This window comes from Saccharothrix lopnurensis (genome assembly GCF_042658445.1).
Lineage (GTDB): Bacteria > Actinomycetota > Actinomycetes > Mycobacteriales > Pseudonocardiaceae > Actinosynnema > Actinosynnema lopnurensis.
Genome location: NZ_JBHSQO010000055.1, coordinates 1 through 57,671 on the forward strand (window position 1 = coordinate 1; position 57,671 = coordinate 57,671).

Consider the following 57,671-nt stretch of genomic DNA (forward strand, 5'->3'; position numbering starts at 1 on the left):
GGGCCCCGGACCTCCGCACCGCGCGGACGGTCCGGGGCGCCGGCCGCCCCCGCCTTCGGCCCCCTGCTCCACCCGGCCGTCCGCGCTGCTCCGTTCGTCACCGGTCAAAATGTGCACGTGGATCGACGAACGCTGCTGTGCGGCCTGCTCGCCCTGACCGCCGGCGGCGGCGGCCTGACCGCGTGCGGCGCGGGCCCGCCCGCCCGCCGCCCCGGCGTCGGCTCGGCCCGCCCCGGTGACCGCGTCGCCGGCCTCGCCGACGACCCGGTCGGCTCCGGCGCGCTGGTCGACGTGGCGGGCGACGGGCAGTTGCTGCTGGTCAGGCCGTCCGACGAGGTGGTCCGCGCGTTCAACCCGGCCTGCCCGCACCAGGGCACCGCGGTCAACCCGCCCGCCGCCGGGGTGATCACCTGCCCGACCCACGCCAGCACGTTCGACCCGGTTTCCGGCGCGGTGCTGACGGGCCCGTCGCCGCGCGGCCTGGCCGAGGTGCCGGTCTCGGTGGCCGGTCCGGACGTGGTGCTCTCCTGAGGGGCGTCCCACCTCGCGGGATCCGTTGAACCCGGCTTCACGTGGTGTCGTATTGCGTGTGTACCGAACGACCACCTCCCACCACGTAGCAAAGGACCGGTTTTGAGTTCAACGGAGAAAGCAGGACTGTCCCGTCGCTCGGCGCTGTGCGGCCTCCTCGTCGCGCTCGCGGTGCCCGGTGGGCTCGCGGCGTGCGGCGGCGGCGAGCCGACCCCGACCGGTGGCGCCGGCGCCACCGACACCCCGACCGCCGGCAGCACCGGCAACGGCACGACGGGCGCCGCGGTGATCGCCGCGCTGGCCGACGTGCCCGACGGCGGCGGCCTGGTGGCGGGCAACCCGGCCACCAGCAAGCCGCTGGTGCTGGTCCGCACCGGCGAGACCGTCAAGGCGTACGACGCGACGTGCCCCCACCAGGGCGTGGCCGTCGCCCCGCCGGAGAACGGCACCATCACCTGCCCGGCCCACGGCAGCCAGTTCAGCGCCGCGGACGGCTCGCTGGCCAAGGGCCCGGCCACCAGGGGCCTCACCGAGGTCGCGGTCAGGGTGGAGGGGGACCAGGTCTTCCTGGCCTGACCCGCGCGTGCCGGACGCCCGGACCCGCGACCGTCGACCCAGGACCCGCGACCGTCGACCCGCGACCCAGGACCCGCGACCCGCGACCGCCGCCACCGGCCGCGGGTCCGGGACCGCGGGTCCGGGTGCGGTCGCACACCGGACCGGGTGAACCGACCACGCGATCGTTTGTCGGTGCCCGCACGTAGGCTTGTCGCGTGGCCGACCCGTCGACCTATCGCCCCGCGACAGGCACCATCCCCGAAGCCCCCGGCGTGTACAAGTTCCGCGACGCCGGCGGCCGGGTGGTCTACGTCGGCAAGGCCAAGAACCTGCGCTCCCGCCTCAACTCCTACTTCGCCGACCTCACGGGCCTGCACCCGCGCACCAGGCAGATGGTCACCACCGCGGCGAGCGTCGAGTGGACCGTGGTCACCACCGAGGTCGAGGCGCTCCAGCTGGAGTACAACTGGATCAAGGAGTTCGACCCCCGCTTCAACGTCCGCTACCGCGACGACAAGAGCTACCCGGTCCTGGCCGTGACGCTGCACGAGGAGTTCCCCCGCCTGCACGTCTACCGCGGCCCGCGCCGCAAGGGCGTCCGCTACTTCGGCCCCTACGCCCACGCCTGGGCCATCCGAGAGACCCTGGACCTGCTGCTGCGCGTCTTCCCCGCCCGCACCTGCTCCGCCGGCGTGTTCAAGCGCCACGGCCAGATCGGCCGCCCGTGCCTGCTCGGCTACATCGACAAGTGCTCCGCGCCCTGCGTGGGCCGCGTCACCGCCGACCAGCACCGCGACATCGTCGAGGACTTCTGCGACTTCCTGGCCGGCCGCACCGACTCGCTGGTCCGCCGGCTCGAACGGGAGATGACGGCCGCCGCCGAGGAGCTGGAGTTCGAGAAGGCCGCCCGCCTGCGCGACGACCAGGCCGCCCTCAAGCGGGCCCTGGAGAAGCAGGCCGTGGTCCTCGGCGACGGCACCGACGCCGACGTGGTCGCCTTCGCCCAGGACGACCTGGAGGTCTCCGTGCAGGTGTTCCACGTGCGCGCCGGGCGCGTGCGCGGACAGCGCGGCTGGGTCGTCGACAAGGTGGACGAGGTCGGCGTGCCCGAGCTGGTCGACCAGTTCGTCACCCAGTTCTACGGCGAGCAGGCCGACTCCGCGCGGGCCGGCGGCGTCGAGGCGGCGCCCGTGCCGCGCGAGGTGCTGGTGCCCGAGCTGCCCGACGACGCGCCCGCCGTGGAGAGGTGGCTGTCCGACCTGCGCGGCGGCCGGGTGGTGCTGCGCGTCCCGCAGCGCGGCGACAAGCGCGCCCTCATGGAGACCGTCGGGCGCAACGCCGAGGAGGCGTTCCAGCAGCACAAGCTGCGCCGCGCCGGCGACCTCACCGCCCGCTCGGCCGCCCTCCAGGAGCTCCAGGAGGCGCTGGGCCTGGACTCGGCGCCGCTGCGCATCGAGTGCACCGACATCAGCCACGTGCAGGGCACCGACGTGGTGGCCTCGCTCGTGGTCTTCGAGGACGGCCTGGCGCGCAAGTCCGAGTACCGCCGCTTCGCCGTCCGCGAGGCCGCCGAGCAGGGCGACGTCGCCTCCATCGCCGAGGTCGTGCGCCGCCGCTTCCAGGCTTACCTGAGGGAGACCGCCGACGCCGGCCCGAACCCCGGCATCGACCCCGAGACCGGCCGGCCGCGCAGGTTCGCCTACGCGCCGAACCTGCTGGTCGTCGACGGTGGCGCGCCGCAGGCGCAGGCGGCCTCCGACGTGCTGGCCGAGCTGGGCATCACCGACGTGGCGGTGGTCGGCCTGGCCAAGCGGCTGGAGGAGGTGTGGGTGCCCGGCGAGCCGGACCCGGTCATCCTGCCCCGCACCAGCGAGGCCCTCTACCTGCTGCAACGCGTGCGCGACGAGGCACACCGGTTCGCCGTCGCCTACCACCGGCAGAAGCGGTCCAAGCGCATGACCACCTCGGCGCTGGACGACGTGCCGGGCCTGGGGCAGACGCGCAGGGCCGCACTGCTCAAGCACTTCGGCTCACTGAAGAGACTGCGTGAGGCGAGCATCGAGGAGATCAGCGTGGTGCCCGGCGTGGGCCGGCGCACCGCGGAGGCCGTGCACGCGACGTTGAGCGCGGTCGGTATCGAAGGGGAAACGAAGTGAGCGCACCGGCCGGCGAGAAGTCCGGCATCGAAGTCGCGGTGGTGACCGGCCTGTCCGGCGCGGGCCGCAGCACCGCCGCCAAGTGCCTGGAAGACCTCGGGTGGTTCGTGGTGGACAACCTGCCGCCCGAGCTGATCGCGACCATGGTGGAGCTGGGCGCGCAGGCCAGGGGCGCCATCACCAGGGTCGCGGTCGTCATGGACGTGCGCAGCCGCGCGTTCACCGACGACCTGGCGGCGATCATCAAGGACCTCGACACCCGCGGCTACAAGCCGAAGGTGCTGTTCCTGGAGGCCACCGACGCCGTGCTGATCCGCCGGTTCGAGTCGGTCCGCCGCGGCCACCCCCTCCAGGGTGACGGGCGCCTCGCGGACGGCATCGAGGCCGAGCGGGTCCTGCTCACGCCGCTGCGCGAGGAGGCCGACCTGGTGCTGGACACCTCCGGCCTGTCCGTGCACCAGCTGCGCAACAAGATCGAGGACACCTTCGGCTCCGAGGCGGCGACCCGCACGCGCGTCACCGTGCTGTCGTTCGGCTACAAGTACGGCCTGCCGATGGACTCCGACCTGGTGATGGACGTGCGGTTCCTGCCGAACCCGTTCTGGATCCCCGAGCTGCGCGAGCAGACCGGCCTGGACGGCGACGTGCGCAACTACGTGCTCACCCAGGAGGGCGCGGAGGAGTTCCTCGACCGCTACCACGAGCTGCTGCGGCTCATCGGCGCCGGCTACCGGCGCGAGGGCAAGCGGTACCTGACGCTCGCGGTGGGCTGCACCGGCGGCAAGCACCGCAGCGTGGCCATCTCCGAGGAGCTGGCCGCCCGGCTGGCCAGCGAGGACGGCATGGCGGTCAAGGTCGTGCACCGGGACCTGGGACGCGAGTGAGCTGGACAGCTGTGGCGTTGGGCGGCGGGCGCGGCCTGCACGTCACGCTGACCGCGCTGCGCCGGGTGACCGACGACGTGACGGCCGTGGTCACGGTCGCCGACGACGGCGGCTCCTCGGGGCGCCTGCGCCGTGAGCTGGGCCTGCTGCCGCCCGGCGACCTGCGCAAGGCGATGGTGGCGCTGGCGGGCGAGGACCCCGCCAGCGCGATGTGGGCGACGCTGTTCCAGCACCGCTTCGGCGGCACGGGCGCGCTGGCCGGGCACGCGGTGGGCAACCTGGTGCTGGCCGGGCTGCTGGAGCAGCTGGGCGACCCGGTGGCGGTGCTGGCGGAGGCCGCCCGGCTGCTCGGCGTGCGCGGGCGCGTGCTGCCCATGTGCACCGAGCCGCTGGAGATCGAGGCCGACGTGTCCGGGCTGGACGACGACGCCGACGTGGAGCGCCGCATCCGCGGCCAGGTCGCGATCGCCACCACCCCCGGCCGGGTGCGGCGCATCCGGCTGCACGGCCCCGGCGGGCCCGGCGAGGCGCCGCGCGGCTGCCCGGAGGCCGTCGAGGCGGTGCTGAGGGCGGACGTGGTGCTGCTCGGGCCGGGGTCCTGGTTCACCAGCGTGCTGCCGCACCTGCTGGTGCCCGAGCTGCACGACGCGTTGACGCGCACCGCCGCGAAGAAGGTCGTGGTGCTCAACCTCGTCCCCCAACCGGGCGAAACCGCCGGCTTCTCCCCGGAGCTGCACCTCGACGTGCTGTGCGAGCACGCGCCGCGGCTGCGCGTGGACGCGGTGATCGCGGACGTCGGCGCGGTGCCCGTCCCGGACCGCCTGCGGCGCGCCGCCGCAGCTCTGGGGGCCGAGGCGCACCTCGTGCCGGTCGCCGTGGCCGGTGCGCCGGACCGGCACGACCCGGCCGCGCTGGCCCTGGGGATTCGTCGGGCGTTGGCCGGCCCCGCTGACGGGACCGGCGGGGCGTCGAGTACAACCCTGCTGGACGAAGGCACGACCAGGGGAGGCGAGGCACCGTGGCGATGACGTCTGCGGTCAAGGACGAGCTGAGCAGGCTGGCCGTCTCCAAGACCTGCTGCCGCCGCGCGGAGGTCGCGTCCCTGCTGCGGTTCGCGGGCGGCCTGCACATCGTCGGCGGGCGGGTGGTCGTGGAGGCGGAGCTGGACCTGGGCTCGACGGCCCGGCGGCTGCGCCGCGAGATCCACGAGCTCTACGGGCACCAGTCCGACGTGTTCACCATCACCTCCAGCGGCCTGCGCAAGGGCACCCGGTTCGTGGTGCGCGTGGTCAAGGACGGCGAGGGCCTGGCCCGCCAGACCGGGCTGCTGGACCCGCGCGGCCGCCCGGTGCGCGGCCTGCCCGCGCCGGTGGTGTCCGGCGGGGTGTGCGACGCGGAGGCGGCCTGGCGCGGCGCGTTCCTGGCGCACGGCTCGCTGACCGAGCCCGGCCGGTCGTCGTCGATGGAGATCACCTGCCCGGGGCCGGAAGCGGCGTTGGCGCTGGTCGGGGCGGCGCGGCGGATGGGCATCGCCGCGAAGTCGCGGGAGGTGCGCGGCGCGGAGCGGGTGGTGATCCGGGACGGCGACGCGATCGGCGCGATGCTGACCAGGCTCGGCGCGCACGACAGCGTGCTGGCCTGGGAGGAGCGGCGGATGCGCCGCGAGGTGCGGGCCACGGCCAACCGCCTGGCGAACTTCGACGACGCCAACCTGCGGCGCTCGGCGCGGGCCGCGGTGGCGGCGGCGGCGCGTGTGCAGCGGGCGCTGGAGATCCTCGGCGCCGAGGCGCCGGACCACCTGGCCGCGGCGGGCGCGCTGCGCCTGGCGCACCGGCAGGCGTCGCTGGAGGAGCTGGGCCAGCTGTCGGAGCCGCAGATGACCAAGGACGCGGTGGCCGGCCGCATCCGGCGCCTGCTGGCCATGGCCGACAAGCGCGCCAAGGAGATGGGCATGCCCGACACGGAGTCCGCCGTGACCGCGGAAATGCTGGAGGCCGAGGTCTGACCCGCCCCCTCGCGCGAGTCGTACGCCCAACCCGCGCGAGTCGTACGCCCAGACCCCCCGAGTTACACGTTCAGACCCCGCGAGTCGAACGTTCAGGACCATCGTGTCGAACGTTCAGGACCCCCGAGTTCCACATTCGGGGCGGCATCGGGCGGCGCGGTGGGCGGCGCTGCGGTCGCGTCAGGGCCCGGAGATCGCCGGAACGCCCGGCCGCTTTGTTACTTGACGGTAACAATGCCGTCAAGCTGGATTTTCTTGTTCGATAAAGAGATCCTGGTGGTGCGGGTGACCAGGGCCTCGGCGCGGAGGCTAGGCTGACCGACGGCTGCCTGGTCAGCCCATGACTGCACGCCTCTGGTGTTCGTTCCGCCAGTCGAGATCGAGGAGACTCACCGTGACGGTTCGCGTAGGTGTCAATGGTTTCGGCCGCATCGGCCGCAACTTCTGGCGCGCCGTTCAGGCCAGCGGGCACGACATCGAGATCGTCGCCTTCAACGACCTCGGTGACGTCAAGACGATGGCACACCTGCTCAAGTACGACTCCATCCTCGGCCGCCTGGACGGCGAGGTGACCGTGACCGACGAGGGCATCTCGGTCGACGGCAAGGTCATCAAGGCCCTGGCCGAGCGCGACCCGGGCAAGCTGCCCTGGAAGGACCTCGGCGTCGACGTCGTGGTCGAGTCCACCGGCTTCTTCACCGACGCCACCGTGGCCCGCAAGCACGTCGACGAGGGCGGCGCGAAGAAGGTCATCATCTCGGCCCCGGCCAAGAACGAGGACCTCACCGTCGTCCTGGGCGCCAACGAGGGCCAGTACGACGGCTCGCAGACCGTCATCTCGAACGCCTCGTGCACCACGAACTGCCTGGCCCCGCTGGCCAAGGTGCTGCACGACTCGTTCACCATCGAGCGTGGCCTGATGACCACCATCCACGCCTACACGCAGGACCAGAACCTCCAGGACGCGCCGCACAAGGACCTGCGCCGCGCCCGCGCCGCCGCGCTGAACATCGTGCCCACCAGCACCGGCGCCGCCAAGGCCATCGGCCTGGTGCTGCCCGAGCTGAACGGCAAGCTCGACGGCTACGCGCTGCGCGTGCCCGTGCCCACCGGCTCGGCCACCGACCTGACCGTCACCGTGGGTCGCGACGTCACCCTGGACGAGGTCAACGCCGCCTACCAGGCCGCCGCCGAGGGCCCGCTGAAGGGCTACCTGCGCTACAGCACCGACCCGATCGTGTCGTCGGACATCGTCACCGACCCGGCGTCCTGCATCTACGACGCGCCGCTGACCAAGGTCAACGGCAACCAGGTCAAGGTCGTCGGCTGGTACGACAACGAGTGGGGCTACTCCAACCGCCTCGTCGACCTGGTCAACCTCGTCGCCGGCAAGCTCTGAAGCGGTACGGGACGCTCGCTGTGAAGACTCTCGAAGACCTGCTCAGCGAGGGTGTGTCGGGTCGGCGCGTGCTCGTGCGCGCCGACCTGAACGTCCCCCTCGACGGCGACCGGATCACCGACGACGGCCGCGTCCGCGCGTCGGTCCCGACGATCAAGGCGCTCGTGGGCGCGGGCGCCCGCGTCCTGGTCGCCGCCCACCTCGGCCGCCCCAAGGGCGAGCCGGACTCCAGGTTCTCCCTCGCGCCCGTCGCCGCGCGGCTCGGTGAGCTGCTCGGCCAGGACGTCGTGATCGGCACCGGCACCGCCGACGCCGACGGCACCGTGGTGCTGCTGGAGAACATCCGCTTCGACCCGCGCGAGACCAGCAAGGACGACGCCGAGCGCGCCGCCCTCGCCCGCGAGCTCGCCGCCAAGGCCGACGCGTTCGTCTCCGACGGCTTCGGCGTCGTGCACCGCAAGCAGGCGTCGGTCTACGACGTGGCCCGGGAGCTGCCCCACTACGCGGGCGGCCTCGTGCTGGCCGAGGTCGAAGTGCTGCACCAGCTCACCGAGGACCTCAAGCGGCCCTACGTCGTCGTGCTCGGCGGCGCGAAGGTCTCCGACAAGCTCGGCGTCATCAAGAACCTGCTGGGCAAGGTCGACCGGCTCCTCGTCGGCGGCGGCATGGCCTACACCTTCCTCAAGGCCCAGGGCCACGAGGTCGGCCGGTCGCTGCTCCAGGAGGACCAGCTCGACCAGGTCCGCGGCTTCCTCGCCGAGGCCGAGGAGCGCGGCGTGGAGCTCGTGCTCCCCGTCGACGTGCTCGCGGCCACCGGGTTCGCCGCCGACGCGCCCTACGAGGTCGTGCGCACCGACGCCATCCCCGCCGACCGCGAGGGCCTGGACATCGGCCCCGAGACGCGGGAGCTGTTCGCGGGCAAGCTCGCCGACGCGCGGACCGTCTTCTGGAACGGCCCGATGGGCGTGTTCGAGTTCGAGGCGTTCTCCGGCGGCACGCGGGCCGTCGCCGAGGCGCTCGTCAAGAGCGACGCCTTCACCGTGGTCGGCGGCGGCGACTCCGCCGCGGCCGTGCGCGCCCTCGGCCTGCCCGAGGACGGCTTCTCGCACATCTCCACCGGTGGTGGCGCATCCCTGGAGTTCCTCGAAGGCAAGGAACTCCCCGGCGTGAAGGTCCTGGAGGACTGATGGCCGCGCGCCAGCCCCTCATCGCGGGCAACTGGAAGATGAACCTCAACCACCTCGAAGCCATCGCCCTGGTGCAGAAGATCGCCTTCTCCCTGCCGGAGAAGTACTTCGCCAAGGTCGAGGTCGCGGTGCTGCCGCCGTTCGTCGACATCCGGTCCATCCAGACCCTCGTCGACGGCGACAAGCTGCTGCTCAAGTACGGCGCGCAGGACCTGTCGCCGCACGACTCCGGCGCCTACACCGGCGACGTGTCCGGCGTGATGCTCGCCAAGCTCGGCTGCTCCTACGTCACCGTGGGCCACTCCGAGCGGCGCGAGTACCACCAGGAGGACGACGCCCTGGTCAACAAGAAGGTCAAGGCCGCGCTCAAGCACGGCATCACCCCGATCTTCTGCCTGGGCGAGCAGGTCGACGTCCGCGAGGCGGGCGACCACGTGCCGTTCTGCACGAACCAGCTGGTCGAGGGCCTCAAGGGGCTCTCCGCCGAGCAGGTCCGGAACGTCGTGATCGCCTACGAGCCCGTGTGGGCCATCGGCACCGGCAAGGTCGCCTCGGCGGCCGACGCCCAGGAGGTCTGCGCCGCCCTGCGCGTCAAGCTCGCCGAGCTGCACGGCGAGGACGTCGCTTCGGCCGTTCGGGTGCTTTACGGCGGTTCCGTCAAGTCCGGCAGCATCGCCGAGCTGGTCGCCCAGAAGGACGTCGACGGCGCCCTCGTGGGCGGTGCGAGCCTGAACGCGGACGAGTTCGCCAAGCTGTGTGCCCTCGCGGCGGGTGGCCCACTACCCTGATCTGGTTGACACGCACTCCCCCGGCAGTGGTCCACGGTCGGCAGTCGACCGGGTACTCTGTGGCGTCACCTGCCTGACAGCGAGGAAGAAATGATCCTGTTCCTGCAGATCCTGTTGATCGTCTCGAGCTTGCTGCTCATCCTGCTGGTGCTGCTGCACCGCGGGCGTGGCGGCGGTCTGTCCTCGCTGTTCGGCGGCGGTATGCAGTCGAGCCTGTCCGGTTCCAGCGTGGTGGAGAAGAACCTCGACCGGCTGACGCTGTTCGTCGGCGCGGTCTGGGTCATCGCCATCGTGGGCACCGGACTGCTCATGAAGCTCTGACCGAGCTCTCCTCGGTCCGAGCTTTCGGTCCGGCAGACAGGGAAACCACGTGGTGGGGGTGTGAGGGTCGATGGCTGGTGGTAACGCGATTCGCGGTACCCGCGTCGGCGCAGGCCCGATGGGCGAATCGGAACGCGGCGAGTCCGCGCCCCGACGTCGGGTGTCGTACTGGTGCGCGAACGGGCACGAGTCCCGGCCGTCGTTCGCGGTCGAGGCGGATGTCCCGGAGAACTGGGACTGCCCCCGGTGCGGTCTTCCGGCGGGGCGCGACGAGCAGGCACCCCCTGCTCCGCCGCGCAACGAGCCGTACAAGACGCACCTGGCGTACGTGAAGGAGCGCCGCTCCGACGCGGACGGCGAGGCGATCCTCGAAGAGGCGCTCATGAAGCTGCGCAAGCAGCGCGAAGAGCCCTAGTTCGGAGCGGGACCGGGCGGTTTCGGCCTCCGGTCGCGTTCGACGGGCACGACAGCGGCCCCCGTGGTTCCCCACGGGGGCCGTTGCTGTGCTTCCGCGATTTGTGAGCTTCGCTCGTGTGTGGTGCCGTTCCGTGGTTCGGGTTCGCGGGTTCGCGGGTTCGGGTCGGCCGGTTCAGGTTCGCCGGTTCGGGTTCGCCGGTTCAGGTTCGCTTGGCGAACAGGCCGGCGAACAGGCGGCGGATCACCAGGACGCCCAGCAGCAGGATGAGGACCAGGGCCACGAGGGTGGGCGTGGTGCCGCTGGTGGAGCTGGTCAGGGCCACCTCGACGCTGCCGACCAGCACCAGGCCGCAGTCGGCGCGGACGACGTGACGACCCGGGTGGATCGTCCGGAACTCGACCAGGGTGCTGAAGGTGCCCGACGGGTCGGCCCGCGTCGTGCCGATGTCCTCGCCCTGGGAGGTCAGCCTCACCTCGGAGTCGGGGGCGCAGCCGGTGCCCGTGGCGGTCAGGGGATCGCCCGGCTGGATGTTGTCCTTGTCCAGGGTCAGGACGCCGTCGCCGACGCCCTCGTCCTCCAGCGGGATCGGGGTGCCGATGGACATTGTCGTGGTGGTGGTCGTGGTGGTGGTGATCGTCGTTGTCGTGGTGGTTTCAGTGGTGGTCGACTCCGACGCGCGGGTCGTGCTCGTGACGGGCGGGGGAGTGGACGTCGCGGTGACCGCGGGCGCCGTCGTGGTGGTCTGGACCGCCGTCACGGTGAAGGCGTCCGTGGGGCTGCCGGTGGCCGCGCAGACGGGCCGGGCCGTGACGGCGTGGCCGCCCGGGGTCGCTCCCGACGGGACGGTCGCGGTGCCGGAACCCCGGCCCCGGTCCCCGTGCCACCCGGTGCCGACGACCTGGCCGGTGTCCCAGACGAGCTGCACCGTGCGGTTGGAGCAGCGCGGGTCCAGGTAGAGGTCGGCCCAGCTCACGGTGAACGTGCTGCCCGCCGGGCCCGAGTCGGGGGACGCGGTGGCGGTGGGGCGCGGTTGGGCGGATACCGGTGTCGCTACGAGCACGACCACGCCGTAGGCCAGGGTGCCGAGTAGAGCTAGTGTTCCTGCCGATCGCATGACGACCTTCCCCACTCCCGAGGTGCCCTGTGAGACGCATTATGAGCAGCCTCGTCCTACTGCTCCTGTGCGGGACCTCCTTCGCGGTCGGCCCGGCCTTCGCGGTCGGTGAGGCCCGTGCGGTTGCCCCGGCCCGTGTCGTTGCCCCGGCCCACGCGGCCGGCGAGGCGATCACCGTTGACGCCACAGTGGACGGAACACCGGTCGGCGAGGAACGGTTGGTGCTGGACCCGGCGGCCTCCCCCCGGATCGAGGTGACCGTCCACAATGGAACGGACGTCGTCCGGCACGTCAAGTCGGTCCGCCTGTCCGGCGCGGTGCTGGCGCTGACGTTCTTCTCCTACGACACGACCGTGCCGTTCGAGGTGCCGGGTCGGCAGAGCGTGACGCGGGCGTTCGCGCTGGACGTGAGCCAGCTGGGCGGTCAGGCGACCGGGCTGCTGCCGACCACGCTGGAGGTGCTGGACGCCAACCGCGACGTCATCGGGTCCGCGCGGGCCGTGGGTGATGTGCGCGGGTCGATGTGGTCGGTGTACGGGCTGTTCGGCTTGGCGATGGCGGTGTTGACCGTGCTCGCGTGGACGGGGGTCCTGCTGGCGCTGGCGCGGCGGCGGCTGCCGGCCGGCCGGTGGGGGCGGGCGGCTCGGTTCCTGCCGGCGGGGGTGGGGTCGGGGCTGGTGGCGGTGATCGCGTTGTCGGTGCTGCGGGTGGTGGTGCCTTCGCCGGGGGTGGGGGTCGGCCTCGTGCTGGGGACGGCCGGGGTGGTGTTCGCGCTGGGGTGCCTGACGCGGCACCCCGATGCCGACGACCTGCCGCCGGAGCCGGCGGGCGGCTCGCCCGACCTGCCCCCGGCGGATCCCGAGGCGACCCAGCGCATCCCGCGTCCGCTGCCGGGCCGGGTGGCTTGACGGGGCCGAGGGCGGGACTGGGGGCAGGTCCTGGTTCGGTTCCGGAGGGGTCGGCTCGTGGCTTGGTGCGGTGCCGAGTGGATGGTCTGCCTGCGGTGGGGACTGGGTTCCTGAGGCAGGGGGTGTGGTCGGGTTTCCTCATGTTCCAACCGACGACGGTAACGGTGTTTCCGTACATCGGTCACCCGATCGTATGACGGGTCAGGTGTCCAGGGACCTCGTCACCGGGAACGTTACCCGGACCAGGTAGCCGCCGTCTTCTGTGGGGGCTGCGGCGAAGTCGCCGTTGAGCAGGGCGGCTCTTTCGCGCAGGCCCATGAGGCCGTGGCCGCCGCCGGGGAGGGTGCCGGTTTCCTGTCGGTGGTGGGGTGGGTCGTTGCGGATCTCCGCCCGGAGCTCGTCCCGGTCCACGACGACCAGTACGCCGGTCGGGGCGCCGGCTGCGTGCTTGCGGACGTTCGTCAGCGCCTCCTGCACCGTGCGGTACACGGCGCCGGACACCGGGGCCGGCAGCGACGCGACCTCTCCGTGGACCGCGAGACTGATCGGGAAGCCCGCGGTGGCCACCAGTTGCGGCAGGTCCTCGACCCTCGGTTGGGGCGAGTCGTTGCCGTTCGTGGTTCGCAGGACGCTCACCAGTTGGCGCAGTTCGTCCAGGGTTCTGGTGCTCAGCGTGCGGATCGTGCCCGCCACCCGCCGCGCGTTCGGGTCCTCCGCCGCCATGCGCAGGGCGCCCGCCTGCATCGCGATCAGGCTCACCTGGTGCGACACCACGTCGTGCATCTCGCGCGCCAGCCGGGCCCGCTCGTCGGCCCGCACGGCGTGCGCGTGCAGCATCCGCTCTCGCTCCCGGCTGACGGCCAGTTCGGCGATGCGCGCCGACAGCTCCTCGCGCGCGTGGGCGAGGAGACCGATCGCGATCGGCATCCCGGCCACCAGGCAGCCGTAGATGGCGTTGTGGACGTGGGTCTTCCAGTCCAGCTCCACGAACTCGGACGGCGGCCACGTGAAGAACCGGCTGAACCACACCAGACCGGCGCCGATGAACGTCTGCGTCGACAGCAGCCTGCGCCGCGCCAACGTGCCGAGCGCGATCATCGCCGCCAGCTGCGCCCACCCGGCCAGGAACCCCGGCGCGGTGACCAGCACCACCAGGAACGGGAACCGCCGGCGCAGCGCCACCGCCACGACCGCCACGGCCGACAGCACGTAGTTGTACGTCTCGGCCTCGGGCACCACCCGCAGCCACACGTCGAGCGCCGCGATCGCTACGGCGGCCACGTCGAACGCCCACTGCCGGTAGCGCTCGACCCACCCCCGGGCAGCACTCGACACCCGATCGGTCGGAACGCCGTTGACCCGACCGCCCGGCGGCCTCTCCACCGCGTTGCCGGCCAGGGTCGGACCTCCCGAGTCAGCTATCCGCCGGTCCTCACCGTACTGCGCCGCCATCACGCTTGGCATGACCCGCCCTCCGCCTCCGACCCCGCTCGCTGCCCCCGCTCACCTGTCGAGACAGCCTGATCACCCGAAAGGGACGCTCGGGCGACCAACAAATTGCGAGCGCGAACGTCCGACATGCGGACAGGGGAGGGGGTGGCCAAGGCGATGACAGGAGACGGCGGAAGGTCCCGGTGGAGGTTCCGGAGGTTCCGGTAGAGGTTCTGGTGAGAAGTCCCGATGGGAGAAGTCCCGATGGGAGGAGGGCAGGGCGAGGAGGGCAGGGCGAGGAGGGCAGGGCGAGGAGGGCAGGGCGAGGAGGGCAGGGCGAGGAGGGCAGGACCGGGGCACGATGCGGGGAGAGGCAGCGCGAGGAGGGCACAGCGCAGGAGGTGTACCGGCCGGCCGCGTGGTCCCACGCGAGGAGGGTCGGCCTGCGGAACGGCCGTCCCGAGAGCGAGAAACGCCGACGGGACGGCCGTTCCGGACAGCGGGTGCTAGCGCGGCGGCAACTTCGACGCGGCGGCGGTGTCCAGCAGCCACAGGGTGCGCTCGGTGCCGACCGCGCCCGCGGCGGGCAGGTCAACCTCGCCGGCCCCACCGAGGGCGGAGGCCACGGCCCCGGCCTTCGCCGCACCGGTCGTCATCAGCCACACCTCGCGCGACGCCCGGATCGCGGGCAGGCTCAGGCTCACCCGGGTCGGCGGCGGCTTGGGGCAGTTCCGCACCGCGACGACCGCGCGGTCCCGCTCGTGCACCGCGGGGGAGTCCGGGAACACCGACGCCACGTGCCCCTCCTCGCCCACGCCGAGCAGGCACACGTCGAACGCGAAGCCCTCGCCCAGCAGCTCCGCGTACGCCGCGGCGGCGGCGTCCGGGTCGTCGCCGAACCGGCCGTCGGAAGCCTCCACCACGTGGACGTGCTCGGCGGGCACGGGCACGTGGTCGAGCAGCGCCTCGCGCGCCTGCGTCTCGTTGCGCTGGGGGTCGCCGGACGGGAGGAACCGCTCGTCACCCCAGTACAGCTCCACCCGCGACCAGTCCACCGCGTCCCGCGCGGGGATGTCGCGCAACTGCTCCAGCACGGCGGTGCCGGTGCGCCCACCGGTCAGCACCAGGTGCGCCTCCCCCCGCGCGGCCTGGGCGTCCACCAGCGCGGTCACCAGGCGGGCGGCCGTGGCGGCGGCCAGGAGGTCGCCGCCGCGGTGCACCACGATCCGCGGGTCGCTCACGAACCCGCCTTCGCCTTGCCGGTGGCCTTCGCCGACTTGGCCTTGGCCGGGGCCTTGGCGTCCGACGCCGTCCGGGACTTCGCCGCGGCCTTGGCCGCGGGCTTCGCGCCCGACGCCTTCGCGGCCACCGACTTGGCGGCCGGGGCCTTGGCATCCGCGGCCTTGGTGGCAGCCGGAGCGGCAGCCGGGGCCGCGGTGTCCGCCGACCCGCCCTCCCCGGCCTTCGCCTCGACGGGCTTGAGGTCCGCCGACACCTTCGCCGGCGCCGGCTTGCGCCCACCCGCCGCGACGGCGGCCTTCGGCGCGGTCCGCCCCCGCACCACCTTGCCCAGCGCCCTCAGCGCCGTGTCGTACACCTCGTCCGGGTCGAGCCGCCGCAGCTCCTCGGCCAGGCAGTCCCGCACGACGCGCCGCTGGAGCGCCACCCGGCGCTCCGGCTGACCCGGCTGGTTCAGCGCGCCGACCTTGCCGTCCGGCCGCGACAGCTCCACCACACCGGACCGGCGCACCAGCCGCACGTCCACGATGCCCTCGCCGCGGGCCGCCTTCGACCGCTTCACCGGCACCTTCAGGTACGCGGCGAGCCACGCGGCCAGCAGGTCGGTCGACGGCGAGTCGCTCTCCCCGCTCACCTCGGCCTCGACGACCTTCTCGTACGGCGGCAGGTCGAACGCCGACGCGAGCATCGCCCGCCACAGCGTCAGCCGCGTCCACGCCAGGTCCGTGTCGCCCGGCGTGTACGAGGCGCGCCGCTGCTCCAGCGCCCTGATCGGGTTCTTCTCGGCCGCCGCGTCGGTGATGCGGCGCTGCGCGAGCTGACCGATCGGGTCCTCCGCCGGCACGGCGGGCGCCTCGTTCGGCCACCACGCCACCACCGGGGTGTCCGGCAGCAGCAGCGGCACCACGCAGGAGGCGCCCTCGTTGGCCAGCTCCCCGTACAGGCGCAGCACGATCACCTCGGACGCGCCCGCGTCGCCGCCGACCCGGATCTGCGCGTCCAGCCTCGGCGCGGCCTTGCGGGCGCCGCGGGCCACCACGATCACCCGGCAGGGGTGCTCGCGGCTGGCGTCGTTGGCCGCCTCGACGGCCTCCTCGGTCTTCGCGCCGTCGTCGGTGACGATCACCAGGGTGAGCACCCGGCCGAGGGTGACCGCGCCACCCTCCTCCCGGATCTGCACCAGCTTGCTGTTGACCTGCGACGTGGTCGTCGAGGGCAGGTCGATGATCACGGACGCCTCCAGTGCCTGCCGGTCCGGGCCAGCATCCTGTTCGCGGACGCCGGGCCCCAGGTGCCGGCCTTGTACTTCTCCGGCTCGCCGTGCGTGGCCCAGTGCCCGAGCACCGGGTCCAGGATCTCCCACGACAGCTCGACCTCGTCGTTCTTCGGGAACAGCGACGGCTCGCCCAGCAGCACGTCCAGCAGCAGCCGCTCGTACGCCTCCGGGGAGGACTCGGTGAACGCGTGGCCGTAGCCGAAGTCCATCGTGACGTCCCGGACCTCCATGGAGTTGCCCGGCACCTTCGAGCCGAACCTCATGGTCACGCCCTCGTCCGGCTGCACCCGCACGACCAGGGCGTTCTGCCCCAGCTCCTCGGTCGCGGTGTCGTCGAACGGCAGGTGCGGCGCCCGCTTGAACACCACGGCCACCTCGGTGACCCGGCGGCCCAGGCGTTTGCCGGTGCGCAGGTAGAACGGCACGCCCGCCCAGCGGCGGGTGTTCACCTCGCAGGTGATCGCCGCGTAGGTCTCGGTGATCGAGTCCTTCGCGAAGCCGCCCTCCTCCAGCAGGCCGGGCACCTTCTGCCCGCCCTGCCAGCCGCCGGTGTACTGGCCGCGGGCGCTGGTCTCGTCGAACGGCCCGGTCGCCCGGGTCGCCGACAGCACCTTGACCTTCTCCGCGCGCAGGTCGCTGGGCCGGAACGAGACCGGCTCCTCCATCGCGGTCAGCGCGAGCAGCTGGAGCAGGTGGTTCTGGATCACGTCCCGCGCCGCGCCGATGCCGTCGTAGTAGCCCGCGCGACCGCCCAGGCCGATGTCCTCGGCCATGGTGATCTGCACGTGGTCGACGTAGTTGGCGTTCCAGATGGGCTCGTAGAGCTGGTTGGCGAAGCGCAGCGCCAGGATGTTCTGCACCGTCTCCTTGCCGAGGTAGTGGTCGATGCGGAACACCGACTCCTCGGGGAAGACGTCGTTGACGGTCTTGTTCAGCTGCTTGGCGCTGCTCAGGTCGTGGCCGAACGGCTTCTCGATGACCACCCGGCGCCACTGGCCGGGGTTGTCGGTCGGCGGCGTGGCCAGGCCCGCGCGCTTGAGCTGGTTGACGACCGTGGTGAACGCGCTGGGCGGCACCGACAGGTAGAACGCGTGGTTGCCGCCCGTGCCGCGGTCGCGGTCCAGGTCGGCCAGCGTGGTGGCCAGCGTGTCGAACGCGCTGTCGTCGTCGAAGGTGCCCTGGACGAACCGGACGCCCTCGGCGAGCTGGTCCCAGACCTCCTGCCGGAACGGCGTGCGGGCGTGCTCCTTGACCGCGGAGTGCACGACCTGCATGAAGTCCTGGTCGGCCCAGTCGCGGCGGGCGAAACCGACGAGCGCGAAGCCCGGCGGCAGCAGGCCGCGGTTGGCCAGGTCGTAGATGGCGGGCATGAGCTTCTTGCGCGACAGGTCACCCGTCACGCCGAAGATCACCAGACCGGAGGGCCCGGCGATGCGCGGGAGCCGCTTGTCCCTCGGGTCCCGCAGCGGGTTGCGCTTGGCGGCGGGCGCTGTCACGAACCATCCTCCTGGATTGCCTCGACGAGCTGTGCCAGCCCGGCGACGCGGTCGGTCAGGTGCAGCCGCAGCACCGGTCGCCCGTGCTCGGCCAGCACCTGGCCGTCGCCCAGCGCCTGCGCCAGTTGCAGCGTGCTCAGGTCGTAGGGGCGGCCCGGCACGTCCAGCGACACCTCCGAGGCCCCGGTGAGCTGGAGGAAGACGCTGTTCTGGTGGCCGCCCTTGTGGTACTGGCCGGTGGAGTGCAGGAACCGCGGTCCCCAGCCGAAGGTGGTCTGGAGGTGTGAACGCCGCGCCAACTCCGGGCGGACGAGGGCGAACGAGGCGTCGTCGATCCGGTCCAGGTACGCCTGCACCGACAGGTAGCCGTGCTCCGGGGCGGCCGCGACGAGCGCCTTGACCGCCTCGGCGACGGTCTTGACGTCCGGCGACAGCCAGCCCTCGCTCGGGTGGACCTCGACCGGGCCGTCGGTGAACGCGGGCGACACCGAGGACGCCGCGGGGGAGTCCAGCAGCGACCGGGCCGCCTTCTTCGCCGCCTCCACGTCCGGCTGGTCGAACGGGTTGATCTCCAGCACGCGGCCCACCAGCGCGGTCGCGTACTCCCACACCAGGAACTGCGCGCCGAGCGCGCCCTCCACGGCGAGGGTGGACGAGCCGGTGGCCGGGCCGATCGCGACGGTGGTGGCGTCCGAGCGCGCGTCCGGGAAACCGGGCGCGCCGGGGCCCTCCACGACCACCGGCAGCAGGCCGGTGCCGTTCTTGCCGGTCGACTCGGCGATCAGCTGCTCGGCCCAGTCGCCGAAGCCGGAGATGCCCGAGCCGGTGTCGGCGAACACGATCTTCTCCGCGCCGTGCGCGTGCGCGACCGCGAAGGTCGCGGCCAGCACCACCGCCGGGTTGTCCGCCGAGTCCGCCGAGACCAGCGGGGCGACCGCGGCCGCCTCGTCGAGCAGGGCGCCGACGTCCGCGCCGGCCAGGCCCGAGGGGACCAGGCCGAACGCGGTCAGCGCCGAGTAGCGGCCGCCCACGTTCGGGTCGGCCAGGAACACCCTGCGGTAGCCGGCCTCCCGGGACGCCGCCTCCAGCGGCGAGCCCGGGTCGGTCACCACGACGATCCGCGAGGCGGCGTCGACGCCCGCGGCGGTGAACGCCGCCTCGAAGATCCGCCGGTGGCTGTCGGTCTCGACGGTGCCGCCCGACTTCGACGACACCACCAGGACGGTCCGCTCCAGGTCGCCCGCGAGCGCGTCGGCGACCTGGCCCGGGTCGGTGGTGTCGAGCACGACCAGCGGCACGCCCGCCGTGCCGGTGATCACCTCGGGGGCCAGCGAGGAGCCGCCCATGCCGGCGAGGACCACGCGGTCCACGCCCTCCGCGAGCAGCTCCTCGCGCAGCGCGGTGATCTCGGCCACCAGCGGGCGCGACGTCTCGTGCAGCGTCGTCCACGACAGGCGGATCGACGCCTCGGGCTCCGCCTCGGGACCCCACAGCGTGGCGTCCCCGGCGGTGAGCCTGCTCGGCGCCGAGTCCCGGACCAGGTCACCGATGACGGTGTCGACCTGGTCCTGGTTCGGTGTGCGGACGATCTCCACGGAGATCACCTCGGTCATGATTGTCCTCGTCCTCAGCCCTTGGCCTGGTCCAGCTGTCCGGTCACCGTCTCCAGCAGCTCGGCCCACGACTTCTCGAACTTGTCGACGCCCTCGGTCTCCAGCGTGACGAACACGTCGTCGAGGTCGATGCCGACCTCGACGAGCCCGTCGAAGACCTCCTGCGCCTGGGCGGCCCGCCCGGACACGGTGTCGCCCACGATCTTGCCGTGATCGGCGACCGCGTGCAGGGTCTTCTCGGGCATCGTGTTGACCGTGTCGGCCACGACCAGCTGGTCGACGTAGCGCGTGTCGGAGTAGGCCGGGTCCTTGACGCCGGTGGAGGCCCACAGCGGGCGCTGCGCGCGGGCGCCCTCGGCGGCCAGCGCCTCCCACCGGGCGCCCTGGAACGTCTCCTGGTACGCCGCGTGGGCCAGCACGGCGTTGGCGATGGCGGCCTTGCCGCGCAGCTCCTCCGCCCGCGGGTCGTCCAGCGCGTCCAGCCGCTTGTCGATCTCGGCGTCCACCCGGGACACGAAGAACGACGCCACGGAGTGGATGGTGCGCAGGTCGTGGCCGTTGGCCTTGGCCTGCTCCAGGCCCGCGACGAACGCCTCCATCACGCGGCGGTAGCGCTCGACGGAGAAGATCAGCGTCACGTTGACGCTGACGCCCTCGGCCAGGGTCCGGGTGATCGCGGGCAGGCCCTCGACCGAGGCCGGGATCTTGACCATCAGGTTCGGCCGGTCGACGGTCTTCCACAGGTCGAGCGCCTCGGCCGCGGTGCGCTCGGTGTCCTTGGCCAGGCGCGGGTCGACCTCGATCGACACCCGGCCGTCGACGCCGTCGGTGGCGTTGTAGGTGTCGCGGAACAGGTCGCACGCGTTGCGCACGTCGGTCGTGGTCACCTCGCGCACGGCGGCGTCGGTGTCCGCGCCGCGCGCGGCCAGCTCGCGGACCTGCGCGTCGTAGGCCGAGCCCTTCGACAGGGCGGCGGCGAAGATGGTCGGGTTCGTGGTCACGCCGACCACGTGGTGCTCGGCGATCAGGCTCGCCAGGTTGCCCGTGTCGAGGCGTTCCCGGGACAGGTCGTCCAGCCAGATCGACACGCCCGCCGCGCTGAGGTCGGCCAGTGGGTTGCTGCTCACGTCGTCATCTCCCTGGAAGAGGTCTTAGCGGGTCCGGGCCAGCGACCGCCGCGCCGCGGCGACGACGTTCTCGGTGGTGAAGCCGAACTCGCGGAACAGGGTCTGGTAGTCCGCGGAGGCGCCGAAGTGCTCGATGGAGACGATCTCGCCCGCGTCGCCGGCGAACCGGTGCCACGGCTGGGCGATGCCCGCCTCCACCACCACGCGCGCCTTGACCGAGGACGGCAGCACGCCCTCCCGGTACCCCTCGTCCTGGGTGTCGAACCACTCGACGCACGGCATGGACACCACGCGGGTGGCGATGCCCTCGGACTCGAACACCTTCCGGGCCTCGACCGCGATCTGGAGCTCGGAGCCGGTGGCGACGAGGATCAGCTCCGGCTCGCCCTCGCCCTCCAGCACGTAGCCGCCGCGCGCCACGCCGTCGGGGGCCTTCTCCTTGGTGCCCACCAGCACCGGCAGGTTCTGCCGGGTCAGCGCCAGGCCCACCGGGCCGTTGCGGCGCTCCACGGTGACCTTCCAGGCCGCGGCGGTCTCGTTGGCGTCACCGGGGCGCACCACGTTCAGGCCCGGGATGGCGCGCAGCGCGGCCAGGTGCTCGATGGGCTGGTGCGTGGGGCCGTCCTCGCCCAGGCCGATGGAGTCGTGCGTCCACACGTAGATGGCGGGCGACTTCATCAGCGCGGCCAGCCGGACCGCCGGGCGCATGTAGTCGCTGAAGACCAGGAACGTGCCGCCGTACGGGCGGGTCGGGCCGTGCAGCGCGATGCCGTTGAGGATGGAGCCCATGGCGTGCTCGCGGACGCCGAAGTGCAGCGTGCGGCCGTAGCGGTCGGCGTTCCACATCTTGGTGGAGATCGACTCCGGGCCGAACGAGTCGGCGCCCTTCATCGTGGTGTTGTTCGACTCCGCCAGGTCGGCCGAGCCGCCCCACAGCTCCGGCAGCACGTCGCGCAGCGCGCCGAGCACCTCGCCGGACGCCTTGCGGGTGGCCACGCCCTTGGGGTCCGGGTCCCACGACGGCAGGGCGTCGGTCCAGCCCTCGGGCCGCTCGTCGGCCAGCAGCCGGTCCAGCAGCGCCTTGCGCTCCGGGTTCGCCTCGACCCACGCGTCGAACGACCGCTGCCACTCGGCGCGGGCCTGCTCGCCGCGCTTGACCACGGCGCGGGTGTGCTCCAGCACCTCGGGCGCGACCTCGAAGGTCTGCTCCGGGTCGAAGCCCAGGATGCGCTTGACCTCGGCCACCTCGTCGGCGCCCAGCGCCGCGCCGTGGGCCGCGCCGGTGTTCTGCTTGGTCGGCGCCGGGAAGCCGATGATCGTGCGCAGCAGGATGAACGACGGCCGGTCGACCTCGTCCTTGGCGTTCCGCAGCGCCTCCAGGATGCCGGTGACGTTCTCGCCGCCCTCGACGACCTGGACGTGCCAGCCGTACGCCTCGTAGCGCTTCGCGGTGTCCTCGGACAGCGCGATGGTGGTGTCGTCCTCGATGGAGATCTTGTTGTCGTCGTAGATCACCGTGAGGTTACCCAGCTGCTGGGTGCCGGCCAGCGAGGACGCCTCGCTGGTCACGCCCTCCTCGATGTCGCCGTCGGAGGCGATCACGAAGATGTGGTGGTCGAACGGGCTCTCGCCGACCGGGGAGTCCGGGTCGAACAGCCCGCGCTCGCGGCGCGCGGCCATCGCCATGCCGACCGCCGAGGCCAGGCCCTGGCCCAGCGGGCCGGTGGTGATCTCCACGCCGGGGGTGTGGCGGTGCTCGGGGTGGCCCGGGGTGTTCGAGCCCCAGGTGCGCAGCGCCTTCAGGTCGTCGAGCTCCAGGCCGTAGCCGTTGAGGAACAGTTGCACGTAGAGGGTGAGGCTGGAGTGGCCCGCGCTGAGCACGAAGCGGTCCCGGCCCAACCAGTCGCCGTCCGCGGGGTCGTGCCGCATGACCCGCTGGAACAGCGAGTAGGCCAGCGGCGCCAGGCTCATCGCGGTGCCGGGGTGGCCGTTGCCCACCTTCTGCACCGCGTCCGCGGCCAGCACGCGGGCGGTGTCCACGGCGCGCTTGTCGAGGTCGGTCCAGTCCTCGGGCAGGTGGGCTTCGGTCAACCGGGCAATGTCATCGGTGACGGACACTGACTTCCAGCTCCAAACTCGCATAGGCGGTTACGGGTGACGGCTGGCGGTGAACTCAATCGTTTCCGTCAGGTCCGATCCGCGGTTACCAAGGTCCGCCGGCCAGCCTAGTCCGGCCAGAGGACGCGCGTGCCGTCACACGCTCTGTGGGTGTACGCACAGGCGTAGTTCGTGCGATCAGGGACTACCCGAACGGGCCGGTGGGGGAACCCCTGGTTACGATCTGCTCATCCCCTTGACCCCGACGAGGAGCGCCCTGCGATGAGTGCCGTCACCGAGGCCCCGGCGCGGTCGCCCCGACAGGTCGTCGGGGCGTACGTGGCGCTGACCAAGCCGCGGGTGATCGAACTGCTGCTGATCACCACGATCCCGGCGATGCTGCTGGCCCAGCGCGGCCTGCCGCCGCTGTGGCTGATCGCGTGCACCCTGGCGGGCGGCACCCTGGCGGCGGGCTCGGCGAACGCGCTGAACTGCTACGTCGACGCCGACATCGACTCGGTGATGAAGCGCACCGGCGCCCGGCCGCTGGCCCGCAACACCATCCCGCCGCGCAACGCGCTGGTGTTCGGCGTGGTGCTCGGGGTGGTCTCGTTCGGCTTCCTGTGGCTGACCACGAACCTCATGTCGGCCGCGTTCGCGGTGGCCACGATCCTGTTCTACATCTTCGTCTACACCCTGGTGCTCAAGCGCCGGACCTCGCAGAACATCATCTGGGGCGGCATGGCCGGCTGCATGCCGGTGATCATCGGCTGGTCCGCGGTGACCGGCGCGGTGGCGTGGCCCGCCCTGGTGATGTTCGGCGTGATCTTCTTCTGGACGCCGCCGCACACGTGGGCGCTCGCGATGAAGTTCAAGGAGGACTACGCGCGGGCCGGCGTGCCGATGCTGCCCGTGGTGGCCACCGCGCAGCAGGTCACCAGGCAGATCGTCATCTACTCCTGGGTCACCGTGGTGTGCACGCTGCTGCTGGCGCCGGTCACCTCGTGGGTCTACGTCGCGGTGGCCGCCGTGTCGGGCGTGTGGTTCGTGGTGTTCGCGCACCGGCTGCACGGGGTCGTGCGGCGCGGCGGCTCGACGAACACCATGGGGTTCTTCCACCTGTCGAACCTGTACCTGATGCTGGTGTTCTGCGGCCTCGCCGTGGACGCGGTGATCGGCCTGCCGGTGCTCGGCCTGCCCTTCTGACCGGGGCCCGACCGCGGTCGGGTCGAGGAGCTCCCGGACGGGCCGCCACACCTCCAGGTGATCTGGTGGGGCGGCCCGTCACCGGGTGTGGTCAGGACACCGCCGAGAGCAGCTCGGTGACGCTCGGGTCGTCCAGCGACTCGACGATGCACGACCACAGCTCCAGGTTGGCCGTGGCCCACCGGGAGTAGGTGGCCGCGGCCTCCGGGTCGTAGAAGTAGTAGCCCTCGTCGTGCTTGTCCCGCTGCTCGCCGACGATCTTGTGCGCCAGCTCCCGCAGGGTGATGCCGTTCTCCTCCAGGTAGCGCGGCGCGAGCACCACCGGCGTCACCGGCAGCGCCTTGAACAGGGTGTCCGCGTCGGACAGGGCCTGCGCCTCGGGGGAGATGTTGCGGTCCCGGGTGCGCATCTCGGCCTCCTCGACCACCCGGTCCACTCGCCGCGCGAGGTGGTCGGGCACCCCCGCGCGCTCCAGGATGTCCAGCCGCAGCCGGCGCCCGTCCACGGGCAGCGAGTTGCGCCGGACCATGTAGTTGACGTCGTGCACCAGGGCCGCCACCTCGACCAGCGGCGCGTCCGCGCCGTTGCGCCGGGCGAAGTGGACCGCCTTGTCGCGCACGAAGCTGACGTGGTGCCAGCCGTGGAACTGGAGCTTCGGCGCGAGGTCGCGGCACAGCCGCCACACCTCGCGCTCCACCTCCGAGATCGCCTCCGCCGTGACGGTGCTCGTGACGGCGCTCGTGACCATGTTCGTGACAGTGCTCATCGGGACCCCTCCCGTGCCGGGTGGGCCGATGGTAGAGGCGGGCGACGACCGCCCGCGGCCGTTACATGCTGTTCGTGAGGTCCTCCAACCTGGCCTCGACGGGCACGTGGCGGTGACTCGTGCGGGTGTTCGGGTCGAAGCTGAGGCTCCACGGGCGGACCGCGCGGGACTTGACCAGGAACGTCATGGTGTCGTCCGCGGCCTCGGGGATGCGGTGGAACTCGTGGGCCAGCATCGTGCCGGAGTGGCCCTCGGCCGCCGCGGACCGGCGCAGCAGCGTGGTCGACAGGATCGCCCCGCCGCCGTCGGCCAGGTCCACGCTGAACCGCTCGTGCAGGTAGGAGCCCTGCAACAGGACCGTGCAGAAGTGGTAGCGGTGGTTGTGCACCGAATCGGCGTAGCCCTGCCGCCAGTCCCGCTGCGGCTTGTACTCGTGCAGCCAGAACGTGAACGGCTCGGCCGCCTCGTCGCGCAGGCACCACGCGAAGTGCGTCGTCGTCTCGCGCGACTTCGCGGCCACGCGCGCCTGCTCCCGCGGGGAGAGGGTGCGCAGGTGCCCGCGCAGCCTCACCCGCAGGTCGGGTCGACCGATCCAGTCCCGGAACCCCCGTTCGACGTGGCTCCAGTGGTCGGCGACAGGGGGGTCGGCCACGGAGAGGAGGGCGGCGAGCTCCGCGACGGCGGAGGTCCCGGCGAACTCGGTCAGCACGGTTTATCAGCTCCCCAACTGGGCGAAGGCGGCGAATTCTTTGCGGAACCGGTGGAACTTCCCCTCCAGCGCCCGGAACCCGTCCTCGTCGAGCGAGTTCCCGGTGATCTTCTCGAAGAGAGCGAGGAAGTCCGCCCGGGTGGTGCCCGGCGTGATGACGATGTGGAGCCCCGCCTTGGAATTGCTGATGCGGAGGAACTCGGCGCGTTCCATGCCGTAGATGAACGAGCCCTCGGTGAACCGCAGGGTGCGCGGGTACGGGCGCACCACCCCCGCGCTGGTGTTGCTGTAGAGGGTCAGCCACACGCTGTCGTCGAACAGCTCCATCCGGTCCAGCGGCGGGTCCGACACGATGGTCAGGTCGATGCGCGAGCCGCGGCCGCGGGCCAGGAACAGGCCCACCAGACCGACGTGGATCTGCTCGCGCAGCCGCGCCACGATCGTGTCGTAGTCGCCGTCCGCGCCCTCGTGCCGCAGCAGGTAGCGGGCGCGCCCGCTGATCGCGTCCTCGTCCCTGGGGTCGGCCAGCACCGCCCTGAGCTCGCACTCCGACTGGGACAGCAGCAGCCGGCAGGCCGCGTAGCGGCCCGCGAAGCCGCGGAACGCGTACAGCCGCGTCCGCTCCAGGTCCTGCATCATCACCTGGTTGAACGCCGGGTCGGGCTTGGCGGTGGGCTCGAACACGTGGCTGGGGAAGAACTCGCGGTCGAGCGCCCGGTACTCGGCGGTCAGCTCGTGCAGCGCCTTGCGGCTCTCCTCGACCACCGGTTCCACCAGCGACCGGCGCGCGGCCGTGCTGGTGATCAGGGTCTGCCAGAAGCCGACCACCGCCGAGATCAGGATGCTGGTGCCCGCGGTGGTGAGGAAGGCGCGCAGACCGCTCGGCGGCATCGGGCTCGAAATGGCCAGGCAGGCCCCGGAGACCACGACGAGTGTCAGCAGCAGCAGGCCCGTCCGGGTCCAGAACAATTCCTGCAACAGATTGCTGCGGACGCCCTTCGGCTCCGCGCGCACGGGGTCACCTCCTTGGAATCGCCACTCGAACGGTCGAATGCTCTCGGTATCCGATCAAGTGCGCGCAGTAACTGTACGCGCGAGTACGCAACGGCGGAAGCGGTAATTAGTGGCACATTTGCGGATTCGACGGAAGATCAACGACAGCGCACCGTGACCGGCGTTGGGCCTGCTGGTGGGCCCTGCGGCGCGTTACCCGGGGTCGCACCCTAGGCTCGGCAACCATGCGTACTGTCGGCCGTACGGCCCTGGCCCTCGCGTCCCTGTTGTCCGCCGGTCTGGCGCTCACCGCGTGCACCGCTAGTGACCGACCGTCCACCCTCACCAACACCGCCCCCGCGACCGTCCCGGCTCCCGAGGAGGCCGCGCCCACCGAGGCCGAGCCCACCGGCGCCGAGTTGGCGGAGCCGAGCGGGCCGCCGTGCGAGGAGGCGCAGTACCAGGTGTCGGGCGCGGCGGGGGAGGAGCCGACCATCACGGTCCCCACCGGCTGCACGCCGAAGGACGGCCTGGTCGTCCGGGACCTCACCGAGGGCACCGGCCCGGAGATCCGGCCCGGCTCCACGGCCACGATCAACTACGTGCTGGCGACCTTCCGCGACCGGCAGACCCGCGAGTCGTCCTGGGGCAGCCAACCGTTCGAGGTGGCCAACGTCGGCCAGGCGCAGGTCATCGAGGGCTGGAACCAGGGCCTGGTCGGGCTCAAGGAGGGCGGGCGGCGCCTGCTCGTCGTGCCGCCGGACCTGGGCTACCCCCAGGGCAACCGCGACATCCAGCCCGGCGAGACGCTGATCTTCGTGGTCGACGCGGTCGCGGTCCAGGAGGGCTGACCCGCCCCGAAAGCCGACCACCCCGGAACCCGACCCACTCCGGAACGCGCGGAGGGCCCCGGCACGTCGCCGGGGCCCTCCGCCCGTGTCGGGGCCCTCCGTCCGTGTGGGGCGCCCGCGGCTAGGGCGTCAGCAGCAGCTTGCCCGTGGTGCGGCGGCCCTCCAGGTCCTCGTGCGCGCGCCGGGCCTCGGCCAGCGGGTAGCGCCCGCCGACCCGCACCCGCAGGGACCCGTCGGCGACGGCCGCGAACAGCTCGCCCGCCCGCCACTCCAGCTCCTCCCGGGTGGCCAGGTGCGCGCCCAGCGACGGCCGGGTCAGGAACACCGAGCCCGCCTGGTTGAGCCGTTGCGGGTCGACCGGCGGCACCGCCCCGCTGGACGCGCCGAACAGCGCCAGCACCCCGCGCGGCCGCAGGCTCGCCAGGCTCCCGTCGAACGTGGTCCGGCCCACGCCGTCGTAGGCGGCCGCGACACCGGCGCCGTCGGTCAGCCGCCGCACCTCGGGCGCGAAGTCGACCCGGTCGTAGCGGATCACCTCGTCCGCGCCGGCCTCCCGGGCCAGCGCCTCCTTGGCCTCGGTCGACACCGTGCCGATGACCCGCGCGCCCCGCGCCTTGGCCAGCTGCACCAGCAGCAGGCCCACCCCGCCCGCGGCGGCGTGCACGAGCACCACGTCACCCTCCCGGACGGGGTAGGTGGAGGCGACCAGGTAGTGCGCGGTCAGGCCCTGGAGCAGCAGCGCGCCCGCCGTGTCGTCGTCCACCCCCTCCGGCACCGCCACCGCGCCCGCCGCCGGCACCACGACCTGCTCCGCGTAGCTGCCGGGGGCCTGCGACCACGCCACGCGGTCGCCCACCGCGAAACCCGCCACGTCCGGGCCCACCGCGCTGACCCGGCCCGCGCCCTCCAGGCCCACCACGAACGGCAGCGGTAGCGGGTAGCGGCCCTCCCGGTGGTAGCAGTCGATGAAGTTCACCCCCGCCGCGGCCACGTCCACCAGCAGTTCGCCCGCACCGGGCGAGCGCGCCTCGACCTCGGCGAACTCCAGCGCCTCGGGTCCACCCGTCGCGCGCACCACCACTGCCTTGGGCATCCGTCCTCCACATCTCGGGGTCGTCCGTTCCCGGAGCCGTACTCCCAGCGTCAACCGGGCGCGTCCGCGCCCTGTTCCGCCGTCTCACCTGCCGAGAGCAACCCGCCTGGCCAGGCCCAGCGGCAGCGCCCCCGACCCGGCGACGGTGTCGTGGAACTCGCGGAGCGACCCGGTGTGCTCGGCGCGGATGCGGTCGATCTCCAGCGCCCCGGTCAGGTAGGACGGCGCCTGCGTCGGCCACGCGCAGTACCGGGTGACCTCGCCCGTCGCCGTGCCCGGCGTCAGCGAGGTCTTGGTGGACATGAACTCCTCGGCCTCCTCGACGCCCATGTCGCCGCAGTGCAGCGCGGTGTCCACGACCATCCGCGCCGCCCGGAACAGCCGCGCCTCCACGTGCGCCAGCTCCTGGGCCCGCGTGGTGAAGAACCCGTGCTCCCGCAACAGCTTCTCCGAGTAGAGCGCCCAGCCCTCGGAGAAGTACGGCGTGCGGAACACCTTGCGCACCGGCCGGTCCTGCGCGGCCAGCCAGGACAGGTGCCAGTGGTGGCCGGGGTACGCCTCGTGCACCGCGATCGTGGCCAGCTGCGCCCGCGAGTTGGTGCGCAGCCGCTGCTCCACCTGCTCGGCGGTGAACTCCTCCGGCGGGGACGGCACGAAGAAGTGCCCGACCCGCCGGTCGGTCAGCGGCGGCGGCGACATGTAGGAGGCCACCGCCAGCACCGGGCGCTGGAACGCGGGCGAGGGCACCACCCGGCACTCCTCGCCCTCGGCCAGGGTCACCAGGCCGTGCTCCACCAGGAACGCCCGCGCCCGCCGCGTCTCCGCCTCGTACTCCGCGCGCATCGCCTCCGGCGTCGGCGGGAAGTCGTCCTGGAGCGCCGCCATCACCGAGTGCCAGTCGTCCGCGCCGGCCAGCTCCCGCAGCTCGGCCTCCAGCTCCGCGTAGGCGGAGCGGCCGCGCTCGTGCAGCTCGGCGGCGCCGTATCCCAGCACCTCCTGCTCGCGCAGCAGCGTCGAGTACAGCGCCTCGCCCATCCGCCAGTCCCCGGTGGCCCGCTCCGCGAACCCGTCCAGGAACGCCGCCAGCTCGTCGAACGCCCGCGCGGCCGGCTCCGCGGCCCCCGCCAGCTCCGCCCGCAGCGCCGGGTCGGCCACCTCGGCGGGCAGCGTGCCGGTCAGGAACGCCCGCCCGGTCCTCGCCTGCGCCGCGGCGCGCAGCACGATCTTCGGCGAGGCCAGCCCCGGGTCCAGGTTCGCGCGGCACGCGGCGAGCACCGACGGCACCTCGGCCAGCCGCCGCACCACGCTCGCGACCAGCTCCGGCTCCGGCCGCAGCCGGTTGAGGAAGGCGCTGAACAGCGGGAACAGCACCGCGCCGGTGTAGACGGAGGGATCACGCCGCCACGCGGGCCACGACGCCTTCGCCCGCTCCCCGCGCAGCACCGACACCACGAGGTCGCGGTCCACCGACTCCTGGAGGTCGTCGGTCTCCAGCGCGGTGAACCGCGCCAGCCACGAGCCGGCCTCGCGTTCGGCATCGGCGAAAGCGGTGGCGGAGAAATCCCCGAGCGTGTGGTCGTGGGCCGGCGAGCCGAGCATCGCCGCGTTGCCGGGAGCGCGGTCGAAGTGCCAGGCCAGGAATTCGCCGACCAGTCGGTCGGCCTCGGTCTTCGCAGTCACGAGGACGGAAGCTACCCGCTGGTCGAGGCCGCCGCGCGGAGCCGCGAAACCCGTGGGGCCCTGCCCGTTGGTGGTTCGGGTGGGTGGTCGTCCGCGTCGGGCCGCCCGGGTGCGTCGGCGGCCGGGTGAGGGCGGTCACGCGCGCGGAGGACACCGGCAGGTCCTAATCTGGGCGGCGTGGCTGAGGAGAAGAAGACCGGGGCGAAGAAGGTCGACCGCGCGGTGAAGAGCGCGTCGGAGTTCGTGGCCGCGCACGGCAAGCCGGCGCGCGCGGTCGTCGAGCCCGTCGGCCGGGCCGGCGCGCGCCTCGTGCTGGTCGGCGACGACGGCGCCATGGGCGACGTGTTCCTCCCCGACGTGGCGACGGCCGAGGCGGTCGTCGAGGCGACGCCGGACCTGGAGCGGCACGAGTGGGACCGCGAGACGACCGCCGCGGTGAAGATCGGCCCCGCGCACCGCCGCAGGATGGCCGGCAGGTGAAGGTCCTCTTCGCCACCTGCGCCACCCTGCCCGCCGGCGACGGTGACGAGGACGGGCTGGTCGGCGCCCTCGCGGAGGTCGGCGTGCACGCCTCCTGGGTGGCCTGGGGCACGCCCGTCGACGCCGACCTGGTCGTGCTGCGGGCCACCTGGGACTACCCCGAGCGGCTGGCCGGGTTCCTGGCCTGGTGCGACGCGCGGCCGGCCCTGGCCAATCCGGCGGGCGTGGTGCGCTGGAACACCGACAAGTCCTACCTGTTCGACCTCGCGCGGGCGGGCGCGCCGGTGGTGCCCACGGCCCTGGCCGAGCCCGGGTTCACCGACTGGCCCGACGGCGAGTTCGTGGTCAAGCCGACCGTCGGCGGCGGCTCCCGGGGCGCGCTGCGCGTCGCGGCCGGCGACCACGCGACCGCCGCGCGGCACCTGGCGGAGCTGGGCGTGCGGGCGCTCGTGCAGCCGTACCAGGCGAACGTGGACGTGGCCGGCGAGACGGCGCTGGTGTTCCTCGGCGGGCACTACTCGCACGCCTTCGCCAAGGGCGCGATGCTCACCCCGGACGCCGAGCTGGACGGGTCCGGGCTCTACGTCCTGGAGCGGTTGACCGGCGCGTCGCCCTCACCCGCCCAGCGGCGGGTCGCCGAGGACGTGCTGGACGCGGCCGCGGCGCTGACCGGCGTGCCCCGCCACGAGCTGCTGTACGCGCGGGTGGACCTGGTGCCGGGCGCGGACGGCTCGCCCCTGCTGCTGGAGCTGGAGCTGGTCGAGCCGTCGCTGGGCTTCCGGCAGGCCGACCGGGGCGCGCCGCTGCGCTTCGCCTCGGCGGTGCGGGCGGAGCTGGCGCGGCGCTAGGTCGGGCGGACCCGGCAGGCCCGGCGGGACCGCCAGGCCCGGCCAGACCGCCGGACCCGGCCGCGCCCCGACGTCACCGCAGCCCCGACGTCACCGCAGCCCCGACCCGATCCCGGTCAGCGCGCGGACCTCCATCTCCGCCTGCTTGGCGGGGTCGGCCCGCTCCTTCGACAGCACCGTGCCCAGGAACCCGCACAGGAACGAGAACGGGATCGACACCAGGCCCGGGTTGCTCAGCGGGAACCAGGCGAAGTCCACGTCCGGGAAGATCGAGTTCCGCGAGCCCGACACCGAGGGGGAGAAGGCCAGCAGCACGATGCACGAGCCGAGCCCGCCGTAGATCGCCCACAGGGTGCCGTTGGTGTTGAAGCGCTTCCAGAACATCGAGTAGATGATCGTGGACAGGTTCGCCGACGCGGCCAGCGCGAACGCCAGCGCCACCAGGAACGCCACGTTCTGCCCGTTGGCCGCGATGCCGCCGGCGATCGACAGCAGGCCCACCACGACCGCGGTCAGCCGGGCCACCCTGACCTCCGACCGCGGGTCGGCCTGGCCGCGCTTGATCACGTTGGCGTACACGTCGTGCGCGAACGAGGCCGACGCGGTCAGCGTCAGGCCCGCCACCACCGCGAGGATCGTCGCGAACGCCACCGCGCTCACCACGCCCAGCAGCACCGCGCCGCCGATCTCGTAGGCCAGCAGCGGCGCGGCCGAGTTCTCGCCGCCCGGCGCCTTGGTGATGGCGTTCGCGCCGACCAGCGCCAGCGCGCCGAAGCCGATCACCAGGGTGCACAGGTAGAACGCGGCCATCATCCACGTCGCCCACACCACCGAGCGCCGCGCCTCGCGCGCGTTGGGCACGGTGTAGAACCGCATCAGCACGTGCGGCAGCGAGGCGGTGCCCAGCACCAGGGCCAGCGCCAGCGAGATGAAGTCCAGCCGGGCCAGCGGCGTGCCGCCGTACCGGGCCCCCGGCTCCAGCACCTCCGGGCCCAGCGGGGTGTTGCGCGACGCGGTCTCCAGGATCGACGACAGGCTGAACCCGAACTTGCCCAGCAGGAACACCGTCATCAGGGTCACGCACACCACCAGCAGCACGGCCTTGATGATCTGCACCCAGGTGGTGCCCTTCATGCCGCCCACCAGCACGTACAGCACCATGACGATGCCCACCACGGCGATGACGACCGCCTGGCCGCCCTTGGTGTGCACGTCCAGCAGCAGCGCCATCAGCGCGCCCGCGCCGGCCATCTGCGCGATCATGTAGAACAGCGAGATCACCAGCGTCACGTTCGCCGCCGCCGCGCGCACCGGGCGCTGCCGCATCCGGAACGCCAGCACGTCGCCCAGGGTGAACCGGCCGGTGTTGCGCAGCCGCTCCGAGATGATCATCAGGCCCATCAGCCAGGAGACCACCCAGCCGATGGAGTACAGGAACCCGTCGTAGCCGTTGACCGCGATGCTGCCCGAGATGCCCAGGAACGACGCGGCGGACAGGAAGTCGCCCGACAGGGCGATGCCGTTCTGCGGCCCGGTGAAGCTGCTGCCCGCGGCGTAGTAGTCCGACGCGGTGGCGTTGCGGCTGCCCGCCCGGTACACGACGTAGAGCGTGATCAGCACGAAGACGCCGAACACGCCCAGGTTGAGCGCGGTGTTGCCGCCCATCAGGCCCGCTCCTCGTCGGTCAGCGCGCGCACCGCGGCGACCTGCGGGTCGAGCCGGCGCCGCGCGTACCGGGCGTAGGCCAGGGTGAGCGCGATCGTCGTGGCGAACTGGAGCAGCCCGAACAGCAGCCCCACGTTGACCACCCCGTAGACCCGCGTGCCCATGAACTCCGGCAGGTACGCCGACAGCGCGACGTAACCCAGGTACCAGAGCAGGAAGCCGCACGTGGCGGGAACGATGAAGATCGTCGTCCGGCGCCGCAGCTCGCGGAAGTCCTCGCTCGCCTGGAGCGCGACGAAGTCGGGGTCGCCGGACTCGTCGACCAACAGGGGCGCGGGCGGTTCGTCGAAAGTCGCGAAGCCGCGCCCGCCGCGGGCCGGTCTCGAATCCGTCGAGGGCAGGATCGCCTTCGTCATCAATCCTCCACGGGGATTTGCCACGCCGCGCGCGGGGGATCGCGTGGACCGCTGGCGAGTGCTCAGCGTAACCGCGCCGGCCCGCCAGTCAACGCCTCCTCGGCAACCGGGTGGCCGGCTTCGCGCGGGTCGCTCCGCTGCGACGTCGCACGATGTCTCAACAGGCGTCCGACGGAGCGCGGGATCGTCACGCTGCGCCAATCGGATGAGGACGGACCGCAAGGTCGTTGTCCCGGGCCAGTCCACCACTTACTATCGCGCAGCAACACCCGCTGCCCGCCGTCATAAAGAGTCGGCGTCGTTCAACTTTGAAACAACTACGGACTTTCCGGGGCTTGTCTGGTGACTGGCGACAACAACTCGCGCCGGCAGTGGTGGTCCGCCGTCGCGGACTGGCGGAATTGGCGCCTGCCGATCAAGCTCGCCGCCGTGCTGGCGGTGCCGGTGCTCGTGGCGGTCGGCGCGGGTCTGGTGCAGATCCGCGGTTACGTCGCGAGTTCGGACGGCTACGCCGCGATGCAGCGGCTGGTGACCCTGCGCTCCGGGCTCGACCCGCTCATCGAGGGCGTGCAGGCGGAACGCGCGATGGCCGCGCAGCGCGCCGAGGGCCAGGGCGTCGACGTGGACGACTTCCGGACCCAGGTCCGCACCACCGACACGGCCGCCGCGGGCGTGGAGAACCTGGTGGCCCGCGCCAGGCTGGGCGAGGTCGCCGGCGCCCGCTTCCAGGACGTGGTGGTGCAGCTCGACGGCCTGCCGCAGCTGCGCGACCGCGTGCTCGCGGGCAGCGTCGACCTGGCGGGCGGCATCGGCGGCTACAGCGTGGTGCTGCGCGCCTTGATGGACTTCGACCAGGCCATGGTCGGCGACTTCGGCGACCCGGCCCTGTCCGGCACCGCCACCGCCCTGCACAACCTCGCCATGGCCGCCGAGCAGGTGTCCTGGCAGCAGGCCACCGTGCTGGCGGGCGTCAGCCGCGGCACGCTGCTGGCCAACGAGCGGACCATGCTGGAGCAGTCCTGGACCCGCCAGGAGGACAAGCTCGCCGACTTCTCCGCCGTCGCCACGCCGCGCCAGCAGCAGGACTACCGGGCCACGGTCGCCAGCCCGGACGTGGACACCCGCAACCGGCTGTTCCAGTACGTCCGCAGCCTGCCCGCCGTGGTCTCCAACGACGTGCCGGTGGACGAGTGGAACAGCAGCTCGCGCGGCACCCTCCGGCAGATCGGCGTCGTGCTGCGGACGCTGGAGGACCAGCTCGACGACGCCGCCGCCCGCCTCCAGGACGCCACCAGCGACCGGGCCGGCGCGGCGTCGGTGATCCTGCTGGCGTCGCTGTTCGCCGCGGCGGGCATCGGCTTCATCGTCGGCAGCTACCTGCTGCGCTCCCTGCGGGCGCTGCGCACCTCGGCGCTCGACGTGGCCGAGCACCGGCTGCCCGCGCTGGTCGCGCAGCTGCGCGAGAACAGCGCCCACGACGTGGTCGTCGAGCCCGTGCCCGTGCACACCCGGGAGGAGCTGGGCCAGGTGGCCCGCGCCTTCGACGCGGTGCACCGGCAGGCGGTCAGCTCCGCCGCCGAGCAGGCCGACCTGCGTGCCGCGATGCGCAACGCGTTCACCAACCTGTCCCGCCGCAGCCAGGGCCTGGTCGAGCGGCAGCTCAAGCTCATGGAGGAGCTGGAGCGCCAGGAGGAGAACCCCGAGCAGCTGGCGAACCTGTTCAAGCTCGACAACCTCGCCACCCGGATGCGCCGCAACAACGAGAACCTGATGGTGCTCTCCGGCAGCGACGTGGCCCGCCGCTTCACCCGGCCGGTGCCGCTGGGCGACGTGCTGCGCGCCGCCGCGTCCGAGATCGAGCAGTACCAGCGGGTCGTCGTGCAGACCACGCCGTCGGTCGAGGTCGTCGGCTACGCCGCGGGCGACCTGGTGCGGCTGGTGGCCGAGCTGCTGGACAACGCGACCACGTTCTCGCCGCCGCGCACCCAGGTCGTGGTGGGCGGTCGCGCCCGTCCGGGCGGCGGTGTGCTGGTGGACGTGGTGGACCAGGGCGTCGGCATGGCCGAGGAGGACCTGGCCCAGGCCAACCGCCGCATCGCGCTGGCCGCGGCCGAGGACTCCGGCGAGCTGACCGTGTCCCGCCAGCTCGGCCTGTACGTGATCGGCAGGCTCGCCGGGCGGCACGGCGTCGAGGTGGTCCTGCGCGAGCAGGGCGACGGGCTGCGCGCGGTGGTGGCGCTGCCCACCGAGCTGGTCCGCGCGGTCGGCGCGGTGCCCGGCAGGCCGCTGCCCGCGCGCGCCACCCCGGGGCGGGGCGTGCCGGTCCAGGCCGTCCCGGTGAACGGCAACTCCGTGAACGGCAACTCCGCGGCCGGCCTCCCGCAGCGCCTCGCGGGCTCCGACGGCTTCGGCGCGCAGCGCGTCCCGGCGCACGGCTTGCCCACCGGGTCCCCGTCCACCGGGTCCCCGTCCACCGGCCCCCAGCCGGTGCTGCCGCGGTCCCCGGTCACCGGGTCGACCCCGCTGGTCATGCCCCCGGCGCTCCCGCCGCTCCCGCCCGCCGTGCCGCTGGGGGAGGACGGTTGGTCGCCGTTCAGCGGCCGCACCCCCGACGCGTCCACCCCCACCGCGCCGGCGCCCGCGAAGGCCCCGGCCCCGGCTCCCGCGCCGAAGCGGAACGGGTCGACGTGGTTCGGCGGCACCCCGGTGTCGCCCGGACCGGCCGAGCCGGCGCGCCACCGCGCGCCGGAAGACCACGAGCGCGGGGAGGCGCCCGTGTCCGACAACGCGTCCGGCCTGCCGAAGAGGCAGCCGCGCAAGAACCTGGTGGAGAACCTGGCGGCCGAACGGCCGGGCGCACCCGATGCGGTGGCACCCGTACGGAGGGATCCGCAGGCGACACGCGGATTTTTGGCCAGCTACCAGACCGGCATCAGGCAAGGTGTGCAGGGGTCCGGGGAGAACCGAACCGGTCAGGAGAGCAACGGATGAGCGCGCAGAAGTCCCGCCAGGTCGATCAGTTCGGCTGGTTGGTGAGCAACTTCGCCGATCGCGTGCCGGGGGTGGCCCACGCGGTGGTGATCTCGGTGGACGGCCTGCTGCTCACCGCGTCCAGCAACCTGCCGGAGGACCGGGCCGACCAGCTGGCCGCGATCGCGGCGGGGGTGGCGAGCCTGACCGAGTCGGCGGCGCGCTGCTTCGACGGCGGCGGCGTGCTCAGGTCGGTGGTCGAGATGCAGCACGGGATCATGCTGCTGATGTCGATCCGGGACGGCTCGTGCCTGGCGGTGCTGGCCGCGCCGGACGCGGACGTCGGCCAGGTCGCCTACGAGATGACCGTCGTGGTCGACCAGGTCGGCCAGCTCCTCACCCCCGAGCTGCGCGCCCAGCTCCACGGCGCGAAGCGGATGATGGCCCGCCCGTCCGCGTGAGGTGGTCATGAACCACGACCAGGACCCCGAGGGGTCGTCGGACCAGGCGTTCGCCAACCTGCTCAACGGGTTCAGCCTGGACTCCCGCCGCCGCCGGCCGGACAAGCCGAGAGCGGCCGAGCAGGTGTCCGCCGACACCGGCGACACCAGGCCGCACCGGCCGGTGTTCGACGACGGGTTCGGCGACGGGTTCGACGACGGGTTCGACGACGACGGGGACGCCGACTTCGAGTACCCCCGCGAGGAGGCGGCGTCGATCGTCCGCGCCTACTCGTGGACCGGGGGGCGCACCACCTCGTCCTACCAGCTGGAGGTCGAGACCCTGGTCTCCGCGGTGGACTGGGACTACCCGGACGGGATGAAGGCCGAGCACCACGAGGTGATCGGCCTCGTCGACCGCCCGCGGTCGGTCGCCGAGGTGGCCGCCCTCCTGCGCCTGCCCCTGGGCGTGGCCAAGGTGCTGCTCGGCGACATGGCGGAGCGCGGCCTGATCGACGTCCACGACACCGCCTCCGCCGACCAGCCGGACCTGGGCCTGATGGAACGCGTCCTGGCGGGCCTGCGCCGCCTCTGAGCCGACCGCCCCGAGCCCCGACCGCCCCGAGCCCCGGCCCCCCCGGCCCCGACCGCCGACCGCCCCGACCCCGACCGCCTCCCGTCCCTCGCCCCGAGCCGCCGCTCCACCCCCTCCCGCGACACGCGGCACCGCCCACCTTTGCGCAAAGATCAGCACGCGACCTACTATGGTTTCAGTGTTGACCGAAGCACACAGGGGGTGGCGGTGAGCGCAGGACGCGAGACCCGGCTGTCGGCGTGGATCGAGAGGTTCGCGGCGCACTTCGAGAAGGAGGGCTTCCCGCTCATCGGCGGCCGCATCATGGGCTACCTGCTCGTGTGCCAGCCGACCGAGCGCACGGCCGCGGAGCTGTCGCAGGAGCTGGAAGCGAGCAGCGGCTCGATCAGCACGAACCTGAAGTTCCTGGTCAACGCTGGTCTGGTGACCAAGCGGACCCGCCGGGGCAGGCAGGCGGCGCAGTACCGCATCAACGAGAAGCGGTGGGCCGACCTGGTGCAGGCGAAGCTGGACGCCCTGGTGAGCGTGCGCGAGCTGACCGAGTCGGGGATGCGGCTGATGAGCGGTGACCCGGAGCGGGCGGTGCGGCTGCGCGCGGTCGACGACCTCTACGCGTGGCTGGCGACGGAGCTGCCCGCGGTCTGGGAGCGGAGGCCCTCCTCGGCGCGGTGAGGCCGTTCCCTGGTGGACACCCACAGGGCGGCGGTGGCGACGACGACGGCGCCGGCGCCGAGCACGTGCAGCGACACGAGCACCTCGGGTACACCGGTCCAGTACTGGACCATGCCCAGGGTGCCCTGCGCCAGTACCACGGCCACGAGCGCGGAGTAGGGCCGGCGCGGCACCGGGTGGCCCTTGAGCGCGAAGCCGAGCGCGACGAGCATCCCGAGGAACAGGAACAGCAGGTCGGCGTGCAGCTGGGAGAGGGTGTCGACGGGCGCGTCCAGGCGCGGGGTGTCGGCGTCGCCGGCGTGCGGTCCGGCGGCGGTGACGAAGGTGCCGGCCAGCAGCAGCAGGCCGAGCGTGACGGCCTGCACGACCTGGAGCGTCATGAGGGGTCGCGGCACGCGGGGGCGGGCGGGTTCGTCGCCCTCGCCGAGCGAGGCGACCAGCAGGACGGCGAACCACACCAGCGCCATCGACACGAGGAAGTGCACGGACACGGTCCACCACAGCAGGCCGGTGAGCACGGTGACGCCGCCGATGAGGGCCTGGAGGACCACGCCGCCGAACTGCACGAGGGCCAGCACCACCACGCGCTTGCGGCGGGGCCGGTTGAACCAGGCGGCGAGCACGCACAGCCCGGCGATGACGCCGACCACGCCGGTGAGGGTGCGGTTGCCGAACTCGACCCACTGGTGCAGGGAGGCGACCTCGGGGTGCTCGGTGGGCACGAGGCTGCCCTCGAAGCACTGGGGCCAGGTGGGGCAGCCGAGGCCCGACCCGGTCACGCGCACGATCGAGCCGGTGACCGCGATGCCGCCCTGGGCGATGACCACGGCGACGGCGAAGGCGCGTTGGAACCGGCTGAGGGCGGTCGTGAACCAGGTGGGGGGGAACCAGGCGGGCACCAGCCGATGGTAGGTACCGCCGTCCGGGGTGTTCCCGGCGGGGTCAGTCGAGCCGGGTGGTCCGGGCGGCCAGCGCGCCCGCGGCCACACCCCAGATGACCAGCACCGACACGTGGCGCAGCGCGGGGGCGGCCCCGTCGACGACCGCGTGGTGCAGCCCCTCGGCGAGGGCGGCGGAGGGAAGTGCGTCCACGATCACGCGCAGCCACGCGGGCAGGGTGTCGACGCCGAGCGCGACGCCGCCGATGAGCAGCAGCGCGAACCAGGCGATGTTGGCCAGGGCGAGCACGACCTCGGCGCGCAGCGCGCCGCCGAGCAGCACGCCGAGCGCGCCGAAGGTGAGCGCGCCCAGGACGAGCAGCGCGGCGGCCCACAGCAGGCCGGCGACGGGCGGGAGCCGCCAGCCCAGCGCGAGCGCGACGGCGCAGAGGACCAGCACCTGCACGGCGACGACGGCGAGCCCGGCGGCGACCCGGCCGGCGACGAGCAGCCAGCGCGGCAGGGCGGTCGCGGCGAGCCGCTTGAGCACGCCGTAGCGGCGGTCGAAGCCGAGGGCGATGGCCTGGCCGGTGAAGGCGGAGGAGATGACGGCGAGGGCGAGGACGCGTGCGGTGGCCGAGGCGACGCGCGGTTCGGGCACCGGGATGACCGCCATGAGGCTCATCGCGACCAGCAGCGCCACCGGGATGAGCACGGTGAGCAGGACCTGCTCGCCGTTGCGCAGGGTGAGCGCGGTTTCGGTGCGGGCCTGGGCGAGCAGCATCCGGGCGAGGTTGCCGCGGCCGGGGGCGGGGGTGAAGGTGCCGGGGGCGAACCGGGGGTCGGTCACGAGCGCAGCTCCCTGCCGGTCAGTTCGAGGAACACGTCCTCCAGGCTCCGCTTGGCCACGGTCAGCTCCTCGGCGAGCACGCCCTGCTGGGCGCACCAGGAGGTGACGGTGGAGACGACCTGCGGGTCGATGGTGCCCCGCACGAGGTAGGTGCCGCGGGTGGTCTCGCGGACCTCCAGGCCCTCGGGCAGGGCGGCGCGCAGCAGCGTCAGGTCCAGGCCGGGCCGGGCGCGGAAGCGGAGCTGCTGCTCGTCGTGCCGGGTGGTGAGCTCGGCGGGGCTGCCCTGGGCGACGACGCGGCCGGCGTCGACGATGACGACGTGGTCGGCGAGGGCCTCGGCCTCGTCCATGAGGTGGGTGGTGAGCAGCACGCTGACGCCGTCGGCGCGCAGCGCGGCGACCAGGTCCCACACCAGGTGGCGGGCCTGGGGGTCGAGGCCGGCGGTGGGTTCGTCGAGGAACACCAGCTCGGGGCGGCCGACGAGGGCGCAGGCGAGGGAGAGGCGCTGCTGCTGGCCGCCCGAGAGGCGCTTGTAGGGGGTGCGGCCGACGGAGGACAGGCCGAGCACGTCGAGCAGCCAGGCGGGGTCGTGGGGGTTGGCGGCGCAGGCGGCGACGAGCCGCAGCAGCTCGGCGGCGCGCACGCCGGGGTAGCCGCCGCCGCCCTGCGGCATCACGCCGATGCGGGCCCGCAGCCGGTCGCCGTCGCGGGCGGGGTCGAGGCCGAGGACGCGGACCAGGCCGGCGTCGGCCCGGCGGAACCCCTCGCACACCTCGGCGGTGGTGGTCTTGCCCGCGCCGTTGGGTCCGAGCAGCGCGAGGACCGTGCCGGTCGCCAGGGTGAGGTCGAGTCCGTTCACCGCGACGGTGGAGCCGTAGCGCTTGACCAGCCCCGACACTTCCACGGCAGGGTGCTGGGGGTGCGGGCTCACGACAGCGAAGCGTAGGACCCCGCCGCCGGGGGCCCGGTGGTGGGGGCCCGGTGGTGGGGCCGGCCCCATCAGGGTCACCCCCGGGTCCTCAGGGTTTCCTCGGGGGTGTTCCGGATATCTTTCGGTCCGGCGGGACCGCCAGGATTTCCGTTGTGGCGTTGATCGGGGGGAAAAGCGGGGCGCCGGCGCTCCCGCTGACCGTGGTCGGGCTGATCGGCTCATTGCTCCCGGTCGGGTACCTGCACGTGGTGTCGGTCGGGAAATTGAGCCCGGTGCGGCACACGGTCAGCGATTACATCTTCGTGGACGGCGGGTCGGTGCTGCTGGGCGCCGCCGCGCTGTTGCTGTCGGCCGCGTCGGTGGGGCTGCTGGTGGTCCTGGTTCGCTCCGGCCTGCCCCGGCGCGGGCCGGTGTCGTGGCTGTTGGGGCTGTGGGCGGCGGGGTTGGCGGTGGCCGCGGTGTTCCCGACCGACCCGACCGGCGTGCCGACGTCGTTCTCGGGCGCGGTGCACCGGTACGCGGGCGCGGTGATGTTCGCGGCGCTGCCGCTGGCGGGGTGGCTGGTTTCCCGGACGTTCACCGCCAATACCGCCGTTCGTCGTTTTTCCGTGGCTGCCGGAATCACCTCCGTCGCTTTTATGCTCAGCCACGTCGCACTGGTCCGGCCGGACGGCGGCGCGGTTCTGCTGGGCCTTTTCGAACGGGTGTTGTTCGTCCTGCTCTACGGCCTGCTGTTCGCCTTGGCCGCCGTCGCGGTCCGCCGGGGGGTGTCGTCGTGACGTGGCTCGCGGTGGTGCTGGCGGTGCTGGGCGCGGTGTGCTTCGCCCTCGCCGCCCGTCTCCAGCACGAGGCGGTGCGCGCGGGGGCCGGCGCGCCGCGGCTGCCGGACCTGGTGCGGCGGCCGCGGTGGCTGCTGGGCCTGCTGCTGCTGGTCCTCGGCTCCGGGGTGCACGCGGTGGCGCTGGGGATGGCGCCGCTGAGCGTGGTGCAGCCGGTGGGCGTGGTGGCCATCGGCGTCGCCGCGCTGCTCGACGGGCGCCGCCGCGAGCTGCCCGCGGTGCTGGTGACCACGCTCGCGGTGGGGGCTTTCGTGCTCCTGGCGGCGGGCAGCGCCACCCCCACCACCGTGGTGCCGGAGGCGCAGGTCCGGGCGGGGCTGCTGGCCCTCGGCCTGCTCGCCGGACCCGCCCTGCTGGGCGTGCTGGCGCGGCGGCCGGCGGTGCGGGCCCTCGGGTTCGGTTCGGCGGCCGGTGTCGCCTACGGCCTCGTGTCCGTGCTCATGCGCGCGGTGTCCCAGGACGTCCAGCGGGACGGGGTGTCCTGGGCGACCGCGCTGTCGGCGGCGGGCATCGCCGCCGCCCTGCTCGTCGGCGGCTGGTTCACCCAGCACGCCTACGCCGGCGGACCGCCGCACCTGGCGGTCGCCTGCCTCACCGTGGTGGACCCGCTGGTGGCCGTCGGCGCCGGCGCGGGGCTGCTCGGCGAGGCGACCCGGACCAGCGGCGCCGTCGCCCTGGCCGAACTCGCCTGCGCCCTGGTCGCCGTCGGCGGCGTGGTGGCGCTGGCACGCGGAGCACACGCAGTTCCCACCGGAGCGGTTCCTCCCGGGACGGTTCCCACCAGGACGGAGAAGACAGTGGACGAGGGACGCGCCCTGCGGGTCGTGATCGCGGCGGAGACCTTCCCGCCGGACGTCAACGGCGCGGCCAGGTTCGCCCACCGGTTGGCCGCCGGTCTCGCCGGCCGGGGCCACGACGTGCACGTGATCTGCGTGTCCACGACGGGGCGGGCGGGTGCCGAGCGGGTCGACGGCGTCACCGTGCACCGGGTGCGGTCGCACCGCACACCGTTCCACCGCACGTTCCGCGTGGGGCTGCCGTGGCAGGTGCGCCGGGACGTGGGGGTGCTGCTGGAGCGGCTGCGGCCGGACGTGGTGCACGTGCAGGCGCACTTCGTGGTGGGCCGCTACGCGTTGCGGCGGGCGGCGGAGCTGGGGGTGCCGACGGTGGCGACCAACCACTTCATGCCGGAGAACCTGTTCGGCCACGCGCGGGTGCCGGCGTGGCTGCGGGGCGCGGCCTCGGGGTGGGCGTGGCGGGACCTGGGGCGGGTGTTCGGGGCGGCGGACGTGGTGACCGCGCCGACGCCGCGGGCGGTGGAGCTGCTGCACGACAACGGGTTCCCGCCGCGCGCGGTGCCGGTGTCGTGCGGGATCGACCTCGACCGGTACCGGGGTCGGCGGCCCGCGCGGCGCTCCGACGCGCCGACCGTGCTGTTCGTGGGCCGGCTGGACGAGGAGAAGCGGGTGGACGAGCTGCTGCGCGCGGTGGCGCTGGTGCCGCGCCTGCGCGCGGAGGTCGTCGGCGACGGGTCGTGCCGGGCGGCGTGGGAGTCGCTGGCCCGCGACCTGGGCATCGCCGACCGGGTGCGGTTCCGGGGGTTCGTCCCCGAGGAGGAGCTGCTCGACGCCTACGCGGCGGCCGACGTGTTCTGCATGCCCGGCATCGCGGAGCTCCAGAGCCTGGCCACCATGGAGGCGATGGCCGCGGGCAGGCCGGTGGTGGCGGCCGACGCGATGGCGCTGCCGCACCTGTGCCGGCCGGGCCGCAACGGCTGGCTGTTCACGCCGGGCGACGTGCGCGGGCTGGCCGACCGGCTGCACGCGGTGCTGGCGGACCCGGCCGTGACGGCCCGGATGGGCGCGGCCAGCGGCGAGCTCATCGCCGCCCACGCCCTCGACGGCACCCTGGAGACCTTCGAGCGCCTCTACGCCCGCGCCCTCGGCGTTCCCGAGACCCGCCCGGCACTGGCCGCCTGATCCCGGCCGCCTGATCCCGGCCGGCCCGACCCTGCCGGCCGACCCCCGCCGGCCCGACCTCCGGCAGGGCCCTAACCCACGTCCACCCCGGTGGCGGCCATGCGCTTGACGCGCTGCGCGACCCGGACGCCACCGGGGCCCAGGCGCGGCCGGCCGTCGGGCCCCAGCTCGGTGAGGAACCTGAACAGCATCCCGTGGCCCTCCAACCGCCGCAGCAGCGCGCCGTCGACGTCGTCCGGGTCGAAGTCCACGATCGACATCTGCTCCACCAGCGAGGTCGCGATGGTGCGCCGGGCCCGCAGCGGCACCCACCAGGTGGTCACGAACAGCAGCACCAGCCCGAACGCCAGCGCCGTGCCCAGCACCGCCTCCCAGCCGGTGAACCGCAGCTCGAACACCTGCACCGAGGCGGCCACGACCAGCAGCACGGACCCGTACACGGCGGCCCACCCGGCGGTCGCCGACGCGGGCGGCTCGGCGGGCTCCGTGTCCCACGTCCCGTCCACCTGCCGCCACCGCCGCAGCGAGCTGCCCAGCACGTACGAGGTGACCGCGCCGAACAGGACCGCCACCGCGGTGCCCACGACGACCGGCACGGGCGGCAGGTCGTAGAGCCGGTAGCGCACGAACACCCACACGCCGACCACGATGGCCGCCGCCACCAGCACCCGCAGCAGCAGGCGCGGTTCGAGCCGGACCCTGGCCAGCACCGCCAGCGGCGTGCCGACCGGCGCGGGCAGGCTGCCGATGACCAGCAGCCCCACCACGACCAGCAGCACCCCGCCCACCGCGACCATGCCGGTGGTGGCCTGGTCCCCGGTATCCCCGCCGGCCATCGCGTCCCGGGTCCGGTCGACCGCCACCGCGACCAGCGGGATCACCGGTGAGAGCAGCACCAGCCCGTGCAGCAGGGTCCCGGACCGCAGCGCCGCGTAGCCGAACGCGGCCATCAGCGTGCCGCCGCCCAGCGCCGCCGCCGGGCCCACCGCCCACGGCGGCAGCAGGTCGAACAGCGACAGCACCAGCAGCGCGCCGCCCAGCGCGAACCCCAGCAGCCCGAGGAACTGCGCCAGCTGCCCGCCGCGGGTCAGCCCGGTGATCGTCCAGTACGGCAGCAGCGCCGCCCCGCGCAACGTCCTGGTCAGCGGTTTCGCCGTGCCGAGCCCGGAGTTCTCGCTGTCGACCACGGTGACCGCCACGGCCGCCGCGGTCGCCGCCGTGCGGATGACCTGGTCGCTGCCCGCCTCCTGCACCAGCGGCTCGCGCCCGATGCCGGCCCGGTCGAACGCGCGCAGCGCCTGGAGGCCCACCTCGACCCGTTCGGCGTCGGTGCGCACGGGCAGCCGCGCCAGCAGCGCCGCCTGCTCCTCCAGGAACAGCTCGCCGCGCGAGCGCCGGTCCGCGCCCTCCAGCCGGTCGGCCAGGATCGCGGCGCGCAGCGCGGGCAGCTCCTCGCAGGCGATCTGGATGTGCAGCGCCCACGAGGCCAGCTCGGCCAGCGCCGCGCACGTCGGCGGGTGGTCGCCGTCCGGGTCCGCGTAGACCCGCGCCAGCTCGGCCTCCGCCCTGGCCACGCACGGCCGCAGGTCGTCGGGCAGCCCCTCGCCGAACAGGGCGCGCACCAGCTCGTCGACGCGGCGGGCGGCGCGCCGCGCCGGGTCGCCGTCCGCGCCGGTGAGCCGGTCCACCCGCAGCAGCCGCTTCGGGTCGAACACCACCCTGCACAGCATGGTGGCGCCGTCGAGGCGACCCCAGATCCAGTCGTTGACCCGCCAGGACCGCTTGAGGAACCCGGAGAACCGGCTCAGCGCGGCGCCGCCGGCCTTGTCGTCGGGGGTGAGGCTGTACTCGGCGAAGGCGTTGCGCGTCTGGAGGCTGATCTGCACCAGCTCCACGGCCTGGTCCAGCTCGCCGCGGGTGTCGTCGGCCAGGCAGGTGGTCGCCACCTCCAGCGCCAGCACCCGCGACAGCCACAGCCCGCCGCCCGCCAGCCCGGCCTCGGCCTCGGCGGGGGTGCGCGGTTCGGTGAGCAGCCGGTGCCACGAGCGCAGCACGCCCACGCGCAGCTGGTCGTCGTCCAGCCCGTCGAGGGTGCCGTGCGCGTCGCCGAGGATGTGGGCGATGCGGTCCACCTGCTCGCGCACCCGCTGCCCGACGCCGTCCGGCGCGGTCAGCATCCGCTCCGCGAACCGGTGCAGCCGCCGCTCCCAGTAACCCTGGTCCAGCTCCTCCAGTTCGGCGGTGGTCCAGTGCTCGTCCAGCTCGGTCCGCAGGGCGCGCAGCCGGGCGCGCACGTCGTGCAGGTCGGTGCGGGCCAGGCCGAGCCGCTGGGCGTCCGGCATCACCCACACCAGGCGCTTGAGCAGGTCCATCGCCGCGGAGGCGAGCCGCTCGGCCATCGCGATGCCCCACGGCCAGCCGTGGTCGGGCAGCGCGGTGGGCTGCGGCGCGCCCGGCACGTACGGCAGGCTGCCCCGCTCGGCGAGGTAGGCCCGCTGGGCGGCCTCGGCCGCCGAGCGCACCCGCTCGAACGTCCGGTTCGCGGCGTTGGCGCCGGGCACCTCGAACTGGCGGGTGGTGATGTCGCGGGCCGCGTGCCGGACGCGCACGTCCTCGTAGTGCTCGTGCAGCGTGCCGGCCAGCGCGTAGAGCTTGCGGGTGACCGAGCCGCCCGACGCCAGCCGGTCCAGCAGCGCGTTGCGGCCGCCGCGGCGGGAGGCGGCGTTGCGGTTGTGCTCCTCGATGCGCTCGACGTAGGTGCGGCCGCTCTGGCCGGTCAGCGCGCCCAGCAGGCTGCCGCCGGTGGCGACGGTGCTGGGCAGCGCGCCGTCCACCGGGGCCACCGGCTCCACGACCTCGTCGCGGGCGTGCGGGAACACCAGCAGCATCACCCGCCGCACCGGCCCCTCGGCGGGCATCCGGTCGATGGCCTCCAGCGCCTCCCGGGTGGGCGTGTTGACCAGCACGCCGCCGTCGACCGCGTAGCGGGACCGGTTGTCGGTGCCGTTGGCCCAGGAGGCGACCTCGGCCATGTTGGGCCGGTCGGTGTCGGGCGCGCCGGGCGCGACCGGGATGAACGACGGCTCGAACGCGAACGGGAACGACGCGGAGGAGCGGGCGGCCAGCGCCATGCGGCCCACCAGGGTCGGCAGCCGGTCGGCGGTGAAGTCGTCGCGCCCGCCGGGGTCGCGGCGGAACGAGAAGCTGCCCTGGTGGGAGGACTGCACCAGGGGCTGGCCCAGGTCGTCGTGGGTGACCGTCGGCACGCCGGTCAGCAGCGTGGTGGTGATGCGCAGGTCCACCGGCCGCTCGTGCTGCGGGGTCGGGTCGAAGTCCGCGGTCAGCCGCTCCAGCGCCTCCCGCAGCCGCGGCAGGAAGAACTCGTCGCCGCGCAGCAGCGACACCGGCTGCCCCCGGAACGGGGTGCGCAGCAGCTGCTCCATGCGCCCCTGCTCGGCCCACAGGTCACGCAGCCGCTCCAGCCGCGCACTGGCGTTGACCTGCGACAACGCCAGGGCCGCGCCGTTGATGCCGCCCGCGGACGTGCCGGTGATGACATCGGCGCGCGCGGTGCTGCCGACCATGTCCAGCAGGGTCGAGTAGGGGCCGTCGCCCCTGGTGAGCCGGTCGAGCTCCAGCACCACCCCGCCCATCCACACGGCCAGGCTCACCCCGCCGTTGAGCACGACGGCGAACCGGATCTGCTCCTGCGGCACGTCGGTCATTCCGCGATCCCTCCCCGGGTGCGCACGATCATCCCAGCAACCGTGTCTCGCCCGAACCGGGCAACCGGTTACACCTCGGAGCGGTCGGACCCCGGCCGGTTCCGCCCGGGAGCGCTCACACGGAGCCGGGCAGCGGGTCGCGCCGCAGCAGCGGGACCACCTGGCGGCGCGCCACCAGCACGCACACCGCGAACGCGATCACCGCGCCCACCAGGGCCTGCGGCACGATGTAGGCGCGGCCGTCGAACGCCGAGCCGGTCGGCGGCAGCACCACCGCGATGACCGCGCTGGCGGTGGTCGCGAACACCCGGAACCGGCGCGCCAGCACCGCCGTGGCCAGCGGCAACGCCGCCCACAGCACGTACCACGGCTGGAGCACCGGCCCCAGCACCAGCACCGCGCCCAGGCCCGCGCCCAGCCCGTTGACCGCCTTGATCCGCCCCTGGAACGCCTTCCACAGCAGCGCCGCCGCGATCGCCACCGACACCGCCTGCGTCACCAGCCGCATCAGCACGATCATCGACTCGGTGTGGTTGCCCAGCTTGAGCACCAGCCCCAGCCCGCCGCCCAGGAACCCCATCGCGGTCGGCGGCGACATCCAGCTCTTGACCTCGGAGGCGACGCTCAGCGTCTGCACCCAGCCGAAGCCCAGGCCCGTGCCCACGCACGTGCCCACCATCACCAGGCCGGAGACCAGCAGCAACAGCAGCGCCGCGCGCACCAGGTCGGAGAACCGGCCGCCGCAGCGGCGGGCGATCATCACGCCCAGGAAGCCCAGCGCCAGCGCGGCCGGGATCTTCACCGCCGCCCCCATGGTGATCATGGTCGCGCCGAGCACGATCCACAGCAGCTCCTCGCGCGTCATGGGCACGCCGGGCGTCGTGGGCATCCGGCGCAGCGCCAGCTCCAGGCCGACCAGCATCAGCCCGATCGCCAGGCCCTCGTTGTGCACGCCGATGACCAGGTGGAACAGCACCAGCGGGTTCGCCGCGCCCAGCCACAGCGCGCTCACCGGCGGCACGCCGAACCGGCGCGCGAGCCGGGGCAGCGCCCACACGATCATCGCCAGGCCCAGCAGCACCAGCAGCCGGTGCAGGAACACCCCGGGCAGCACGCTGTCGCCGGTCACCATCGAGATGACCCGCCCGGCGGCCAGGAACAGCGGCCCGTACGGGGCGGGCGTCTCGCGCCAGATGTTGGGCACGTTCTTGGTCAGCGGGTGCTCCACGCCCAGCGCCGTGGCCGGTCCCAGCTCGTAGGGGTCCTGGCCGTTGGCCGCGATCTGCGACTGCGCCAGGTAGCTGTAGACGTCCCGGCTGAACATGGGCAGCACGAACACCAGCGGCGTGATCCACATCAGCAGCGTGCGGTCCAGCTGGCTGCGCGACACCAGCCGCGGCCTGCCCGGACGGGCGAACCGGCCCAGCCACAGCCACGCCGAGACCACCATGAACATGCCGGTCCACACCACGGCCATGGAGGCGGTGGGCATCCGCACGAACAGCCCCAGCAGCGGCGTGCCCGGCAGCGGGCTGAACACCGGCGCCGCGCCGGACCCCAGCGAGCCCACGACCAGCAGCAGCGCGCCGACCGTGCCCCAGCGGCGGATGATGTCGAGCTGACGGCGCTCCGGCGCGTCCAGGGGCGCCGCCTCGCCGATCTCCACCCGATCGCCCGTCACCATTCCGCCCGCCGTCACGCCGGAAGGGTATCGACCACCCCCGCCGGGTGAGTCGGGTCACCCGATGCGCGGTGATCTTTGCGAGCACCGGCGAAATACGCAACACTGGTGTTGTGAAAAACGTCGGGGAGTCCCGGACCGTGGTGCCCGCCGGGCACGACGGGCGGACCCGGCACGCCGTGGCGCGCCTGCTGCTGGAGCAGGGCCCGGTCCCCGCGGCCTCGGTCGCGGAGCAGCTGGGCCTGAGCCCCACCGCGGTGCGCCGGCACATCGACGCGCTGGTGGCCGACGGTGAGGCGACCGGCAGGGAGGCCCCCCGGAGGGGGCAGCGCGGCCGGGGTCGCCCGGCCAAGCTCTTCCTGCTGACCGAGCAGGGGCGGGCCCGCTTCGGGCACGCCTACGACGACCTCGCCGTGGCCGCGCTGCGGTTCCTCGCCGAACAGGGCGGGGAGGAGGCGGTACGGGCCTTCGCGCGGCGACGGGTCTCCGCGCTCGTCGAGCAGCACCGGGCGGCCATCGTGGCCCAACCCGACGCCGCCGGACGGGCCAAGGCCCTGGCGACCGCCCTGAGCAGGGAGGGCTACGCTGCCTCGGCGCGGCACGTGGGGGCGGGGGAGCAGCTCTGCCAGCACCTGTGCCCCGTCGCGCACGTCGCGGCCGAGTTCCCGCAGCTGTGCGAGACCGAGACGGCGGCGTTCGCCGACCTGCTCGGCACGCACGTGCAGCGCCTGGCCACGATCGCGCGCGGTGACGCCGTGTGCACGACGCACATCCCGAACACACCCCGGATCCCGAATGGAGGGGAGCCCGCATGACTGCCGCTGCCGAGCAGCGCACCACCACAGCCCCGCTCACCCAGGAAGAGACCCTGGCGAGCATCGGCAACTACGAGTTCGGCTGGTCCGACTCGGACGTGGCAGGCGCGAGCGCCCGCCGGGGCCTGAACGAGGACGTCGTTCGGGACATCTCGGCCAAGAAGAACGAGCCGGGGTGGATGCTGGAGCACCGCCTGAAGGCGCTGCGCCTGTTCGACCGCAAGCCGATGCCGACCTGGGGTTCCGACCTGTCGGGCATCGACTTCGACAACATCAAGTACTTCGTCCGGTCGACCGAGAAGCAGGCGGCGACCTGGGACGACCTGCCCGACGACATCAAGAACACCTACGACCGGCTGGGCATCCCGGAGGCCGAGAAGCAGCGCCTCGTCTCCGGTGTCGCCGCCCAGTACGAGTCCGAGGTGGTCTACCACAAGATCCGCGAGGACCTGGAGGAGCAGGGTGTCGTCTTCCTCGACACCGACACCGCCCTCAAGGAGCACCCGGAGCTGTTCGAGGAGTACTTCGGCTCCGTCATCCCGGCGGGCGACAACAAGTTCTCCGCGCTGAACTCCGCGGTGTGGTCCGGCGGCTCGTTCATCTACGTGCCCAAGGGCGTGCACGTCGACATCCCGCTCCAGGCGTACTTCCGGATCAACACCGAGAACATGGGCCAGTTCGAGCGCACGCTGATCATCGTCGACGAGGGCGCCTACGTGCACTACGTCGAGGGCTGCACCGCGCCGATCTACTCCTCGGACTCGCTGCACTCCGCGGTCGTGGAGATCATCGTCAAGAAGGGCGGCCGCTGCCGCTACACGACCATCCAGAACTGGTCGAACAACGTCTACAACCTGGTCACCAAGCGCGCCAAGGCCGAGGCGGGCGCGACCATGGAGTGGGTCGACGGCAACATCGGCTCCAAGGTGACCATGAAGTACCCGGCCGTGTTCCTGATGGGCGAGCACGCCAAGGGCGAGGTCCTCTCGATCGCGTTCGCGGGCGAGGGCCAGCACCAGGACGCGGGCGCGAAGATGGTCCACATGGCGCCGCACACGTCCTCCACGATCGTGTCGAAGTCGGTGGCGCGCGGCGGCGGCCGCACCTCCTACCGCGGCCTGGTCCAGGTCAACAAGCGGGCGCACCACTCGAAGTCCACGGTCAAGTGCGACGCGCTGCTGGTGGACAACATCAGCCGCTCGGACACCTACCCCTACGTCGACGTCCGCGAGGACGACGTGTCGATGGGCCACGAGGCCACCGTCTCGAAGGTCTCCGAGGACCAGCTGTTCTACCTCATGTCCCGCGGTCTCAACGAGGACGAGGCCATGGCGATGATCGTGCGCGGGTTCGTCGAGCCCATCGCGCGCGAGCTGCCCATGGAGTACGCGCTGGAGCTGAACCGCCTGATCGAGCTGCAGATGGAAGGGGCCGTCGGCTGACATGGCCGTCACCACCGAAGACCAGCAACACGGCCTGACGGCCCACTCGCACGGCGCGGGCGCCCCCGTGTCGTCGCGCGCGGACCACTTCGCGTCGTTCGACGTGGACGCGTTCGAGGTGCCCGGCGGGCGCGAGGAGATCTGGCGCTTCACCCCGCTCAAGCGCCTCGCCGGCCTGCACAGCGGCGCCGCGGCCACCGCCCCGGCCGCCGTCGCGGTCGTCGCGGCCGAGGGCGTGACCGCCGAGACCGTCGGTCGTGACGACCGGCGCCTCGGCGTCGCCGGCACCCCCGGCGACCGCGTCGCCGCCCAGGCGTGGTCCTCGTTCGCCGAGGCCACCGTCATCACGCTGCCCGGGGACGCGAAGTCCGAGGCGACCACCGTCACCGTCACCGGCCCCGGCCGGGACGGCGTCGCCTACGGCCACCTCCAGGTGCACGCCAAGCCGTTCGCCGAGGGCGTCGTCGTCCTCGACCACCGCGGCTCCGGCGCCTACGCCGACAACGTCGAGTTCGTCGTCGAGGACGGCGCGCACCTGACCGTCGTGGCCATCCAGGACTGGGCCGACGACGCAGTGCACGTCTCCGCCCACCACGCCAGGCTGGGCCGCGACGCCTCGTTCCGGCACACCGTCATCACCCTCGGCGGCGACCTGGTCCGCCTCACCCCCGTGGTGACCTACGCGGGCCGCGGCGGCGACGCCGAACTGCTCGGCCTGTACTTCGCCGACGCCGGCCAGCACCTGGAGCACCGGCCCTTCATCGACCACGCGGTGTCCAACTGCCGCAGCAACGTGGTCTACAAGGGCGCCCTCCAGGGCGAGGGCGCGCACACCGTGTGGATCGGCGACGTGCTGATCCGCGCCGCGGCCGAGGGCACCGAGACCTTCGAGCTCAACCGCAACCTGGTGCTCACCGACGGCGCCCGCGCCGACTCGGTGCCGAACCTGGAGATCGAGACCGGCGAGATCGAGGGCGCGGGCCACGCCAGCGCCACCGGCCGGTTCGACGACGAGCAGCTGTTCTACCTCCAGGCGCGCGGCATCCCCGAGGACCAGGCCCGTCGGCTGGTCGTGCGCGGGTTCTTCCAGGAGATCCTGCTCAAGATCACCGTCCCCGAGGTGCGCGAGCGCCTGGAAGCCGCCATCGAGGCGGAGCTGGAAGCGGTGGGCGTGTGATCAGGGTGTGCCCGGTCGCCGACCTCGACGACCGCAAGCCGGTCGCGGTCGAGGTGGGCGACGAGCACACCCCCGTCCTGCTCGTCCGCGACGGCGACACCGTCCACGCGCTGCGCGACCTCTGCACCCACGCGGAGGTCTCGCTCAGCGAGGGCGAGGTGACGCGCAAGGGCGTGGAGTGCTGGCTGCACGGGTCGTGCTTCGACCTGCGCACCGGCCGCCCGTCCTCACCGCCCGCCACCGAGCCGGTCGACGTGTTCGCCGTCGAACTCCGCGGCGGTGACGTCTACGTCGACGTCACCGCCCCCACGAACTGACCGACCCCGCTCGCCACACCAGGAGAACTGAGCACCACATGGCCACTCTGGAGATCAAGGACCTGCACGTCTCGGTCGCCGCCGACGAGACGTCCAAGGAGATCCTCAAGGGCGTCGACCTGACCATCAAGGCCGGCGAGACCCACGCCATCATGGGTCCGAACGGCTCGGGCAAGTCCACCCTGTCCTACGCCGTCGCCGGCCACCCCAAGTACCGGGTCACCTCCGGCAGCGTGCTGCTGGACGGCGAGGACGTGCTGGAGATGAGCGTGGACGAGCGCGCCCGCGCCGGCCTGTTCCTCGCCATGCAGTACCCGGTCGAGGTGCCCGGCGTGTCCATGTCGAACTTCCTGCGCACCGCCGCCACCGCCGTGCGCGGCGAGGCCCCGGCCCTGCGCCACTGGGTCAAGGAGGTCAAGGCCGCGATGGGCGACCTCGACATCGACCCGGCGTTCGCCGAGCGCTCGGTCAACGAGGGCTTCTCCGGCGGCGAGAAGAAGCGCCACGAGATCCTCCAGCTGGGCCTGCTCCGGCCGAAGATCGCGATCCTCGACGAGACCGACTCCGGCCTGGACGTCGACGCGCTGCGCGTGGTCTCCCAGGGCGTGAACCGGTACCGGGAGTCCGGCGAGGTGGGCGTGATGCTGATCACGCACTACACCCGGATCCTCAAGTACATCAAGCCCGACTTCGTGCACGTCTTCGCCGGTGGCCGCGTCGTCGAGTCCGGCGGCCCCGAGCTGGCCGACCTGCTGGAGTCCGAGGGTTACGTGAAGTACACCGGGAACCAGGAAGCCGCCGCCATCGGCTGACGTTGCACCCCACGTGACCTACGTACCGAGAGGAGGCGCCGGAGCCGTGACCACCACCGCCGCTCCACTGGACGTCGCTGCCGTGCGCGCGGACTTCCCTATCCTGGGCCGCACCGTGCGGGAGGGCAAGCGGCTGGTCTACCTGGACTCCGGCGCCACCTCGCAGCGCCCGAGGCAGGTCCTCGACGCCGAGCGGGCGTTCCTGGAGACCGCCAACGCCGCCGTGCACCGCGGCGCGCACCAGCTGGCCGAGGAGGCCACCGACGCCTACGAGGCCGCGCGCCGCAGGATCGCGCGCTTCGTCGGCGTCGACGAGGGCGAGGTCGTGTTCACCAAGAACGCGACCGAGGGCGTCAATCTCGTCGCCTACGCGATGGGCAACGCCGCCACGGCCGGACCCGAGGCCGAGCGGTTCCGCCTCGGCCCCGGCGACGAGATCGTGGTCACCGAGATGGAGCACCACGCCAACCTCGTGCCGTGGCAGCAGCTGGCTGCCCGCACCGGCGCCGAACTGCGCTGGTTCGGCGTGACCGACGAGGGCCGCCTGGACCTGTCGGACCTCGACGCGCTGGTCACCGGGCGCACCAAGGTCGTGGCGTTCACCCACCAGTCCAACGTGCTGGGCACCGTCAACCCGGTGCCCGCGCTCGTGGCCGCCGCCCGGCGCGTGGGCGCGCTCACCGTGCTGGACGCCTGCCAGTCCGTCCCGCACACCCCGGTCGACCTCCACGCCCTGGGCGTGGACTTCGCGGTGTTCAGCGGCCACAAGATGCTCGGCCCGTCCGGCATCGGCGTGCTCTACGGCCGCCGCGAGCTGCTGGAGGCGCTGCCGCCGTTCCTCACCGGCGGGTCCATGATCGAGATGGTCCGCATGGAGGGCTCCACGTTCGCCCCGCCGCCCGCGCGGTTCGAGGCGGGCGTGCCGATGACGTCCCAGGCGGTCGCCCTGGGCGCGGCCGTCGACTACCTCTCCGCGATCGGCGTGGACCGGATCGCCGCCCACGAGCACCTGCTCACCGAGGCGGCGTTGGCGGGCCTGACCGCGATCCCCGGCGTGCGGGTCGTCGGACCCCTGGACACCGAGGACCGCGGCGGCGCGGTGTCGTTCGTCGTCGACGGCATCCACGCCCACGACGCCGGCCAGGTGCTCGACAGCCTGGGCGTGGCGGTCCGCGTCGGCCACCACTGCGCGTGGCCGCTGCACCGCCGGATGAACGCCCCGGCCACGGTCCGGGCCAGTTTCTACCTGTACAACACGCTCGACGAGGTGGACGTGCTGCTGGACGCGGTGCGCGAGGCGCAGAAGTTCTTCGGGGTGGTCTAGTTGCAGCTCCAGCAGATGTACCAGGAGATCATCCTGGACCACTACAAGAACCCCCACGGCCGCGGCCTGCGCGACCCGTTCGACGCCGAGTCGCACCAGATCAACCCCACCTGCGGCGACGAGGTGACCCTCCGCGTGAGGCTCGACGGCGACACCGTGGCCGACGTGTCCTACGACGGGCAGGGCTGCTCGATCAGCCAGGCGTCCACCTCGGTGCTGACGGACCTGGTGGTCGGCAGGCCGGTGAGCGAGGCGTTCACCAGGATGGACGCGTTCGTCGAGCTCATGCAGGGCCGCGGCCAGGTGGAGCCCGACGAGGACGTCCTGGAGGACGGCATCGCGTTCGCGGGCGTGGCGAAGTACCCGGCGCGCGTGAAGTGCGCGCTGCTGGGCTGGATGGCTTTCAAGGACGCGGTGTCCCGCAGCGAGGGAGCAAAGGCATGAGCACCGGAGAAGACGTGGTGCGCGGCATCGAGGGCATGCCCGAACCGCCCGCGCCGAAGGCCGACGTGGCCTCGCTCGACGACCTGGAGGAGGCCATGCGCGACGTGGTCGACCCGGAGTTGGGCATCAACGTCGTCGACCTCGGCCTGGTCTACGACATCCGCGTGGACGAGGCCAACGTCGCCGTGATCGACATGACCCTGACCTCGGCCGCGTGCCCCCTGACCGACGTCATCGAGGACCAGACGCGCTCCGCCCTGGTGGGCGGCGGTGGCGGCGGCCTCGTCGACGACTTCCGCATCAACTGGGTGTGGATGCCGCCGTGGGGCCCGGAGAAGATCACCGACGACGGTCGGGAGCAGCTGCGCGCCCTGGGCTTCACGGTCTGAGACCCGGGGGCCCGGCCCACCGGCCCGCTCGACCCGGCCGGGCCTGATACCGGCCCGCCGCTCGACCCGGCCGGCCCGCTCCACCGGGCCGCCCGGCCCACCCGCTCCACCGCGCCGCCGGCCGCGCACTTCACAGGGGTCCCCTCCCGAGGGGGCCCCTGTTCCTGTCGCGGGGGCCGCGCCCCTACCCGACCGCCAGGTGCGGCCCGCCCCGCAGCACGTCCACCTGGTCACTGCCCGGCCGCCCCACCACCCAGCTGGTCCCGCGCAACGACTTCGCGTGCTCCTTCACCGGCGCCAGCAGCCGCGACACCTCGCGGTAGGACCCCACCGACCCGGCCGCGCAGATCAACGAGGCCAGCGACAGCGTCACCGCCGGCCCCTCCGCCGCGAACGACCGGTCCAGCACCCCAGCCGAGAACGGCACGAGCTCGTCCAACCCGGCCACCACCAGGAAGTCGTCCCCGCCGACGTGCCCCACCTGCACCCCGGGCAGCGCCGCCGCGCCCTCCGACAGCGCCCGCCCCAGCTCCCGGATCAGGTCGTCACCCGCCGCGAACCCCGCCGAGTCGTTCACCCGCTTGAACGCGTCCACGTCCAGCCACCCCACCGCGAACAGCTCGCCGCCCAGGATCCGCCGGTCGACCTCCCGCGCGACCGCGTCGCTGCCCGGCAGCCGGGTCAGCGGGTTCAGCGCCACCGCCTGCTCCACCTTCAGCTCCGCCACCCCGCGCACCACGTCCGCCACCCGCACCACGCCCAGGCACCGGTCGTCGTCGTCCACGACCACCAGGTCGTCGTTGGTGCGCTCCCGGTCGGCGTGCGCGACCACGTCCAGCAGCTCCAACGCGCCGGCCCCCGCCCCGATCAGCTTCGGCCTGTCCGCCAGCCGCGCCGCCTCCCGCCGCGCGTGCAGGGCGTGCCCGAACGGCCCCGTCACCGCCAGCAGGAACCGGTTGCGGTCCACCGTCCACCGCGGCCGGTCGTCCTCGTCCACCAGCACCACGCCGGTCACCGTCGGCCGGCCGGCCAGCACCTCCAGCACCTCCTCGGACGTGGCCGAGTCCGGCAGCGTCGTCGCCGGGTGCAGGAAATCGGTCACCGCCGGACCCCGGCGGCGCCGCAGCGGCGCGGTCGCGGTCCTGCTCACCGCCTCCGGGTCGCCCACCTCGGCGAGCACCGCCGAGATCGTCACGTCCACCCGGGGCCGCCGCTGCGGGCTCGCCAGCAGGTTCCCCTGCGCCAGCCGCACCCCCAGCCGGCGCAGCGCGGCCAGCTGCCCCTCCGTCTCCACGCCCTCGGCCACCACCAGCGACCCGGTGTGCTCGCACAGGTGCTGCAACCCCTGCACCAGCGCGCACCACGCCGGGTCCCCGGGCAGCGCGACCACCACCGCGCGGTCGAGCTTGATCACCTCCGGCCGCACCTCGGCCGGCAGCGACAGCGGCGAGTCACCCTCGCCGACCCCGTCCAGGCCGATCCGGAACCCGTCCTCCCGCAACCGCCGCAACCGCTCCACCAGCCGCCGCCTCGGGGCCCGCGAGTACGGCGCGCCCACCTCCACCACCACGTCCGACGGACCGCGCCCGACCTCCCGCAACGCCCCGTACAGCGGCGCGAACAGCTCCGGCCGGTCCGCCACCGTCATGGCCAGCAGGTTCACGTGCAGCGGCAGGCCCAGCCCGTGCTCCGCCGCGTGGCGCACCGCCCGGCAGGCCAGCGCCACGTCGGTGTCGGCCAGGTACCCCGCGCGGAACGCCTCCCGCAGCAGGTCCCGCACGTGGCCGTCGTGCGGCCGGGCCAGCGCCTCCACCGCCACCACCGCCCCCGTGTGGAGGTTGAACAACGGCTGGAAGGCGAAGCGGACGTCGTCCAGCAAGGCGGGCACCCACCGATCGTGCCCCTCCCCACCGCCCCCTGCCGAGAGGGTTCACCGGCTGTTCCCGGGAATTTGGCCTAGTGCACGGGGAACACCATCCGGGCCCGCATCCGCCACGAGGCCAGCCCGAACAGGCTGACCATCGCCCGGACCGTCCCGCCCAGGTCGTCGTGACCGCCGAGGTAGGCGCGCTGGTGGAGGTCCGACAACCCGAAGAACTCGTCGAAGAACTCCGGCACCTCGTCCGGGCCCATCG

52 protein-coding genes (1 of these 52 running past the window's edge) are annotated in these 57,671 nt (G+C 73.2%); 30 read left to right on the forward strand and 22 right to left on the reverse strand.

Features of this window, described 5'->3' with window-relative positions:
• Positions 1-117: 117 nt before the first annotated feature.
• From ACFP3R_RS32830 to ACFP3R_RS32880, 11 genes are all read left to right on the forward strand, one after another.
• Positions 118-531: a Rieske (2Fe-2S) protein gene (locus ACFP3R_RS32830; RefSeq protein WP_380641958.1), complete on the forward strand. Its 414-nt coding sequence runs from the start codon at positions 118-120 to the stop codon at positions 529-531.
• 102 nt (positions 532-633) lie between these two features.
• On the forward strand, positions 634-1,107 hold the full coding sequence (locus tag ACFP3R_RS32835; RefSeq protein WP_380641961.1) for a Rieske (2Fe-2S) protein: 474 nt from the start codon (positions 634-636) through the stop codon (positions 1,105-1,107).
• Between the two features lie 197 nt (positions 1,108-1,304).
• Positions 1,305-3,245: an excinuclease ABC subunit UvrC gene (gene uvrC, locus ACFP3R_RS32840; protein WP_380641963.1), complete on the forward strand. Its 1,941-nt coding sequence runs from the start codon at positions 1,305-1,307 to the stop codon at positions 3,243-3,245.
• 26 nt (positions 3,246-3,271) lie between these two features.
• The gene (rapZ, locus tag ACFP3R_RS32845) at positions 3,272-4,129 is read left to right on the forward strand and encodes an RNase adapter RapZ (protein ID WP_380642080.1); all 858 of its coding nucleotides are present in this window, start codon (positions 3,272-3,274) and stop codon (positions 4,127-4,129) included.
• A complete protein-coding gene (locus ACFP3R_RS32850) occupies positions 4,126-5,157 on the forward strand; it encodes a gluconeogenesis factor YvcK family protein (RefSeq protein WP_380641966.1) in 1,032 nt (343 codons plus the stop codon). The genes rapZ and ACFP3R_RS32850 overlap by 4 nt, the downstream gene beginning before the upstream one ends.
• Positions 5,148-6,134, forward strand: coding sequence for a DNA-binding protein WhiA (gene whiA / locus ACFP3R_RS32855; RefSeq protein ID WP_380641968.1), 987 nt, complete (start codon positions 5,148-5,150; stop codon positions 6,132-6,134). The genes ACFP3R_RS32850 and whiA overlap by 10 nt, the downstream gene beginning before the upstream one ends.
• 394 nt (positions 6,135-6,528) lie before the next feature.
• Positions 6,529-7,533 (forward strand): type I glyceraldehyde-3-phosphate dehydrogenase, encoded by a 1,005-nt coding sequence (gene gap / locus ACFP3R_RS32860; RefSeq protein WP_380641970.1) that lies wholly within the window; start codon positions 6,529-6,531, stop codon positions 7,531-7,533.
• 20 nt (positions 7,534-7,553) lie between these two features.
• Positions 7,554-8,720, forward strand: a complete 1,167-nt coding sequence (locus ACFP3R_RS32865) for a phosphoglycerate kinase (protein WP_380641973.1) — start codon at positions 7,554-7,556, stop codon at positions 8,718-8,720.
• A complete protein-coding gene (gene tpiA, locus ACFP3R_RS32870; protein ID WP_380641975.1) occupies positions 8,720-9,508 on the forward strand; it encodes a triose-phosphate isomerase in 789 nt (262 codons plus the stop codon). Before ACFP3R_RS32865 ends, tpiA begins: the two co-directional genes overlap by 1 nt.
• A 90-nt stretch (positions 9,509-9,598) precedes the next feature.
• Positions 9,599-9,829, forward strand: coding sequence for a preprotein translocase subunit SecG (secG, locus tag ACFP3R_RS32875; protein ID WP_380641978.1), 231 nt, complete (start codon positions 9,599-9,601; stop codon positions 9,827-9,829).
• A 70-nt stretch (positions 9,830-9,899) separates the two neighbouring features.
• Positions 9,900-10,244: an RNA polymerase-binding protein RbpA gene (locus tag ACFP3R_RS32880; protein ID WP_380641981.1), complete on the forward strand. Its 345-nt coding sequence runs from the start codon at positions 9,900-9,902 to the stop codon at positions 10,242-10,244.
• Between the two features lie 202 nt (positions 10,245-10,446).
• Here the strand turns inward: ACFP3R_RS32880 and ACFP3R_RS32885 are convergent, their stop codons facing one another.
• Positions 10,447-11,313: a hypothetical protein gene (locus ACFP3R_RS32885; RefSeq protein WP_380641983.1), complete on the reverse strand. Its 867-nt coding sequence runs from the start codon at positions 11,311-11,313 to the stop codon at positions 10,447-10,449.
• Positions 11,314-11,549: 236 nt separating this feature from the next.
• On the opposite strand from ACFP3R_RS32885, the gene ACFP3R_RS32890 reads away from it, so the two are divergent.
• On the forward strand, positions 11,550-12,269 hold the full coding sequence (locus tag ACFP3R_RS32890; protein WP_380641984.1) for a hypothetical protein: 720 nt from the start codon (positions 11,550-11,552) through the stop codon (positions 12,267-12,269).
• 201 nt (positions 12,270-12,470) lie between these two features.
• On the opposite strand, the gene ACFP3R_RS32895 is transcribed toward ACFP3R_RS32890, so the two are convergent.
• From ACFP3R_RS32895 to tkt, 7 genes are all read right to left on the reverse strand, one after another.
• Positions 12,471-13,733, reverse strand: coding sequence for a sensor histidine kinase (locus tag ACFP3R_RS32895; protein ID WP_380641986.1), 1,263 nt, complete (start codon positions 13,731-13,733; stop codon positions 12,471-12,473).
• A 473-nt stretch (positions 13,734-14,206) separates the two neighbouring features.
• Complete coding sequence (gene pgl, locus ACFP3R_RS32900) at positions 14,207-14,941, reverse strand: 6-phosphogluconolactonase (protein ID WP_380641988.1); 735 nt, start codon at positions 14,939-14,941, stop codon at positions 14,207-14,209.
• Positions 14,938-16,170, reverse strand: a complete 1,233-nt coding sequence (gene opcA / locus ACFP3R_RS32905; protein ID WP_380641991.1) for a glucose-6-phosphate dehydrogenase assembly protein OpcA — start codon at positions 16,168-16,170, stop codon at positions 14,938-14,940. Before opcA ends, pgl begins: the two co-directional genes overlap by 4 nt.
• Positions 16,167-17,711: a glucose-6-phosphate dehydrogenase gene (zwf, locus tag ACFP3R_RS32910; protein ID WP_380641993.1), complete on the reverse strand. Its 1,545-nt coding sequence runs from the start codon at positions 17,709-17,711 to the stop codon at positions 16,167-16,169. The genes opcA and zwf overlap by 4 nt, the downstream gene beginning before the upstream one ends.
• A complete protein-coding gene (locus tag ACFP3R_RS32915) occupies positions 17,708-19,324 on the reverse strand; it encodes a glucose-6-phosphate isomerase (protein WP_380641996.1) in 1,617 nt (538 codons plus the stop codon). The genes zwf and ACFP3R_RS32915 overlap by 4 nt, the downstream gene beginning before the upstream one ends.
• A 14-nt stretch (positions 19,325-19,338) precedes the next feature.
• The gene (gene tal / locus ACFP3R_RS32920; RefSeq protein WP_380641999.1) at positions 19,339-20,451 is read right to left on the reverse strand and encodes a transaldolase; all 1,113 of its coding nucleotides are present in this window, start codon (positions 20,449-20,451) and stop codon (positions 19,339-19,341) included.
• A 24-nt stretch (positions 20,452-20,475) separates the two neighbouring features.
• On the reverse strand, positions 20,476-22,593 hold the full coding sequence (gene tkt / locus ACFP3R_RS32925) for a transketolase (protein WP_380642001.1): 2,118 nt from the start codon (positions 22,591-22,593) through the stop codon (positions 20,476-20,478).
• A 237-nt stretch (positions 22,594-22,830) separates the two neighbouring features.
• Between tkt and ACFP3R_RS32930 the strand changes: the two genes are divergently transcribed.
• Positions 22,831-23,754, forward strand: coding sequence for a heme o synthase (locus tag ACFP3R_RS32930; RefSeq protein WP_380642004.1), 924 nt, complete (start codon positions 22,831-22,833; stop codon positions 23,752-23,754).
• Between the two features lie 91 nt (positions 23,755-23,845).
• Here ACFP3R_RS32930 and ACFP3R_RS32935 read toward each other — a convergent pair whose 3' ends face one another.
• From ACFP3R_RS32935 to ACFP3R_RS32945, 3 genes are all read right to left on the reverse strand, one after another.
• Positions 23,846-24,502 carry an HD domain-containing protein gene (locus tag ACFP3R_RS32935; protein WP_380642082.1) on the reverse strand — a complete coding sequence of 219 codons (657 nt, stop codon included), beginning with the start codon at positions 24,500-24,502 and terminating at the stop codon, positions 23,846-23,848.
• 79 nt (positions 24,503-24,581) lie between these two features.
• Positions 24,582-25,229: a hypothetical protein gene (locus tag ACFP3R_RS32940; RefSeq protein WP_380642006.1), complete on the reverse strand. Its 648-nt coding sequence runs from the start codon at positions 25,227-25,229 to the stop codon at positions 24,582-24,584.
• Between the two features lie 6 nt (positions 25,230-25,235).
• Positions 25,236-26,243, reverse strand: a complete 1,008-nt coding sequence (locus ACFP3R_RS32945; protein WP_380642009.1) for a hypothetical protein — start codon at positions 26,241-26,243, stop codon at positions 25,236-25,238.
• Positions 26,244-26,467: 224 nt separating this feature from the next.
• Between ACFP3R_RS32945 and ACFP3R_RS32950 the strand changes: the two genes are divergently transcribed.
• The gene (locus ACFP3R_RS32950; protein ID WP_380642011.1) at positions 26,468-27,073 is read left to right on the forward strand and encodes an FKBP-type peptidyl-prolyl cis-trans isomerase; all 606 of its coding nucleotides are present in this window, start codon (positions 26,468-26,470) and stop codon (positions 27,071-27,073) included.
• Between the two features lie 121 nt (positions 27,074-27,194).
• Here the strand turns inward: ACFP3R_RS32950 and ACFP3R_RS32955 are convergent, their stop codons facing one another.
• Together ACFP3R_RS32955 and ACFP3R_RS32960 are read right to left on the reverse strand one after the other, a co-directional pair.
• Entirely contained in the window at positions 27,195-28,166 is a 972-nt protein-coding gene (locus ACFP3R_RS32955; RefSeq protein WP_380642013.1) for a quinone oxidoreductase family protein, read from the reverse strand.
• 84 nt (positions 28,167-28,250) lie between these two features.
• Positions 28,251-29,846, reverse strand: coding sequence for a DUF885 domain-containing protein (locus ACFP3R_RS32960; protein ID WP_380642015.1), 1,596 nt, complete (start codon positions 29,844-29,846; stop codon positions 28,251-28,253).
• A gap of 177 nt (positions 29,847-30,023) precedes the next feature.
• Here ACFP3R_RS32960 and ACFP3R_RS32965 point away from each other — a divergent pair, with 177 nt between their 5' ends.
• Positions 30,024-30,326 (forward strand): hypothetical protein, encoded by a 303-nt coding sequence (locus ACFP3R_RS32965; protein WP_380642018.1) that lies wholly within the window; start codon positions 30,024-30,026, stop codon positions 30,324-30,326.
• On the forward strand, positions 30,323-31,174 hold the full coding sequence (locus ACFP3R_RS32970) for an ATP-grasp domain-containing protein (RefSeq protein WP_380642021.1): 852 nt from the start codon (positions 30,323-30,325) through the stop codon (positions 31,172-31,174). The genes ACFP3R_RS32965 and ACFP3R_RS32970 overlap by 4 nt, the downstream gene beginning before the upstream one ends.
• Positions 31,175-31,264: 90 nt before the next feature.
• On the opposite strand, the gene ACFP3R_RS32975 is transcribed toward ACFP3R_RS32970, so the two are convergent.
• Both ACFP3R_RS32975 and ACFP3R_RS32980 read right to left on the reverse strand, forming a co-directional pair.
• The gene (locus ACFP3R_RS32975) at positions 31,265-32,839 is read right to left on the reverse strand and encodes a solute symporter family protein (protein WP_380642024.1); all 1,575 of its coding nucleotides are present in this window, start codon (positions 32,837-32,839) and stop codon (positions 31,265-31,267) included.
• Positions 32,839-33,255: a DUF485 domain-containing protein gene (locus ACFP3R_RS32980; protein WP_380642027.1), complete on the reverse strand. Its 417-nt coding sequence runs from the start codon at positions 33,253-33,255 to the stop codon at positions 32,839-32,841. The genes ACFP3R_RS32975 and ACFP3R_RS32980 overlap by 1 nt, the downstream gene beginning before the upstream one ends.
• Before the next feature lie 342 nt (positions 33,256-33,597).
• Here ACFP3R_RS32980 and ACFP3R_RS32985 point away from each other — a divergent pair, with 342 nt between their 5' ends.
• The 4 genes from ACFP3R_RS32985 (at position 33,598) to ACFP3R_RS33000 (ending at position 37,932) form a co-directional block, all read left to right on the forward strand.
• Positions 33,598-36,246, forward strand: a complete 2,649-nt coding sequence (locus ACFP3R_RS32985; RefSeq protein ID WP_380642030.1) for a nitrate- and nitrite sensing domain-containing protein — start codon at positions 33,598-33,600, stop codon at positions 36,244-36,246.
• Positions 36,243-36,686, forward strand: a complete 444-nt coding sequence (locus tag ACFP3R_RS32990; RefSeq protein ID WP_380642033.1) for a roadblock/LC7 domain-containing protein — start codon at positions 36,243-36,245, stop codon at positions 36,684-36,686. Before ACFP3R_RS32985 ends, ACFP3R_RS32990 begins: the two co-directional genes overlap by 4 nt.
• 7 nt (positions 36,687-36,693) lie before the next feature.
• Complete coding sequence (locus ACFP3R_RS32995) at positions 36,694-37,260, forward strand: DUF742 domain-containing protein (RefSeq protein ID WP_380642036.1); 567 nt, start codon at positions 36,694-36,696, stop codon at positions 37,258-37,260.
• Positions 37,261-37,467: 207 nt separating this feature from the next.
• Positions 37,468-37,932, forward strand: coding sequence for a GbsR/MarR family transcriptional regulator (locus tag ACFP3R_RS33000; RefSeq protein ID WP_380642039.1), 465 nt, complete (start codon positions 37,468-37,470; stop codon positions 37,930-37,932).
• Here ACFP3R_RS33000 and ACFP3R_RS33005 read toward each other — a convergent pair.
• The 3 genes from ACFP3R_RS33005 to ACFP3R_RS33015 all read right to left on the reverse strand — a co-directional run bounded on the left by ACFP3R_RS33005 (position 37,869) and on the right by ACFP3R_RS33015 (position 40,592).
• Positions 37,869-38,831, reverse strand: coding sequence for a COX15/CtaA family protein (locus ACFP3R_RS33005; protein ID WP_380642042.1), 963 nt, complete (start codon positions 38,829-38,831; stop codon positions 37,869-37,871). The genes ACFP3R_RS33000 and ACFP3R_RS33005 overlap by 64 nt on opposite strands.
• A 43-nt stretch (positions 38,832-38,874) precedes the next feature.
• Entirely contained in the window at positions 38,875-39,594 is a 720-nt protein-coding gene (locus ACFP3R_RS33010; RefSeq protein ID WP_380642084.1) for an ABC transporter permease, read from the reverse strand.
• Positions 39,595-39,656: 62 nt separating this feature from the next.
• On the reverse strand, positions 39,657-40,592 hold the full coding sequence (locus ACFP3R_RS33015; RefSeq protein ID WP_380642044.1) for an ABC transporter ATP-binding protein: 936 nt from the start codon (positions 40,590-40,592) through the stop codon (positions 39,657-39,659).
• Between the two features lie 152 nt (positions 40,593-40,744).
• Between ACFP3R_RS33015 and ACFP3R_RS33020 the strand changes: the two genes are divergently transcribed.
• Together ACFP3R_RS33020 and ACFP3R_RS33025 are read left to right on the forward strand one after the other, a co-directional pair.
• Positions 40,745-41,371 (forward strand): DUF998 domain-containing protein, encoded by a 627-nt coding sequence (locus ACFP3R_RS33020; RefSeq protein WP_380642047.1) that lies wholly within the window; start codon positions 40,745-40,747, stop codon positions 41,369-41,371.
• The gene (locus tag ACFP3R_RS33025; RefSeq protein ID WP_380642050.1) at positions 41,368-43,410 is read left to right on the forward strand and encodes a glycosyltransferase; all 2,043 of its coding nucleotides are present in this window, start codon (positions 41,368-41,370) and stop codon (positions 43,408-43,410) included. Before ACFP3R_RS33020 ends, ACFP3R_RS33025 begins: the two co-directional genes overlap by 4 nt.
• Positions 43,411-43,481: 71 nt before the next feature.
• On the opposite strand, the gene ACFP3R_RS33030 is transcribed toward ACFP3R_RS33025, so the two are convergent.
• Together ACFP3R_RS33030 and mptB are read right to left on the reverse strand one after the other, a co-directional pair.
• Entirely contained in the window at positions 43,482-47,135 is a 3,654-nt protein-coding gene (locus tag ACFP3R_RS33030) for a patatin-like protein (RefSeq protein ID WP_380642052.1), read from the reverse strand.
• 115 nt (positions 47,136-47,250) lie between these two features.
• Positions 47,251-48,819, reverse strand: a complete 1,569-nt coding sequence (gene mptB / locus ACFP3R_RS33035; RefSeq protein ID WP_380642086.1) for a polyprenol phosphomannose-dependent alpha 1,6 mannosyltransferase MptB — start codon at positions 48,817-48,819, stop codon at positions 47,251-47,253.
• 110 nt (positions 48,820-48,929) lie between these two features.
• On the opposite strand from mptB, the gene ACFP3R_RS33040 reads away from it, so the two are divergent.
• From ACFP3R_RS33040 to ACFP3R_RS33075, 8 genes are read left to right on the forward strand one after another with little or no spacing between them, the layout of a single operon-like run.
• Positions 48,930-49,631: a helix-turn-helix transcriptional regulator gene (locus ACFP3R_RS33040; protein ID WP_380642055.1), complete on the forward strand. Its 702-nt coding sequence runs from the start codon at positions 48,930-48,932 to the stop codon at positions 49,629-49,631.
• Positions 49,628-51,073, forward strand: a complete 1,446-nt coding sequence (gene sufB, locus ACFP3R_RS33045; protein WP_380642058.1) for a Fe-S cluster assembly protein SufB — start codon at positions 49,628-49,630, stop codon at positions 51,071-51,073. Before ACFP3R_RS33040 ends, sufB begins: the two co-directional genes overlap by 4 nt.
• Position 51,074: 1 nt before the next feature.
• Positions 51,075-52,250: a Fe-S cluster assembly protein SufD gene (gene sufD / locus ACFP3R_RS33050; RefSeq protein WP_380642060.1), complete on the forward strand. Its 1,176-nt coding sequence runs from the start codon at positions 51,075-51,077 to the stop codon at positions 52,248-52,250.
• Positions 52,247-52,567 carry a non-heme iron oxygenase ferredoxin subunit gene (locus ACFP3R_RS33055; RefSeq protein WP_380642062.1) on the forward strand — a complete coding sequence of 107 codons (321 nt, stop codon included), beginning with the start codon at positions 52,247-52,249 and terminating at the stop codon, positions 52,565-52,567. The genes sufD and ACFP3R_RS33055 overlap by 4 nt, the downstream gene beginning before the upstream one ends.
• 38 nt (positions 52,568-52,605) lie before the next feature.
• On the forward strand, positions 52,606-53,379 hold the full coding sequence (gene sufC / locus ACFP3R_RS33060; protein ID WP_380642065.1) for a Fe-S cluster assembly ATPase SufC: 774 nt from the start codon (positions 52,606-52,608) through the stop codon (positions 53,377-53,379).
• 46 nt (positions 53,380-53,425) lie between these two features.
• Positions 53,426-54,703, forward strand: a complete 1,278-nt coding sequence (locus tag ACFP3R_RS33065; RefSeq protein ID WP_380642067.1) for a cysteine desulfurase — start codon at positions 53,426-53,428, stop codon at positions 54,701-54,703.
• A complete protein-coding gene (sufU, locus tag ACFP3R_RS33070; protein WP_380642069.1) occupies positions 54,704-55,147 on the forward strand; it encodes a Fe-S cluster assembly sulfur transfer protein SufU in 444 nt (147 codons plus the stop codon).
• Positions 55,144-55,536, forward strand: a complete 393-nt coding sequence (locus tag ACFP3R_RS33075; RefSeq protein WP_380642072.1) for a metal-sulfur cluster assembly factor — start codon at positions 55,144-55,146, stop codon at positions 55,534-55,536. Before sufU ends, ACFP3R_RS33075 begins: the two co-directional genes overlap by 4 nt.
• A 184-nt stretch (positions 55,537-55,720) precedes the next feature.
• Here ACFP3R_RS33075 and ACFP3R_RS33080 read toward each other — a convergent pair whose 3' ends face one another.
• Positions 55,721-57,424, reverse strand: a complete 1,704-nt coding sequence (locus ACFP3R_RS33080) for an EAL domain-containing protein (protein ID WP_380642074.1) — start codon at positions 57,422-57,424, stop codon at positions 55,721-55,723.
• Between the two features lie 68 nt (positions 57,425-57,492).
• Positions 57,493-57,671: the 3' portion of a lycopene cyclase family protein gene (locus ACFP3R_RS33085; protein ID WP_380642076.1), read on the reverse strand. Its footprint extends 868 nt past the window's final position; the window shows 179 of its 1,047 coding nt (coding positions 869-1,047); the start codon falls outside the window, past its right edge — the gene reads right to left on this strand; its stop codon occupies positions 57,493-57,495.

Coding starts and splice junctions, on each gene's coding strand:
- sufC (WP_380642065.1), top strand. CDS start 52,606: ATGGCCACTCTGGAGATCAAGGACCTGCACGTCTCGGTCGCCGCCGAC.
- ACFP3R_RS32895 (WP_380641986.1), bottom strand. CDS start 13,733: ATGCCAAGCGTGATGGCGGCGCAGTACGGTGAGGACCGGCGGATAGCT.
- ACFP3R_RS32975 (WP_380642024.1), bottom strand. CDS start 32,839: ATGGGCGGCAACACCGCGCTCAACCTGGGCGTGTTCGGCGTCTTCGTG.
- ACFP3R_RS32980 (WP_380642027.1), bottom strand. CDS start 33,255: ATGACGAAGGCGATCCTGCCCTCGACGGATTCGAGACCGGCCCGCGGC.
- ACFP3R_RS33030 (WP_380642052.1), bottom strand. CDS start 47,135: ATGACCGACGTGCCGCAGGAGCAGATCCGGTTCGCCGTCGTGCTCAAC.
- ACFP3R_RS32955 (WP_380642013.1), bottom strand. CDS start 28,166: ATGCCCAAGGCAGTGGTGGTGCGCGCGACGGGTGGACCCGAGGCGCTG.
- ACFP3R_RS32880 (WP_380641981.1), top strand. CDS start 9,900: ATGGCTGGTGGTAACGCGATTCGCGGTACCCGCGTCGGCGCAGGCCCG.
- sufB (WP_380642058.1), top strand. CDS start 49,628: ATGACTGCCGCTGCCGAGCAGCGCACCACCACAGCCCCGCTCACCCAG.
- tpiA (WP_380641975.1), top strand. CDS start 8,720: ATGGCCGCGCGCCAGCCCCTCATCGCGGGCAACTGGAAGATGAACCTC.
- ACFP3R_RS32950 (WP_380642011.1), top strand. CDS start 26,468: ATGCGTACTGTCGGCCGTACGGCCCTGGCCCTCGCGTCCCTGTTGTCC.
- ACFP3R_RS32995 (WP_380642036.1), top strand. CDS start 36,694: ATGAACCACGACCAGGACCCCGAGGGGTCGTCGGACCAGGCGTTCGCC.
- tkt (WP_380642001.1), bottom strand. CDS start 22,593: ATGCGAGTTTGGAGCTGGAAGTCAGTGTCCGTCACCGATGACATTGCC.
- ACFP3R_RS32935 (WP_380642082.1), bottom strand. CDS start 24,502: ATGGTCACGAGCGCCGTCACGAGCACCGTCACGGCGGAGGCGATCTCG.
- ACFP3R_RS33075 (WP_380642072.1), top strand. CDS start 55,144: ATGAGCACCGGAGAAGACGTGGTGCGCGGCATCGAGGGCATGCCCGAA.
- mptB (WP_380642086.1), bottom strand. CDS start 48,819: ATGGTGACGGGCGATCGGGTGGAGATCGGCGAGGCGGCGCCCCTGGAC.
- secG (WP_380641978.1), top strand. CDS start 9,599: ATGATCCTGTTCCTGCAGATCCTGTTGATCGTCTCGAGCTTGCTGCTC.
- sufD (WP_380642060.1), top strand. CDS start 51,075: ATGGCCGTCACCACCGAAGACCAGCAACACGGCCTGACGGCCCACTCG.
- ACFP3R_RS32930 (WP_380642004.1), top strand. CDS start 22,831: ATGAGTGCCGTCACCGAGGCCCCGGCGCGGTCGCCCCGACAGGTCGTC.
- ACFP3R_RS32915 (WP_380641996.1), bottom strand. CDS start 19,324: ATGACCGAGGTGATCTCCGTGGAGATCGTCCGCACACCGAACCAGGAC.
- ACFP3R_RS32990 (WP_380642033.1), top strand. CDS start 36,243: ATGAGCGCGCAGAAGTCCCGCCAGGTCGATCAGTTCGGCTGGTTGGTG.
- ACFP3R_RS33010 (WP_380642084.1), bottom strand. CDS start 39,594: ATGCTGCTCGCCCAGGCCCGCACCGAAACCGCGCTCACCCTGCGCAAC.